At 39.9% G+C, this 41,559-nt stretch carries 48 protein-coding genes and 2 pseudogenes; 37 read left to right on the forward strand and 13 right to left on the reverse strand.

The annotated features are described in order from the left end of the window. Nucleotides 1-124: 124 nt before the first annotated feature. The 4 genes and pseudogenes from KTB61_RS11695 to KTB61_RS11710 form a co-directional block, all read left to right on the forward strand. Nucleotides 125-850 (forward strand): annotated as a pseudogene (locus KTB61_RS11695) (DUF4368 domain-containing protein); the annotation flags it as partial. Nucleotides 851-969: 119 nt separating this feature from the next. Beyond that, the gene (locus KTB61_RS11700) at nucleotides 970-1,419 is read left to right on the forward strand and encodes an XRE family transcriptional regulator (RefSeq protein ID WP_230973741.1); all 450 of its coding nucleotides are present in this window, start codon (nucleotides 970-972) and stop codon (nucleotides 1,417-1,419) included. A gap of 155 nt (nucleotides 1,420-1,574) precedes the next feature. Next, complete coding sequence (locus KTB61_RS11705) at nucleotides 1,575-1,823, forward strand: type II toxin-antitoxin system prevent-host-death family antitoxin (protein ID WP_055262131.1); 249 nt, start codon at nucleotides 1,575-1,577, stop codon at nucleotides 1,821-1,823. A gap of 1 nt (nucleotide 1,824) precedes the next feature. Further along, nucleotides 1,825-2,124, forward strand: a complete 300-nt coding sequence (locus KTB61_RS11710) for a type II toxin-antitoxin system RelE/ParE family toxin (RefSeq protein WP_055262129.1) — start codon at nucleotides 1,825-1,827, stop codon at nucleotides 2,122-2,124. Between the two features lie 335 nt (nucleotides 2,125-2,459). Here the strand turns inward: KTB61_RS11710 and KTB61_RS11715 are convergent, their stop codons facing one another. Then, nucleotides 2,460-2,981 (reverse strand): helix-turn-helix domain-containing protein, encoded by a 522-nt coding sequence (locus KTB61_RS11715; protein WP_016441108.1) that lies wholly within the window; start codon nucleotides 2,979-2,981, stop codon nucleotides 2,460-2,462. Between the two features lie 326 nt (nucleotides 2,982-3,307). On the opposite strand from KTB61_RS11715, the gene KTB61_RS11720 reads away from it, so the two are divergent. From KTB61_RS11720 to KTB61_RS11745, 6 genes are all read left to right on the forward strand, one after another. Further along, entirely contained in the window at nucleotides 3,308-3,496 is a 189-nt protein-coding gene (locus KTB61_RS11720) for a hypothetical protein (protein ID WP_016441107.1), read from the forward strand. A gap of 12 nt (nucleotides 3,497-3,508) precedes the next feature. Then, nucleotides 3,509-4,597 (forward strand): site-specific integrase, encoded by a 1,089-nt coding sequence (locus KTB61_RS11725; RefSeq protein ID WP_016441106.1) that lies wholly within the window; start codon nucleotides 3,509-3,511, stop codon nucleotides 4,595-4,597. Beyond that, on the forward strand, nucleotides 4,597-4,944 hold the full coding sequence (locus KTB61_RS11730; RefSeq protein ID WP_016441105.1) for a plasmid mobilization protein: 348 nt from the start codon (nucleotides 4,597-4,599) through the stop codon (nucleotides 4,942-4,944). The genes KTB61_RS11725 and KTB61_RS11730 overlap by 1 nt, the downstream gene beginning before the upstream one ends. A gap of 213 nt (nucleotides 4,945-5,157) precedes the next feature. Further along, nucleotides 5,158-5,742, forward strand: a complete 585-nt coding sequence (locus KTB61_RS11735; RefSeq protein WP_016441104.1) for a CHC2 zinc finger domain-containing protein — start codon at nucleotides 5,158-5,160, stop codon at nucleotides 5,740-5,742. A gap of 27 nt (nucleotides 5,743-5,769) precedes the next feature. Continuing rightward, nucleotides 5,770-7,113, forward strand: a complete 1,344-nt coding sequence (locus tag KTB61_RS11740; protein WP_051119411.1) for a VapE domain-containing protein — start codon at nucleotides 5,770-5,772, stop codon at nucleotides 7,111-7,113. A gap of 398 nt (nucleotides 7,114-7,511) precedes the next feature. Continuing rightward, a complete protein-coding gene (locus KTB61_RS11745; RefSeq protein ID WP_016441102.1) occupies nucleotides 7,512-9,077 on the forward strand; it encodes a coiled-coil domain-containing 22 family protein in 1,566 nt (521 codons plus the stop codon). A gap of 72 nt (nucleotides 9,078-9,149) precedes the next feature. Here KTB61_RS11745 and KTB61_RS11750 read toward each other — a convergent pair whose 3' ends face one another. Continuing rightward, nucleotides 9,150-9,404 (reverse strand): helix-turn-helix domain-containing protein, encoded by a 255-nt coding sequence (locus KTB61_RS11750; RefSeq protein ID WP_035125031.1) that lies wholly within the window; start codon nucleotides 9,402-9,404, stop codon nucleotides 9,150-9,152. Nucleotides 9,405-9,590: 186 nt separating this feature from the next. Here KTB61_RS11750 and KTB61_RS11755 point away from each other — a divergent pair, with 186 nt between their 5' ends. The 7 genes from KTB61_RS11755 to KTB61_RS11785 all read left to right on the forward strand — a co-directional run bounded on the left by KTB61_RS11755 (nucleotide 9,591) and on the right by KTB61_RS11785 (nucleotide 18,002). Further along, nucleotides 9,591-9,725, forward strand: a complete 135-nt coding sequence (locus tag KTB61_RS11755) for a hypothetical protein (protein ID WP_016441101.1) — start codon at nucleotides 9,591-9,593, stop codon at nucleotides 9,723-9,725. 12 nt (nucleotides 9,726-9,737) lie between these two features. Next, nucleotides 9,738-10,043: a hypothetical protein gene (locus KTB61_RS11760; RefSeq protein WP_016441100.1), complete on the forward strand. Its 306-nt coding sequence runs from the start codon at nucleotides 9,738-9,740 to the stop codon at nucleotides 10,041-10,043. Between the two features lie 463 nt (nucleotides 10,044-10,506). Further along, nucleotides 10,507-10,923 carry a YjdF family protein gene (locus KTB61_RS11765; protein ID WP_016441099.1) on the forward strand — a complete coding sequence of 139 codons (417 nt, stop codon included), beginning with the start codon at nucleotides 10,507-10,509 and terminating at the stop codon, nucleotides 10,921-10,923. 510 nt (nucleotides 10,924-11,433) lie between these two features. After that, complete coding sequence (locus KTB61_RS11770; protein ID WP_216697577.1) at nucleotides 11,434-13,962, forward strand: reverse transcriptase domain-containing protein; 2,529 nt, start codon at nucleotides 11,434-11,436, stop codon at nucleotides 13,960-13,962. Nucleotides 13,963-14,082: 120 nt separating this feature from the next. Continuing rightward, a complete protein-coding gene (locus tag KTB61_RS11775; protein ID WP_216697578.1) occupies nucleotides 14,083-16,707 on the forward strand; it encodes a hypothetical protein in 2,625 nt (874 codons plus the stop codon). Nucleotides 16,708-16,797: 90 nt separating this feature from the next. Next, nucleotides 16,798-16,941: a hypothetical protein gene (locus tag KTB61_RS11780; protein WP_216697579.1), complete on the forward strand. Its 144-nt coding sequence runs from the start codon at nucleotides 16,798-16,800 to the stop codon at nucleotides 16,939-16,941. A gap of 536 nt (nucleotides 16,942-17,477) precedes the next feature. Next, the gene (locus KTB61_RS11785; RefSeq protein WP_216697580.1) at nucleotides 17,478-18,002 is read left to right on the forward strand and encodes a hypothetical protein; all 525 of its coding nucleotides are present in this window, start codon (nucleotides 17,478-17,480) and stop codon (nucleotides 18,000-18,002) included. 62 nt (nucleotides 18,003-18,064) lie between these two features. Here KTB61_RS11785 and KTB61_RS11790 read toward each other — a convergent pair. The 4 genes and pseudogenes from KTB61_RS11790 to KTB61_RS11805 all read right to left on the reverse strand — a co-directional run. Continuing rightward, nucleotides 18,065-18,205, reverse strand: a pseudogene (locus KTB61_RS11790) (RNA polymerase subunit sigma-70); the annotation flags it as partial. Between the two features lie 492 nt (nucleotides 18,206-18,697). After that, entirely contained in the window at nucleotides 18,698-18,871 is a 174-nt protein-coding gene (locus tag KTB61_RS11795) for a cysteine-rich KTR domain-containing protein (RefSeq protein WP_216697581.1), read from the reverse strand. 51 nt (nucleotides 18,872-18,922) lie between these two features. Continuing rightward, nucleotides 18,923-20,842 carry a tetracycline resistance ribosomal protection protein Tet(O) gene (tet(O), locus tag KTB61_RS11800; protein ID WP_008399617.1) on the reverse strand — a complete coding sequence of 640 codons (1,920 nt, stop codon included), beginning with the start codon at nucleotides 20,840-20,842 and terminating at the stop codon, nucleotides 18,923-18,925. Between the two features lie 366 nt (nucleotides 20,843-21,208). Further along, a complete protein-coding gene (locus tag KTB61_RS11805) occupies nucleotides 21,209-21,583 on the reverse strand; it encodes a TnpV protein (RefSeq protein WP_001129922.1) in 375 nt (124 codons plus the stop codon). 29 nt (nucleotides 21,584-21,612) lie between these two features. Between KTB61_RS11805 and KTB61_RS11810 the strand changes: the two genes are divergently transcribed. Together KTB61_RS11810 and KTB61_RS11815 are read left to right on the forward strand one after the other, a co-directional pair. Beyond that, nucleotides 21,613-21,939 carry an SseB family protein gene (locus KTB61_RS11810; RefSeq protein ID WP_200822138.1) on the forward strand — a complete coding sequence of 109 codons (327 nt, stop codon included), beginning with the start codon at nucleotides 21,613-21,615 and terminating at the stop codon, nucleotides 21,937-21,939. After that, on the forward strand, nucleotides 21,923-22,591 hold the full coding sequence (locus tag KTB61_RS11815) for an SIMPL domain-containing protein (protein ID WP_026648895.1): 669 nt from the start codon (nucleotides 21,923-21,925) through the stop codon (nucleotides 22,589-22,591). Before KTB61_RS11810 ends, KTB61_RS11815 begins: the two co-directional genes overlap by 17 nt. 66 nt (nucleotides 22,592-22,657) lie before the next feature. Here KTB61_RS11815 and KTB61_RS11820 read toward each other — a convergent pair whose 3' ends face one another. Next, nucleotides 22,658-24,016: a relaxase/mobilization nuclease domain-containing protein gene (locus KTB61_RS11820; RefSeq protein WP_026650134.1), complete on the reverse strand. Its 1,359-nt coding sequence runs from the start codon at nucleotides 24,014-24,016 to the stop codon at nucleotides 22,658-22,660. Beyond that, on the reverse strand, nucleotides 23,983-24,306 hold the full coding sequence (locus KTB61_RS11825; RefSeq protein WP_026650133.1) for a MobC family plasmid mobilization relaxosome protein: 324 nt from the start codon (nucleotides 24,304-24,306) through the stop codon (nucleotides 23,983-23,985). The genes KTB61_RS11820 and KTB61_RS11825 overlap by 34 nt, the downstream gene beginning before the upstream one ends. Before the next feature lie 354 nt (nucleotides 24,307-24,660). Between KTB61_RS11825 and KTB61_RS11830 the strand changes: the two genes are divergently transcribed. After that, a complete protein-coding gene (locus KTB61_RS11830; RefSeq protein WP_227239496.1) occupies nucleotides 24,661-25,344 on the forward strand; it encodes an 8-oxo-dGTP diphosphatase in 684 nt (227 codons plus the stop codon). A 72-nt stretch (nucleotides 25,345-25,416) separates the two neighbouring features. Here KTB61_RS11830 and KTB61_RS11835 read toward each other — a convergent pair whose 3' ends face one another. From KTB61_RS11835 to KTB61_RS11845, 3 genes are all read right to left on the reverse strand, one after another. Continuing rightward, nucleotides 25,417-25,710 (reverse strand): hypothetical protein, encoded by a 294-nt coding sequence (locus tag KTB61_RS11835; protein ID WP_026650130.1) that lies wholly within the window; start codon nucleotides 25,708-25,710, stop codon nucleotides 25,417-25,419. 33 nt (nucleotides 25,711-25,743) lie between these two features. Next, complete coding sequence (locus KTB61_RS11840) at nucleotides 25,744-26,298, reverse strand: ImmA/IrrE family metallo-endopeptidase (protein WP_026650129.1); 555 nt, start codon at nucleotides 26,296-26,298, stop codon at nucleotides 25,744-25,746. A 77-nt stretch (nucleotides 26,299-26,375) separates the two neighbouring features. Beyond that, nucleotides 26,376-26,828, reverse strand: coding sequence for a helix-turn-helix domain-containing protein (locus tag KTB61_RS11845; protein ID WP_026650128.1), 453 nt, complete (start codon nucleotides 26,826-26,828; stop codon nucleotides 26,376-26,378). A gap of 194 nt (nucleotides 26,829-27,022) precedes the next feature. Here KTB61_RS11845 and dinB point away from each other — a divergent pair, with 194 nt between their 5' ends. From dinB to KTB61_RS11880, 7 genes are all read left to right on the forward strand, one after another. After that, a complete protein-coding gene (gene dinB, locus KTB61_RS11850; protein ID WP_044924451.1) occupies nucleotides 27,023-28,267 on the forward strand; it encodes a DNA polymerase IV in 1,245 nt (414 codons plus the stop codon). A gap of 20 nt (nucleotides 28,268-28,287) precedes the next feature. Further along, entirely contained in the window at nucleotides 28,288-28,527 is a 240-nt protein-coding gene (locus KTB61_RS11855; protein WP_026650126.1) for a hypothetical protein, read from the forward strand. Nucleotides 28,528-28,802: 275 nt separating this feature from the next. After that, on the forward strand, nucleotides 28,803-29,348 hold the full coding sequence (locus KTB61_RS11860) for a hypothetical protein (RefSeq protein WP_026650125.1): 546 nt from the start codon (nucleotides 28,803-28,805) through the stop codon (nucleotides 29,346-29,348). A 331-nt stretch (nucleotides 29,349-29,679) separates the two neighbouring features. After that, a complete protein-coding gene (locus KTB61_RS11865; RefSeq protein ID WP_026650124.1) occupies nucleotides 29,680-30,240 on the forward strand; it encodes a sigma factor-like helix-turn-helix DNA-binding protein in 561 nt (186 codons plus the stop codon). A gap of 105 nt (nucleotides 30,241-30,345) precedes the next feature. Beyond that, nucleotides 30,346-30,651, forward strand: a complete 306-nt coding sequence (trxA, locus tag KTB61_RS11870) for a thioredoxin (protein ID WP_028086464.1) — start codon at nucleotides 30,346-30,348, stop codon at nucleotides 30,649-30,651. A 12-nt stretch (nucleotides 30,652-30,663) separates the two neighbouring features. Further along, complete coding sequence (locus tag KTB61_RS11875) at nucleotides 30,664-30,984, forward strand: rhodanese-like domain-containing protein (protein WP_028086465.1); 321 nt, start codon at nucleotides 30,664-30,666, stop codon at nucleotides 30,982-30,984. Between the two features lies 1 nt (nucleotide 30,985). Beyond that, nucleotides 30,986-32,677: an FAD-dependent oxidoreductase gene (locus tag KTB61_RS11880; RefSeq protein ID WP_073106970.1), complete on the forward strand. Its 1,692-nt coding sequence runs from the start codon at nucleotides 30,986-30,988 to the stop codon at nucleotides 32,675-32,677. Between the two features lie 118 nt (nucleotides 32,678-32,795). Here the strand turns inward: KTB61_RS11880 and KTB61_RS11885 are convergent, their stop codons facing one another. Further along, nucleotides 32,796-33,479, reverse strand: a complete 684-nt coding sequence (locus tag KTB61_RS11885; protein WP_044924472.1) for a Crp/Fnr family transcriptional regulator — start codon at nucleotides 33,477-33,479, stop codon at nucleotides 32,796-32,798. A 110-nt stretch (nucleotides 33,480-33,589) separates the two neighbouring features. On the opposite strand from KTB61_RS11885, the gene KTB61_RS11890 reads away from it, so the two are divergent. From KTB61_RS11890 to KTB61_RS11925, 8 genes are all read left to right on the forward strand, one after another. Further along, nucleotides 33,590-34,510 (forward strand): response regulator, encoded by a 921-nt coding sequence (locus KTB61_RS11890; protein ID WP_028086467.1) that lies wholly within the window; start codon nucleotides 33,590-33,592, stop codon nucleotides 34,508-34,510. Nucleotides 34,511-34,601: 91 nt separating this feature from the next. Beyond that, complete coding sequence (locus tag KTB61_RS11895; RefSeq protein WP_222891074.1) at nucleotides 34,602-34,928, forward strand: hypothetical protein; 327 nt, start codon at nucleotides 34,602-34,604, stop codon at nucleotides 34,926-34,928. 119 nt (nucleotides 34,929-35,047) lie between these two features. Continuing rightward, nucleotides 35,048-35,248, forward strand: a complete 201-nt coding sequence (locus KTB61_RS11900) for a 4Fe-4S binding protein (RefSeq protein WP_222891075.1) — start codon at nucleotides 35,048-35,050, stop codon at nucleotides 35,246-35,248. Next, on the forward strand, nucleotides 35,245-35,829 hold the full coding sequence (locus tag KTB61_RS11905) for a 4Fe-4S binding protein (protein ID WP_055195153.1): 585 nt from the start codon (nucleotides 35,245-35,247) through the stop codon (nucleotides 35,827-35,829). Before KTB61_RS11900 ends, KTB61_RS11905 begins: the two co-directional genes overlap by 4 nt. Nucleotides 35,830-35,927: 98 nt before the next feature. Continuing rightward, the gene (locus KTB61_RS11910) at nucleotides 35,928-36,701 is read left to right on the forward strand and encodes a NifB/NifX family molybdenum-iron cluster-binding protein (RefSeq protein ID WP_055195155.1); all 774 of its coding nucleotides are present in this window, start codon (nucleotides 35,928-35,930) and stop codon (nucleotides 36,699-36,701) included. A gap of 189 nt (nucleotides 36,702-36,890) precedes the next feature. Next, nucleotides 36,891-37,277: a helix-turn-helix domain-containing protein gene (locus KTB61_RS11915; RefSeq protein WP_044924454.1), complete on the forward strand. Its 387-nt coding sequence runs from the start codon at nucleotides 36,891-36,893 to the stop codon at nucleotides 37,275-37,277. A 139-nt stretch (nucleotides 37,278-37,416) separates the two neighbouring features. Continuing rightward, entirely contained in the window at nucleotides 37,417-38,874 is a 1,458-nt protein-coding gene (locus KTB61_RS11920) for an AlbA family DNA-binding domain-containing protein (protein ID WP_161234127.1), read from the forward strand. A 49-nt stretch (nucleotides 38,875-38,923) separates the two neighbouring features. Beyond that, nucleotides 38,924-39,103, forward strand: a complete 180-nt coding sequence (locus KTB61_RS11925; protein WP_008705291.1) for a hypothetical protein — start codon at nucleotides 38,924-38,926, stop codon at nucleotides 39,101-39,103. Nucleotides 39,104-39,470: 367 nt separating this feature from the next. On the opposite strand, the gene KTB61_RS11930 is transcribed toward KTB61_RS11925, so the two are convergent. Beyond that, entirely contained in the window at nucleotides 39,471-40,010 is a 540-nt protein-coding gene (locus KTB61_RS11930; RefSeq protein WP_216697582.1) for a helix-turn-helix domain-containing protein, read from the reverse strand. 232 nt (nucleotides 40,011-40,242) lie between these two features. Here KTB61_RS11930 and KTB61_RS11935 point away from each other — a divergent pair, with 232 nt between their 5' ends. Both KTB61_RS11935 and KTB61_RS11940 read left to right on the forward strand, forming a co-directional pair. Further along, the gene (locus tag KTB61_RS11935) at nucleotides 40,243-40,425 is read left to right on the forward strand and encodes a helix-turn-helix domain-containing protein (protein WP_216697583.1); all 183 of its coding nucleotides are present in this window, start codon (nucleotides 40,243-40,245) and stop codon (nucleotides 40,423-40,425) included. Nucleotides 40,426-40,443: 18 nt separating this feature from the next. After that, nucleotides 40,444-41,424 (forward strand): tyrosine-type recombinase/integrase, encoded by a 981-nt coding sequence (locus tag KTB61_RS11940; RefSeq protein ID WP_216697584.1) that lies wholly within the window; start codon nucleotides 40,444-40,446, stop codon nucleotides 41,422-41,424. Nucleotides 41,425-41,559 lie beyond the last annotated feature (135 nt).

Below are 41,559 nucleotides of genomic sequence, written 5' to 3' on the forward strand. Positions count from 1 at the left end.
CTATTTTTATGTTTGTTATGATCTGATTCTTTAATATCATTATGAGTTCCTCCTTGTAACTCATATATCATAACATTTGTACATTCTTATTTAATATTTATTGTACATACTTAAGTATAACTTTATATTTTTACAGGTACAGGAGCAGATAGCCGGTCGCCGGCGGGTATGCAAAAACGGACAGACCCAGATATTTGCCGGACTTATCAAGTGTGCCGACTGCGGATGGACGCTTTCTTATGCGGACAACCGGCAGAACAAAACACCTTACGGCTACTACCACTGCGGGAAAAACGGACAGGGACTGGGACAATGCTCCATGCACTACATCCGCTATGATGTGCTTTACGGATATGTGCTTTCCAGACTGCAATACTGGTCGGAGCAGGTGCACCGGGACGATGAAAAACTGCTACAGCAGTTGTTAAATGCCGGAAACAAGGAACGCAGTGCCGTAAAGAAACAAAGAGCCGTGGAACTGAAAAGAGCCACAAAGAGAAAAGCCGAGGTAGACGGACTGTTTACAAAGCTGTACGAGGACTGGTCTTTGGGAAAGATAACCGAATACAACTTTACCATGCTTTCGGAACGGTTTCAGACGGAGCAACGGGAACTGGAAACAAAAATCCGGGAATTGCAGGAAGCCTTAAGCTCCATGGAACAGACGGAAAGCGATGCAGAAAAGTGGGTAGAACTGATTAAGCAGTACGCCAGTCCCACGGAACTGACCACCGAGCTTTTAAACACCCTGATTGAGAAAATCGTGGTGCACGAAGCTGTAAAAAGCCCGGATGGCTGCCGGAAACAGAAGGTAGACATCTACTACCGCTTTATCGGAAAGATTGATTAAATGAAACTCCCTGCGTGTCGGGATGCGGTACGCAGGGGAAGCAATAACCTTAACTATGGGAGTCCGGAAGAGGATATCCGAGCATAGATTCATTAAAGGAAATATCTCGATATTTTTCTGTGTCGATTGATGATCTGTTATCTGGAGAACAGTTGATTTTGATTGCAGAAAAAGAAAACAAATCAAATCTCAATAGTGTATGTGACTTATTATGGGGATTTGTTGACTTGCTTTCTTTGATGCTTATTTTTCTTCCGCTGTATCCCAAGCCGGTCAATGGTTATATCTATTCGGTAAATCTTTTTGAGTATGTAGATAATAATAAATGGATTATTACCATTTATTGGATAATGTTCATCACTTTAACGATTATCGGGATTGTGAAAATATTGATGGTCTATTTCAAATTTGAAAAAGGCAAAAAGGTGATTACTGCATTGTCTATAGGATGCAGTGTTATCGATGTTTTGTTTTTGGCAATGATGAAAGAACCATATGCAATAATAGTTGCTTTTCTGCTATTACTGATCAAAAGTGGTCTCCTTTATAAACAAGCCAAGGCAGGCTGATCAGGTATTGTCCCCTACAACTTCAAGTTTGTCGAATTAAAAAATAGGAATAGTTATAATAGAAAGCTGTAAAAATTCACGTTGAATTTTACAGCTTTTTGTGTATAATATAAGTAGCAGAAACAATATAAAATCAAGGAAGGAGCTGAAAGAATATGGCAAGTATTTTACCAGTATCTGATTTGAGAAATTATAACGAAGTCCTGAAGAACTGCCATAAAGGCGAGCCTGTATATCTTACCAAGAATGGTAGAGGACGTTTTGTGGTTATGGATTTTGAAGATTATGAACGTGATCGTGCGGAAAAGAAGCTTTTAATGAAGCTGCAGGAAGCCGAAGAAGCAGTGAAAGACGGCGAGGGATGGCTGGAGTTAGATGAACTGAAGGCACTTGTGGGGGAATAAGATGTTAAAATTACGGATTAACCCGATTGTTGCAAAGGACCTGAAGAATATCCGGGATTACATCGCTGAAGATAGTGAAGAATATGCCGCAAAGACTATAAAGGAAATTTATGGTAAATTTGAGAATCTCCAGATGTTTCCGGGAATGGGTTCAGACCTTTCAAAGCGAGTCAGCTTTCGGACAGACTATAAATATGCGATATGGGAAGATTATGTGATTATCTACAAGGTAAGCAACGAGTATGTAGAAATTTATCGTGTCATCAATCGGTATCAGGATATTACAAGAATTTTTGATTGATAACAGAAATATGATAACAAATTGATAACACCGTTCAGTACAGTCCGTGGACTAAGGATAGTGGAACACATATAAAACCAGATAGAACCATAACGCCTATACAAAATTGTATAGTGACAAAAACTCATTTGCGAGTTTGAGTAGGATTTTGCGAAAATAAACCCAGTATTTATAGGGGATCCAAGCAAATTCCGTTATTTTCTGGCAACGGAATGGCAACGTTCTTGCAAAATTCGTTGAATAAAATATTATTTCTATAACATAAAAACCTTACTGATGAACTGTTTCCAAAATTGGAAAGAGTAGTCAGTAAGGTTTTTTCTTTTTGCATTTCTTTATTGATTCTCTTTTTTCAAAGCCTTTATGAGATCGTTAGACAGTTCCTGAGACGGAACCTTTGCCCGAATCTCTGAGGTGTCCAGTTCCGGATATTTGTAGCGCCAGTTATCGTATTCTTCCTGGCTAATTTCTCCGGATTCCAGTTTTGCAGCCATTTGCTGCCATGCATGAAAAGGTGTGAACAGATGCTGATATTCTTTATGTTCTCGGTCAAGCCGGAGACAAAGTTCTCCGTCAATTTCTCCGATCTTTATGCCATACATATCTTCCAGAGCAAAGAGTGTGTGCATGAGACCAAGATAGGAGTCAATGTTTGGAACATTGATTGCCCTTGGACTGACATCGAAGATATGAGCTATTTCTTTGACCAGTTCAATCTTTGGAGTTCTGGCTTCCGTCTCGTATTGTGCTACACGAACATCGGAAGTTTTTCCGAGAAAGCCCAGAAGTTTACCGAGTTCCTTCTGCTTCATGCCTTTTCTGTTTCTAAAAAATTTAATACGTTTTCCAAATGCCATAGTGATTTCTCCTTTTTGAAATCTTTTATTCTTTTTTGAATATAAGGTCCTTTTGCTTTTGGAATAGGAACCTTTGGTTAACGATATTTGTTTAAATCAGTATAACATATGGAAAATCAAGACGCAAGATAAAGTTAAACAAAAAAATTTAACTACTGTTATTCAAACCACTTGACTTAACGGAAAATAGTTAATATAATACGATTAACCCTAACTAAAAAGCGTTAAGTATAAAATTATTTCCAAAATGGTTGTATAAGGGGCTTTGAACGTTTGGTTATTATGAGAGGTTTTTTCTTGGGTATGTTTGAAAGGAGGTGAGGGGAATGGCTGAATTAAAGAATGGATTTCTGACTGCGGAAGAGGTAATGGATATTTTGCAGATCAAGCAGTCAAAGGCATACCAGATTATCCGCCAGCTGAATAAAGAGCTCAGCGAAATGGGGCTGATTACAGTTCCGGGGCGTGTGGATGCCAATTATTTCAGAAAGAAATTATTTTATGAAGAAAAGTAGGAGGTACGACAGATGGCTGTATATCAGGACAAAGAAAAAGGCACATGGAGAGTGGTGTTCCGGTACACTGATTTTACCGGGGAGAGAAAGCAGACGCAGAAGCGTGGTTTTAAGACCAAGCGGGAAGCGACTGCATGGGAACATGAGATGATGCTCCAAAGAGGAAATAAGCTGGATATGACATTTGAGAGCTTTTATGAGATTTATTCCGAGTACAAACGTCAGAGGGTAAAAGAAAGCACATTTGAAACGAAAAGTCATATAGTGCAGACAAAAATCCTTCCCTATTTTGGAAAACGGAAAATCAACGAGATTACGGTGGCAGATGTGATCGCCTGGCAGAATGAGATGATGGCGTATCGAGATGAAAAGGGAAAGCCCTATTCCGTGGATTATCTGAAAACGATTCAGGCACAGCTCACAGCAATCTTCAATCATGCAGTGAACTATTACAATCTTCCCCACAATCCGGCAAGAAAGGCAGGAAGTATGGGGAAAGAGGTTCCGAAGGAAATGAAGTTCTGGACAAAAGAACAGTATCTGAAATTTGCCGAGGCAATGATGGACAAGCCCAGATCCTATTATGCTTTTGAGATGCTGTACTGGACTGGAATCAGGGAAGGAGAGATGCTTGCCCTCACTCCGGCAGATTTTGATTTTGAGAAACAGACGGTGCGGATTAATAAAACGTATCACCGAATGAAAAGACAGGACATTATTACTTCACCTAAAACAGCGAAAAGCAACCGGATCGTTGTGATGCCAGAATTTCTCTGTGAAGAAATGCAGGATTATTTTCAGATGTATTATTCGTTAGCACAGGATCAGCGGATCTTCCCATTTTCCAAATCCTATCTGAAACATGAAATGGAACGGGGATGCAAAGAGACAGGTGTTCCGATTATCCGAATCCACGATCTACGTCATAGCCATGTTTCCTTGCTGATCCACATGGGCTTCACAGCACTTGCCATTGGAAATCGGGTGGGACATGAAGCAGAAAAAATCACGTATCGGTATGCACATTTGTTTCCAACGGTACAGACAGAGATGGCGAATAAGCTGGATGTGGAACGGATGGAAAAGGAGGATGAAATCTGATGGAGAGAACGTTAGACGCAAAAGGACGATGGAGAAATCGGACGGTAGGATTTCGGGTATCCGAGGAAGAAGCAAAGATGATTGACCGCATGGTGGCATTATCCGGGCTTACCAAACAGGAGTATATCCTGAGAAAACTCATGGATTGGGAAGTGACCGTGCAGGGAAATCCAAGAGTTTATAAGGCTCTGAAAAATCAGATGCAGCAGATTTACGGGGAACTGAAACGTCTGGAAGTGTGCAGTGAAGAAAATGAAGAACTGCTTCAGACCATCCAGATGGTTGCTGTGACACTGAACGGGATGAAGGAGGAACCGCAGCATGTGGAATCCTCGGAACATCCATAAAAAAGAAAATGCCCCTGCTGGTAACAAGGACATTTCTCACACGCTTAAAAACTTATGCAGGCTCTGGTAAAGCCTCATAGACAAAATCTCGATTCTTACGGGAGAAGTCTGTCTATACGCATATAGCTTTATGTGTAGTATAGCAAAGTTCTCCTGTAACGGAAAGAGGAAAAATTACTGAATTTGATAACAAAGGATACAGGAGGACGGAACATGAACTTTTTTCGGGAAATGAAAGAACGTGTCACCGCAAGGCAGGTGGCAGAAAGATATGGGTTAAAAGTGAGCCGGAACGGGATGGCGTGCTGTCCCTTCCATAACGATAAACACCCCAGTATGAAGATTGATCAGAATTATTATTGCTTTGCTTGCGGGGCGAAAGGCGATGCCATAAATTATGTGGCGGTACTGTTTGGATTATCCCAGTTCGAAGCAGCGAAGAAGATCAATGAAGATTTTTCTCTGGATATTCCAATCGGGCAGTCAGAGACAAGAAGAAAACGAAAATCGGAAGTTAAGAATAATGAAAAGATTCCGACAAAAGAAGAACGGATTCAATTCGTTCAGAAGAAGATTGACGGATGGGCAAAGGATGCTGCAGATGTACTGCTACGGTATCTGCGATGGTTGGAATTCTGGAAGGAGTTTTACAAGCCGGAATCTGTGGAAACCGAATGGCATCCATTATTTGCTGAAGCTTTGCAGAATGAAAGTAAGATCAGTTATCTGTTGGATATTCTGATGTTTGGAACCAGTGAAGAGATTCTGGATTTTTCCAGAATGGAAGGGAGGAGGTGAAGCGGTATGAACAGAGAATTGCAGAATATGAGCGAGGAGTCCTTGCAGAACTTAGAGGAAATTGTGGAAACGGAACTTCTGACAGTGGAGGATATCAGGGAACGGCTGGATACCACGGAGAAGGGGAAAATCCGGCAGTCCATTCAGAACTGCAAATATGTATTGGAGCATGACCCGTGTCTGAAAGGAGCTATCTGTAGAAATGAAATGACATGCCAGATTGACATTATGAAGAAAATGCCATGGAAAAGGCGAGGTGTCCATATGACCGATACAGATATGAATAACCTGGCTTTATATCTGGAAAAAAACTATGGCTTGACCAGTGATCGAGTCATTGCAAAAGCAATCGATATTGTAGCGAATGAAAACAGCTTTCATCCGATTCTTGAATATCTGGAGAATCTGAAATGGGATGGTATTCCGAGAATTCAGCATATGCTGACACATTTCTTTGGAGCAGAAGACATTCAATATACCGGAGAAGTGATGAAGATGCACATGATGGGTGCTATCCGCAGGTTGTATGAGCCGGGAGCCAAATATGACATCATGCTCTGCCTGGTCGGAGGTCAGGGAACCGGAAAATCTACGTTCTTCCGATATCTGGCAATCAAGGATGAGTGGTTTACGGACGATATGAAACGGATCGATGACAAGAAAGTTTATGAATATCTGCAGGGACACTGGATTGTGGAAATGTCAGAAATGAATGCAGTGGCAAATGCCAAGAGCATTGAAGAGACCAAATCGTTTCTGAGTCGGCAGAAGGACATTTATCGTATTCCATATGAAAGGCGGGCAGAGGACCGATACCGTCAGTGTGTGTTCTGCGGTACTTCCAATGACCTGAATTTTCTCCCTTTTGACCGCACCGGAAACAGGAGGTTTGCCCCGGTCAGGGTATTTCCGAAAAAAGCTGAAACCACCATTTATGAAAATGAAGAAGAATCCAGAGCATACTTGATTCAGGCATGGGCAGAGGCAATGGAAATCTACCGAGGCGGAAATTATTTGTTGACCTTTTCAACGGAGATGGAAGATCACGTCAAACTGCTTCAGAGAGAATTCATGCCGGAAGATACCCAGACGGGCATGATCCAGGCATTCCTTGATGCATACGAAGAAGATTATGTATGTTCCACCATTATTTATCAGCAGGTGTTTCATCAGGAAGGAATTGTTCCAAAATGGCAGTCAAAGGAGATTGGTGATTTGATGGACAATGAGATTATCGGTTGGACGAAACATGGCAATCATAGATTCGGTGGTGCCATCGGAACACAGAGATCGTGGAAACGGATTCAGCCGAAAAAAGATGAAGAAGGATTCATGCAAGTGGATGAAAACATGGAACTCCCATTTGATTAAGTATTACTTTTAAAATGTTTTGAGCCCTGTTCACAGGTTTCTGTTCACAAATATCCGGGTGAAATGTGAACAAGAAAGTGTGAACAGGAGTGAAAAAACTTTGAAAACAAAGCAAAAACAATATACAGCCCGAATACGGGCACAAATAAAAACGGCGGATACGCCAGTTGGAAAAAATCAGTCAGCAGGGGATTTAAAAGAATCAGGATATGTCAAAAAGAGCCCTCGGCGATTGAGAGCGAAATACACCCATCGCACAAGCTAAAGCTTATGCTCTGTGTCTTTCGTCCTCCCGGAGGGCCTCGCAGGAGCGTTTTGTGGACTGCCAGAGAATTCGGTGGCAGCAAATATCGGTGATGATTTCTGCTGGCAGTGTATCCGGGCAGAAAGGAGGTACTGTGAACAGACGAAATCATAGCTTTGTTATGGAAAGTAAATTGCATGATGTAAAAGGAAGGGTGGATTATATCAGCAGTCCCAAGCGACAGGAAAATCTGTATGCGGTCTTTTCCAATGTGGAGAACGGTTACTGGGATCTGCTTGCGGAACAGAATCAGCGGGATTTTGCAAAAAGCGGAACAGAAGGAACCTGCATTGAAGCCAGAGAGCTGATTATTATGTTACCGCCGAGCCTGATAGATTATGATCATGATCTTTTGTTGAAATATATGACTTCGATTTTTCTGGAGAAATATGATGTGGGATGCTATGCGGCATTACACCACAATAAGAGCAAAACCAATCTACATATTCATCTGATTTTTTCTGAACGGGAGATCCGGCGAGAGGTGGAACGCAAAATAGCCAGCAGAAATATGTTCTATAATGAAGATGGAAAGCATGTACGGACGAAAAAGGAAATCCTTGACGAGAATGGCGATGTCCGATCTGAATGTAAAATCATCAAAAAAGGGGAAGTGTATGAAACTAATTTCTTCCAACCAAAGAAAGAGGATTTTAAATCCAATGCATTTCTGAAAAATATGAAACATGTGATGACCGATGCAATCAATGAAATCGTAAAGGATGAAAATCAGAAGCTTCAGGTATTTCAGAAAGGTGGTCCTTATCTTTCTACCAAAAAGATTGGGAAAAACAATCCCAGGGAAGCAGAAATCAAGACGGATAATTATCTCCGGCAGGAATGGAACCGGAATGTTGACCGGGCGCTGATCGCAGGAGTAACAGAGGAAGATGTGCTGATGGCGAAAAAAACACAGATTGATGAACCTGTGGCGGAGTCACTCAGGGAACATGGACAGAATCCGAACTTATTTACTGGGATTCTTCAGAAAGCAATCGGATACTTAAGGGGAGTTATCGAATATATACGTGAGACAAGATACTGTGCGAGAGATCAGGAAGGAAATCCTTTGCTTGACCATGATATGAAGATTGACATTACTCCGGAACCATTACCGGCAAAACCTAAGGGGGGACGTCCTTCCTCAGAAAAGCAGGAAGCCGAGGTTATGCGATTGCAGCAAATTCTCAATAAGATGAAAAAGCAGGAACAGAGGATATATGCGATTGAAAAAGCCATTGTGAAACTGGAAAAAGATCTGGTGGAAGTGAAAAAGAAATGGTTCCACAGAAAAGAACAAAAGGAACTGGAAGGGAAAATTGAGAACAAGAAAGTACAGTTGGAAAAGGCAAAGGCGACACTTGATTTACTCCCGGTGCAGCATGGACATAAAAATGCATTGGAAGTCACAAAGGCAATGAAGGTTGCGAAAGAGGAATTAAAGAAAGTTCAGCAGGCACAGAAAGCGTGGGATACTGCGGAGCCAAAGCAGGAGAAACTGTATCTGACGATTCCGGCGAACGTGCGGAGTGTGAAGGAACGGGAAGTACAGAAAAGCACCGGGCAGAGACGAAGTATTCATGAACGGTTGGAGGAGAAGAAACAGGTAGTTAATCAGCAGACGAAAAAGAAGAAGCAGAGAAATGGGATGGAACTATAACCTGTATATATTTAGAGAATATGATGGATAAGCAAAACCCTGGATGGCAGAATGAAAACTGTTGATCCAGGGTTATTTGTTGTAGGATAGTCCATTAAATATTGTGTTGAAATCAGTATGGAATATTTCAGTTAAGGCAATGAGTTCGCTAATCTTGATGTTGTAGGCGCCGGATTCTATCTGAGAGTAAATGCTGCGGGTGGTTGGAAGATTTCGGAGCTGTAATTGAGCAACAACCTGTTCTTGTGTGAGATTAGCTGCAGTTCTTAAATTCCGTAGATTATTTCCAAGAGAAATATCATTAATTTGTCTAAGTTTCTGCTCCATATAAATTTCATACTTTTCATGTGATAACATAGACTTTTTATTGATTTTACTTAAAAATTTTTCAATAATTGCATGTATAGATTGCAAATAAAAGGAGAAAAGATTATGACAACAAAATAGTATAGGAATATATTAAAGACAATTGCTGAAAGAGATAAAATAAGCGTAGAAGAAGTTGAGAGAGAAATGCAACGAGCCATAGATGTAGGATTTGATAATCCTGATAAAGATATACAAAAAGAATGGATGAACAAGGCAGTGAAAGAGAAAGTCCATGATAAAAAAGCGCAAAAGGATATCCTAGAATTATTGGAAGAATAGGATATAGATAAGGTGTTTGAGTATCTCGATCTGTATAGAAACAGTCTGTCAGAGGATACGGAAATAGAATATGTCGAAGAACTGATCAAGTATTATGAAAACAATAGAGAAGGATTACTACCCTATCAGTCACAGGGATTGGAACTGCCGAAGAATCCGGATGGACTGGAGTACAGAAATATGGGAATCATGGAAAACCACGTCTGGAGTGTGATTGAAAAACGGATGAAGCATAATCAATCATACCAGCTGGAGCAAGCGTGGAGAAAATCATCTGGCGAAGATACTGGTAAAAAAATGCAGCGGAAAGCTGTATGAAGTAACAGAAAAGCTAAAACGGCCAGTATTTGAGGAAGAAAAGGTAGAAGAACTATATGGAGAGATATTGCTGTCAGCGAAGGCACCGAAGAAAGACAGAAAAGGATATGGATATCCAGTATTTGGTCATGTAGTAGGACTGGAAAGAAAAATCTGCGAGTCTGAATGAAGCGGGAGCGTGTTTGCAGTGGTATATATTTTCCTGACAGGCGTACGGTAAATCATGTATGAAAAAGGTTGTCAACGATTACTTGACAGTAACACAGAGGTCATACTCTTTAATTTTTATGGATAAGTAGTTGATATTATGGTAAAATCAAAAGGCAAAGATAAAAACGCAACGTAAGAGAAATTCTTTTACAGAGCCGGTAGGTAGCCCGGCCGCACCGTCTGGTGTAAGTAACCCTCCCTCCTTAGGGTCGTCCGTTCTTTGTTCATTACAATCATTTAAGAAGGAATTGTCATGGACAAAGTGTCGGGCAGATTGACAGTATTTTTTGAGGAGCCATTCTGGGTTGGCGTTTTTGAACGCATATCGGAGGGAAAGTTATCTGTATGCAAGGTAACATTTGGGACAGAACCGAAAGATTATGAGGTATATGATTTTATTCTGAAGAATTACTATTGTCTGCGGTTTAGTCCTGCTGTGGCAACTGATGTAAAAGAAGCTGGTCGCAATCCGAAACGGGTACAGAGAGAAGTGCGGAAACAGATGCAGAATACCGGGGTTGGTACAAAATCGCAACAGGCTTTGAAATTACAGCAGGAGCAGTTGAAAACTGAACGAAAGATTGTAAACCGAGAACAACGGGAAGCAGAGAAACAGAGGCTGTTTGAACTGAAACAGAAGAAAAGGAAAGAGAAGCATAGGGGCAGGTAATGACTGCCCTAACTTTCCTTAATCAATTGTGAATAGCTTTCGCTCTGTCTGGCATGGTTTATTTGATTAAGTGTTTTAGGTGTAAAGTTGCTAGGGGTGATACTTTATATCTTTATTTATAAAAAGTGAGATTGGTTGCACAATGGAAATAAGTTTCTGGGAACAATATGTTGTTAGTGTTATAGGAAGTGTTGATATGCAGGACCTACATTTTACTGGCAGAACGATACAGATCTATCATCCGAGCAAGTCACATGATTGAAAAGATACACAGTAAATCACGAGTGCTGTGTGATTTTTTTAAATCTATAAGATAAGTGCTCTAGAAAACTACAAGTTTTTAATAGAGCTTTTTGAATATAGTGTGAACTTGGCCGCTAGAAACTGTGGCCGATAAATGCGCCGGTACTCATGGTTTACCGTCTATGAAGTACTGAAGTAGCTGCAGGAGATATCATATTGACTGATATTTACTATAACCGGCAACACTTATTATGTGAGGTGAAAATCATGAAAGCGGATCAGCTTATCTGGAATATTGCGCAGCTGGAATATAGCCTGTTTGTAGTAAACAGCTATGCTGCCGGTATTCAGCAGAATGATGGACGATATATAACAAAATATTTTCCGATGTCCCCGTTTGTGATTGAACAAATGCTTTTGAGACAGGGGTCCATGGGATGTTATCAGCAGGGGTACAAGACAAACCGGATTAAATGGATCTGCTTCGATTTTGACTGCAAGGAGAAAGCGGAGCCGGATGTTTATGCTCTGTATGAGGAGTGTGTTGCTCCGTTTATACATGTGTTAGATGAAGTCGGGATTCATTATCTGACGGAGTTTTCCGGAAGAAGGGGAATACATGTTTGGGTAACATTTAATAAGTTGTTGACAAAGGGGCTGGGCTTTCGTATTGTATGTGAGCTGGAGCAGCGTTGTTCGGCGCTGGCCAGGATTAGGGAGAGCGAAGAGTGGGGGCTTGACAGATTCCCTGCTACAGACAGCAGCCGGAATAATATAGTGGGAAAACAGGTGAAGTTTCCCCTCTCGCGCCACAGGTCCGGAGCGAGATCCTATTTCTTTACAAGAAATTTTCAGAAAAAAGAGGATACAGAATCAGAACAGTTCCTACAGGAACAACTGGAGATTCTAGAGGGGTATGAACCAAATGATGCAGAAGAGATTGCGCGCAGACTTGGTGTGTCTATATCACGCACCGATGCTGCGGAATTTAAATATAGAAAATACCGTCTAATTGGTAAAATTGAGATAACGGTAGATCAGGCAGTAGAGATTTTGTCGGAGACAGCAGTGTTTAAGCAGATCTTTTGGAGGATGCAGCAGGGGTTGGCGCTGCCTCAGGACTGGACGGTGCTTCTTGGAACCCTCTATCTGTGCGATTCGAATGCACAACTTGTAAAGGATGTATTTCGGAGATTTCCAAATTATGATGAACAGAAGACATGCAGTAATATTGAAAAGTTGGGAGTTAGATATTTCCCGGCTACTTTCAGTTATCTTTATCGCATCTATGGAATGACAATGGAAAGCAGTCTTGACGGGCAGGAGACAAGCCTGCATTATCTGCTACGCAGATGTGGATTAGAGCAGAACCTTCTGGTCCAGTTTGAAGAACTAAATGAGAAGAAGGCAGTTTCCGATATTCGGATTACAGTGAATAAGGAAAAGGCTTATCTGAAAGAGAATGACGAAGTACCGGATGTTTCTGTCTGGAATAAGCTCTGTGATTTGAAGCAGTATGATTTGCAGTTCTATGATACTCTGATTGGGAGCATAGTGAAGGGAGAAAAAACGGAATATGTTCCGACCGGATTTAAAGTATATGAGAGGATAGAATCTTCAAAAAAGATAAGAACATTGATTTCTCTTTCAGCAAAGGACCGCGTGATCACAACCAATCTTGCGTTACGCCTGTGCAGCAGGATGAAAACCACTTGGAAATCATTCAGTTATCATGTATCTTATACATCACAGGACCGGATTTTTTATTACTGGTATTCTTCATGGGCGAGATTTATAGATCATATTAGGGTATTTACAGAGATTCCTTTTATGGATAACTATGAAGTGTTTTACATAGACTTGAAAGGATTCTATGATCATATCGATTTTCTGGCAGTATTCAGGGCCTTTGAAGATTTATTGGATGAAGAGACGAAGAATATTTTCATTTTTTTGATAGAGTTCAACGATAAACTGATGAAACAGCTGCAGAATGGCCGGAGGATTGGTGTCCCCCAGGGGCCAGCCTATGCAAGAATCATTGCCGAGATGTTCCTTGATCGATTGCTGGAGGCTGCCTGTCGTCGGTTCAACTGTAGCAAATTTTATATGTACCGGTATGTGGATGATATTGTTTTTTTCTGCAATCCGGATTTTGACGGGAAGGCGTTGTTTGATGAATTGATAGGATTTCTCCCTTCTGCAGGTCTTCCGGTGAATCTGGAGAAAAGCAGATATTTCGGAGAAATCAGTTCACTGACGGATGAAGAAAAAAGCGTGCTTCTTCATAAGGATAGTTTTAATTATGAATTAAAGGAAAATGAATATACAGGGATTCTTCTCGAAGAAGAAAAGCGGAGAAAACTGAAGGATTATCTGATGGAAAATCCATTTAATGTAGGATCTTTGGGCTATATATTCGGGAAGAATACGATTACGGAAGCTCAGAACTGGTGTCTGGATTACTGCCGTGAAGATATTTTGAAAAGCTGTGAGGGCAGGGGGAGCAATTTTAGAAAATTTTATGAGTTTCTGTTTCGGAACGAGCGGTATATGAAGAAGATCCTGGATAATCAGGAACTGCTTCTGATATCGCTTGACTCGCTGAACTTCAGTAATTTTATTCATACATTGTATTATGCTGTGCAGGATCATGTGATAGCACCGGAAATCTTCGAAAGAATAAAGTGTGAATATCTGGAGGAGCTGCCGGATACAGAAATGAAGGAAGACGACAGAGTGATTGTGAAAGCGCTGACACTGATCAGTGCGGAGGTACCGAATGAAAAATCTTGAAATTTATCTGCAGGTGCTGCAGGCGGGAGCGCATGAGAAAAAAATATATTAGGGACGATAGAAGAGTTAAAATCCTGTACACCGCAGGAGCTGTCAGATAACAGACTGCTTGCGGCGGCAGTGTATTGTCAGCTGCTGCAGTACTGTCAGTCCATGTACGAAGGACATGTTCCAGAGGATATCATTAAAGAATTATTAAGTGCGTTTGAGAGTATTGAACAGATCGGTATGGAGGCAACGGAAGAGGAAAGAAAAGACAGCAGCCTGACCACCGTATGGTTTCTCCATGAACTGAAAGCACGCAGGGAGACCGGTGACGTCTGGAAGATAGAGGATGAGATGCTCCGTGAGTCCGTGCAGGTTCTTCTGCAGGAATTGGACAACGTCTATTTCGTTTTTGACATAAAACAGGGTGGACAGCACGTTTTTCCAATTCATAATATGATAGCAAAAGTTGTTGAGAAACCGGAGTTTGTTGATATTAATAATCCTCTAGGTATATATCATATACATATTCTACAGCTTGCAGTTAGGCTCTTTACAAACAGCGATGACAAACAGCAGATTCTTCAGACATTAGTGGAACAGTGTAATTTAAAGTTTATAGACTACCTCAGTGCGCCCGAATATATAATAGATACGTTGGATTTACTGAACTATCAGAAAAATGGGGTTATGATTTTTTATGACGGGATGAAGAATAAAGTTCTCGTTAGACATAAAAGTAGAAGTTATTTTGAAGGACAGCCGCTATGGGAAATCGAAGGGATGACAGTTGAAGAAGAGCATGACCATCAGAAGAACAAAATCGGTTTCTTTGTGGAATATGCTCTGGATAGAGGTGATTCCTTGACAGATTATTCGGAGATTCTGAAAAGCGAAGCCGGGCGCGAAGCGTTTTTAAAACTGGTTTTTGGCGGGGAGATATATAATATTCTTTTTGAGCATTCAATTATTGAGAAGGCAGACGGCTCTTTACTGCCGGTTAATCCGTACTGTTACAATGACACAACCATAGTAAAAGGATGGTTGAGAGATAAGAACGGCAGAATTTATGACAAAGAGCATTTCCTTGATGCATTGCGCCGGTACAGGAGTGCGGCTCTTAAAGTAAGCAGGAACTGTGTTATGAATCGGGTGTCGTTTGGACTCGCCATCCTGCTTCTACAGAAGGAAAATACCGGTGTGGACGAGCTTCGGCTGAATGAATTCACTGACGATGACTGGTACCAGAGCCAGATACTGAAAAACTGGACAGAGCGTTGTTATGATCCGATAGAAGCCCTGACTTTTATCGCGGGACAATGGCAGAGGGAAAACGATTACTGTGCTTTTCCTTATAAACGACAGCGAAATTCGAAGGAAAAGAATATTGAAGACCATGAAATAGGGCCGCTGGATTTTTATCCTGTAAAGAGTGAAAATGGATGGATGTATCAGGTAATGGGATGCGAAAATCCAGAAGAGTGGTATGTTCTGCGGGGAAGAGTCCAGGAGGACAGCGAAGGGGACTTCATTCTGGTTGTAGATCTGATCAGTGATGTTGTAGGAAAAAGGTTTAGCCAGAATACGGAGCTACTGCAGCTTTCCGTAAAGACAGAAGTTCTCGAGGACCCAGAAGGATTGCTTGCAAATATATGGGGAAGCGGTGAGGAATATTATTTTTTATATAACAGAAAGGAACAGGGAGGAGTCGTTTGGGATCAGACTCTTTTAAAGGCTCTGTCGGCTTTAGAGAAGATTCAGGATAAGAATCATCTTACATTGGAAACAGCTTCTGAAATAAACCGGACACAGTACAGAGAGATTACCGCTATGATGCAGCTCCAGAAAGGTGCCTTAGAGGAGGCAGGTAAAAGATTTTTCTGTGATTTTGATTCACAGGTATATTATCGACTGGTACATAATCTGCTCTGGTCAGAAATCGATAAGGAGAAGATCAGCAGTTATCTGAAAGTCTTTATGCACCACCAGAATCTGGGATTTGCAGAGATCAGCCGCGATGAAAAGTTTGCGCGCAAGGACGAAAATACGCTATATGTTCCGAAGGACGGGCGGGAAAGTGACAGCGTGCTTACAAGTATATACGAAACCTATCTGAAAACAAAAAGTGCCCGTGAGACAAATGATATGTACAAGTACATACTTGAGCTGAAAGATGATGGGTACTATTACAGGGATAACCGGATTGAGAATATTGTGTTTCTATGTGACAATTTTGAATGTGGTACGGCAACTATAAGGATGCTGAAAGCCTATCTAAATATTGATGTTATGGGCGAACGAGTGGATGAAAAAAGAAAGGTAGAACAGGTAAGAGCAAGCCGACAGAAATATTATCTCAGAGAAGCTGATTCATGTGACGGGGAAGACGATTTATCCGTTGCACAGGAACATCTTAATGAGGTGCCGCTGGAAGCTGTTATTGAAAAAAATGCGTGCACAATTGAGGTACATGGATATTACGGAACGGAAAGAGGGAAAGGGGTGATAGAAGATTTCCTTAAGAAACATCTCATTAAACCGGCGGTGGTCACCTATGAATGGGAGATAACAAAACACGCGTCGCAGATCATTGATGAGGTCAAAATTATCTGGCCCCGCTCAAATCCCAGCGATAATGTATATACGGTAGTGCGTGAATTCAATATGCCTAAGATGAATGTATTTCCGAAAGAGATGCTGAAAGATCCCGGGAAGGCGATCTGCATGTTCGTAAAAAAAGACGAGATTAGGAAATGCTAAAAAATGAGGATGAATAAGAATTTTTTGATCCTGTTATTATTTATTCTTTTGGATTCTCACGTGTTCAAATATATTCAGCAAAGTACTTGAATGAAAGTATATAGTGAAATGTATACTTTCAAAAACAATGTGATGGATATTTATCTTCAGACGGAACACATGGAACAGCTTCGGATGAAAGTTATAATAATCTTTGTACTTTATCTGCAGGAGGAGTTTATACCTGGAGAATAAATTGATATATTTTATTCTCCATCTACTGTTAAACTGGATGACAGGCGAGAGAGCGTATTTCTGATATAGGATATGTTTCCGATAATGGAACATATAAATTTGAAATTTACAATTGTCAAAACCAACTGATGTTGGCGAGTGAATATACTGCCAAATAGATTGGGCAAAAATAAACGAAGGTTGTAGGTATGTTAAAAAGGCGATTTTAAAGGAGCAGAGGGAGTGCAGATATACTTCCTTGTTGATGTAATAATTACATGGTGCTAGCACCCTGTATATAGGACAGATAAAGAGAAAATGTCAGCTTTGTCTGGCTCTATTTTGGCTCTAAAAATTTAAACTGGCACAAATACGAGAGCATATTCTAAACAACGAGGATAATAAAATTATTAAAATTCAAAGAAAATAATCAATTCAAGTTATCCGCCGAGGAATATACGCTTGATGAACGCTTAACGCCCGATTTTATCCGCTCGCATTTAGGCACAAGGGCAAGGTATGGGAACTACAAAGCAAAGATTTCCTACTCTCCCCATATGCCAGAGGAATATAAAAAAGCATGGAAACCGCACCAGAAAACCACGGGAATCTTAGCGTTGTATTACTACTGGTGTTATCAGTTGGGGATATTTCCCAAAAGCACGGACTACAAGCCGACAAGTCCTTTGATGAAAGAGGAGCTTCGGAAACTGGATGAGATTACCGCACAGGTACGCTATATGTCGGAGCATGACATCTCCACACTCTCCGATTTACACGCCGACAGGGAGAAGAACCAGACGGAAATGGACAGGCTTACCAACTATAGGCGGCACTTACAGAATAAGATACGGCGTGCTTCACCCGCCGAAAAAGAAATATTGAGAATCGAGAAAAATGGCGTAACGGAGCAGATAACGGATTTGAGAAAGCGGCTGAAATATGCGGACGGGATTGAAAAACGCTCTGCTCATATCGACGAATGTTTGAACCAAATCCACGATACGCTTGAAAAACAGCGTTCAAACCAGAATGGGAGGGCAGGCAAAACAGACCGCAGGAGGGAGGAATCATTGCGATGAGCAGAAAGTCCGAAGAAGAAATACAGGAAATCATGGAGGAATACAGGGACGCCCCTATGGTTGTTGGAATTAAAGTCTGCCCTGGCGTCTATACGGATTTGTTCAATGGTAGTTTCATCAACTCCATGTTCCCGCAACACTTTTTCCTCGGCTTCTTTCCAGATACGCCACTTCCTGTCCTCACGTCCGTTGTTATATGCCATTCTTTTTTCCTCCAATCAATCTGAATCTTTGAAAACATAAAAATCCAGATTGAAAGGCGGCGAACGACACTTAACACCAATAATAGTCCTGCGGCACTTTCCAACCAAAAACGACAAAAGAAAAACCGCAAAGGCTTTGTGACCTTTACGGTTATGGGAAATACTAATTCTGTTGTATGGAGATTGTACTTCTACCTTCATGGTGGGAAGTACCGTTGCACTGGCAGGGATTTTTTTAACTGGCTTCCCGCCATTCCCTGATGTGCTATGTATAAATAAACTTTGCTTTATATAAGCAGATGGGCAACCGCCCGAAAAAAGGAACATAAAAACCCTCCAAATTTAAAAACAAATTCAGAGGGTAATTTAGGGTATAACAAAATAACCCACCCGAATATCGTTTTTTTTATTTGGTGAGTTTGTTCTTTCAAATACGAAACAAAAAGAGCCGATGATTCGTGAATTGTTCCACAATTTCATCGGCTCTGCGTCTTAAGCGTCTGGCTCTTTGATGACAGTTATCTTCAAGTTGTCAACTTTAATCAATCTTTCTTGTCTGCATTTTGGACAATAAAGGGGATAATTCTTCAAAACAGTGTCCTTCCTAATTTTATTACGGGTTTTGCTCCCACAAACAGAACATAATATCCATTCGCATTTCATCATAATTAGCTTCTAATCCTTTCAAATCTCATTTTATACGACTTATGCAAGCTGTTAGGCTAACTTGTGGAACATATGCCGAACCTTATCTATACGGCTATTCGGGCGGCGGGGTTGGCAAATAAGTTTACCAGTAGCTGGCTGGTATCCTTTTAACTCTGTCAAGCAGACTCCCTGCCCATTTGTGAAATAAGTTAAATCGTTCCTGTATTCTTGAATACATCTAGCAGGGATTTCTCCTTTCAGAATGACCTCGTCATTCTTTATCTGAGTACTTACAATATCTGCACAATACCTTGGAGCATCATGATACGCCCGTGAGAGATATTCCTGCGGTGCATAAATTTCAAAGTGGAGATATGGCTCTAATAGTTCTGTCCCTGCTTTTTTTAAAGCCTGCTCCAATACGATAGGGGAAAGCAGCCGAAAGTCTGCGGGGGTACTTACAGGACTATAATACAATCCATATTCAAAACAGATTTTACAGTCTGTCACTTTCCATCCATACAGCCCCTGCTCGCAGCCATAAAGAACCCCCTCCATAACCGCATTTTGGAACGATTGGTTTAAATATCCAAGTGAAACTCTGCTTTCATACTGCACTCCACTTCCAATAGGAAGCGGCTCTATGGACAACCCGACAGAAGCCCAGAAAGGATTTGGCGGGACTTCTATGTGGATGGTATATTCTGCTTTTCTAAGCGGTCTTTCCATATATATAACAGTAGGCTCTTTTATTTCTGCCTCCACATGATATTTTTCCTCAAGGATGGCACAAATGACTTCCATCTGCACTTTCCCCAAAAAAGAAAGTATAATCTCATGCGTTGTAGTATCCACATAATATTTTAAAAGAGGGTCGCCATCTGAAATTTCTGTAAGTGCCCCAAGCAATATTTCCCGCTGTTCAGATTTCTTTGCTGCAATCGTTGTTTGGAGCATAGGGAGAGGATTTTCAATAAATGTTCTCTGCGGCAACAGCATTTCGTTCCCCAAAATACTGTTTAGCTGCAAAACATCATTTGGTAAAATTACAATATCACCAGAGCAGGCTGTATCGGATGAACATAATTCACCGTTTGTCGGAACACACATCTCTGTGATTTTTATTTTCTCTTTTTCAGATATTTTAATAACATCCCTCAAATGCAATGTTCCGCTATATATACGCACATAAACAAAACGCCGCCTTTTCTCTGAATATTCAATCTTAAAAACCTGCCCGCATAGTTCAGATTGACCTTCAGGCGTTGATGAATAAAACTTACTGGCAATCACTTCTATAAGCTGCCGAATCCCCAGATTGTTTTTAGCGCTTCCGTGATAAACGGGAAATAACGTTCCGTTTTGGAATCTCCTGTTTTCTTCCTGTTCCAGTTCTGACATTTTAAACGGTTTCCCTGACATATATTTCTCTAATAGTTCATCGTTTCCCATAATTACCGCATCCCACTGTTCCATATCGTCATTGTCCGTTACATTTATATGAGGATGCTGCCCAACCTTTTGCTTCACTATAATTTCCGAAGAAAGCTTTGCTTTCATTTCTTGATATACCATTGGCAAATCAATCCCCTCTTGGTCAATTTTATTGATGAAAAAAATTGTCGGAATCTTCATTGTCTGTAGTGCATGAAACAGTATACGGGTCTGTGCCTGTATGCCATCCTTTGCAGAAACTAATAATACTGCTCCGTCTAATACGGATAAAGAACGGTATACTTCCGCCAAAAAATCCATATGGCCTGGCGTATCTATAATGTTGACTTTTACATCCTCCCACTGAAAAGATGTCACTGCTGTCTGGATAGTGATTCCCCTTTGACGCTCCAAATTCATTGTATCTGTCCTTGTTGTGCCTTTATCTACGCTCCCTGGTTCTGCAATTGCACCACTGGTATACAATAAACTCTCCGTTAATGTTGTCTTTCCTGCGTCAACGTGAGCCAGAATGCCTAAGTTAATTATTTTCATGTGATTTTCCTCCTATCAACACCCAAAAAAGGGCATAAAAATACCCAGTGATAAATACTCCTATCACTGGGTAAATAACTCCAATAGCCCCAAAACACTTATATGTTTTCGGGCATATAAAATTACATGATAAAAGTATTCTTAAACTGGGTACAAAAAACTAAGCCCCATATTAAAAGTGAAACGGGACTGCTACTTTTTGTTCCCACTATCAAATTGACAGTTTATTTAAGAATACCTTGCCGCATATTTATTAACTCCTTGTATAAAACTGAATTTAATTATATTCCTTAACCCTTTATTTGTCAAGCTGACAAACTAAAGCAGAAAAAGCGGCAGGATTTCACCCTGCCACTAATCATCTGTTTATGCAAAAATAATTTCCTTTTCCACTATCTCCCTCGCACAAGCCCTTATGTTATTGAGGCATCCTGTCCATTCTAAGGCGTTTTCTGCCTTTAGCTGTTCCGTTATGCCCTGTGCCTGTTTCATACCCTCTATGAGCCTTTCAAAGCGTTCCTGTGCCTGTCTGTTGATGTCGGCAAGGTAGGCGTTTAGCCTGCCGCTTGTAAGAAGATTGGTGTATGTAACTTTACGGTACTGTTTTAGATAATCTAAATGCCGTTGCCCCCAGATGCCTATTGCCTGTTCTTCTTCGGCGGGTACAGTTAAGCACGGTATCAAATAATCCCCTTGCCTTTCGTATTTGCCGCCCAGTTCCTCAAATAATGATTTTGCCATTGTCTGTTACCTCCACATTCTTTTTTATTTTGAATGTCCGCAAAATCCGTCCTACATCGCTTGACCATGATGTAAGACTTAAAATAGAGACTGTAAAAGATGCTGATGAAAAAGAATGGATTGGAGTATTTACATCTTCTGAAGAGATGCATAAGGGTTCTGCTGGAAATGTGCAGATGAATCAGTCTATTGAATCAATACTTCGTCTGGCACTTAATTGGGAACAGGTGAATGGAATTGTGATTAATCCGTTTGGTAAGTATATTCAGATGACAAAGAAGATGATAGAGCTTTTAATCAATGGGTATGAATATAATGAGAATGAAAGGAAGAGCAAAGATGATGAGAACAATTAAAGTTACAGGAAAAGGGAAAATAGCAGTAAAGCCGGATAAAATCCGGTTATATGTCAACAAGGAAGAACTTTGCAAAGAATATGAAGATACTCTCCGAAGGTCAACAGAAGATACAGAGCTTCTCAAGGATTTGTTTGAGAAACTTGGTTTTCAGAGAAAAGACCTTAAAACAGTATATTTTAATGTCGATACAGAATATGAAAGCTATCAGGACAGAGATAAGAGCTGGAAGCGAAGATTTAAAGGTTATAAGTATAATCACCATATGAAAATAGAGTTTGCAGCTGATAATAAAAGATTAGGGCAAGTCCTTTACGCTTTGGCTCATAGCTCATTAAGGCCAGAGTTTTCTATTGAGTATACAGTGGCAGATGTAGAAAAATGTAAAAATGAGCTGTTACATAAAGCAATCGAGGATTCCATTCAAAAGGCACAGGTGCTTACAACAGCAGCAAATGTGAAATTGGGTGAAATACAGGCAATTGATTATTCTTGGGGAGAGATAGATTTTGTAACAAAGCCATTGAATGAAATGAGATTAATGGAGTGTACGGAATGTGAAATGAGTGCACCGGGAGCATATGATATAGATATTGAGGCAGACGATATTAATGTTACTGATACGGCAACTGTAATATGGGAAATTGCATAAAGAGGAAGATATAAATAGATTAGACGAAAAGCAAGAGGCACCGTTAAAGTAGGTACCTCCTTCTTTTTAGAGAGTTAGCTCTTTTTCTGATATGGGAATTTGCATCTCCGGAGCATTAAGTAGTGCTGTGAAATTCTGTCTAATGATATTCAGTGTCTTCTGCTTTTTCTGCAATTCTTGTTTTTCCCGGACAGTAGCAGCTTGTTCAGATTCAAGATTTTCTATCCTATTCTGGATTTTATTAGAGCTTGGGATTTTGGTAACACCGAGATCCTGAAGCTCTTTTTTTAGTGAATCGTGCAGTTGGTATTCTGCTTGATGTTTGGTTCGGTATGCTTTTGGATTTTTAGCAGATTTGCAATCTTCAATCACTTTTCGGCAGAGACGGTAAGAATCACAGTGTTTTTGAATGATTTTCTGTGTGCTCAGCTCACTGTTGATTTGCGTTATTCTTTGATCAGCCGCTTTAACAGAAGCATCAACATCAGAAACATGCTGTTGGAAATCTTCATAATTCAGCAGGTTATTTTCGGAAAGATAGTTGAAGGTGCGTGCCGCTTCTTTCAGGTTATTTAGTTTTGCCCATCGTTCAAATCCTTCTCGATTGCCGGTCGTAACATAAGTGGAGATATTGATATACAGGCGAGCTTCTCTGGACAGATGCCTTGGAGCTTTTATTTTGTTACGGTTTTTTGCCAAACGGATGCGGACATTTTCTTCTGAATAATAGCTTCCAAGAGATTTCATATAAGTGAAGTTTTTCTGTTCCGGTGCACGGAAGGACAGGTGTTTTCCCTGTCGGACTTCATATCCGGCTAACTGCATTTTTTGTAAAAATTCCTCATAGTTGATGGAAGTCCAGATTGCTTTATCAACTGCAACACGTAGCTTGGCTTTCCAGCTGGTGCCACGATGATATTCCATGTTCTCCTTATAACTTTTGCCTTTTTCTCCGGTTGGCATACTGGTGGCAAGTCCATTTTCATGGCAGATACGATTACTGATCCGGCAGATTTTATGGTAGCTCCGCTTATTGGAAACATACTTGTGATGATCAACAAAACTTGCTGCATTAAAGATGATGTGGTTATGGATATGATTTTTATCAACATGGGTGCTTATCACATATTCATATTTTCCTTTCAGTACTTCGTTTGCAAATTGTTGCCCTAAGCGATGGGCAGTTTCGGCATCAACTTCTCCAGGTTTAAATGACTGGATCAGATGAAATGCCAGGTTATCACCTTTGTCCATTCCATTCTTTTTTGCCATTTCTCTTGTCATAGAAAATTCAAGATCTGCAGTTTCCGGGGAACAGCCAAAACTGGAAACTAACAGTTTTTCTTCTGTTTTATCTGGATTCGTGATGTAGTCCAGAGCTTTCTTGTCTGTTACTTTAATTGGGAAGATCTTAAGATACGCCATAATTCTTTCACCATCTCTTTTAATTCTTGCTTTTCTTCCGGATACAGATCACCGGTGCTGTTTACTTTTTTGGCAATCTGATTAATATTCACACCGATCTTATGCATTTCCTCATACTGTTTCTTCAGTGGAGTGGTATCGGTGTTGACGATGTAACCGTCGATTGCCATTTTACGAAGATAAGCTCCCATATTTTTTGTCTTTGATTCAATCATCTTTCTACGAATAAGCTTTTTTTCTTCTGGGGAAACACAAAACAAAATCTGTATATTTCTTTTTCTCTTTGCCATAGGCAGATTCTCCTTTCTTTGGTTCTTCGAAGTAGTGACTTCTGTGTTTTTAATTTAGGGCAGGGTTCCCTAAATTGCTGGTTTTCCGGAAGTGTATATACACTTCCTGTCCTTGCTATTTACCGGTGGCACAGCCTCCGGAAGAGAGTCTTAAAAAAGAACCCTCTATAAATAAGGTACTGAGAGAAGAAAAAGAGGACATCGAAGCTCAGAAGTATGACGCAAGCATGATTCTGTGGTATAGTAAAATCTGAATGAAAAAGAAGAAAAGAGGTCAAACCGATGTCACGGAAAAACCATAAGATGATAGATGGGAGATTACTGCAAACGAATAAGAAGTATTCCCAGTTAAAAATGAAGCAGAAAGAAAAGATTGCGGAATGGATGTTTCAGGCAACCAGAGATTATTATATGAAAAAATGTACTTTTCCGAGTGACAAACATCTGGAAGAAGTGGTGGATTCTGTTTATGAAAAAATTGAAGATGCAGAAATCTGGATTCCGTATGGAGAGGTCTTCAAGCATTATAAATCCAAACGATCGGATATCAACAAACGTGTCAGAAAATCTCTGAATGAAAAAGAAGAGAGTCAGATTGAGAAGGTCTGTTTTATGAATATGTGTATGATTCAGGATCATAAAGGGAATGTACTGGCTCTGGATAAAGTAAATGATAGCTATACCGGTACAACTTTTCCAGGCGGTCACGTAGAAGCAAATGAGATTTTTCAGAAATCTATGATTCGGGAAGTCTGGGAAGAAACAGGACTTACGGTTGAAGCACCGAAGCTTGGAGGATTATATCATTGGCATAAGAGCGGAGTGCACTATGTTATTACCTTGTATAAAGCGGATAAGTTTACCGGAGAATTAAAGAGTTCTGAGGAAGGAAGAGTTTATTGGATTCCGCTGGAAGAGTTAAAAACAAAAGAACTTGCTACAGGTATGGAACACGTTTTGCGGATTCTGGAATCAGAGAAGGTGGACGAGTGCTATATGCATCTGGAAGCAGATGGATATGTGGGAGACTTGTATTAAAGAATTACATGAGAAATGGCTGCCTGCTCATTGGAGAAAAGACAGCCATTCTTTATAAGATACATCATTCATCTATTCTGTTTTTTGCGGTTCGTTTTTGGAAGTGAAATTAATATATTTGGCACGTTGTAAAATTGAAATAACTGCATCAATGCTTTCAGGATTGGAGAAGCTCATGATAAAAGGTTCTTCTTTAAATTCCATGGGTTCGAACCCAGGATTCTGATCTGGATTCTTGAGTATATGGATGGGACGTGCACTCTGATTATAAAATGCCAGTTGTGCGGAATCTGTAGTGTTACCGATGACACCAATGCCTACATCCCCTTTTCCAAAGTCTATTCTATGTTTATTTAAGTTGATCATTTTCAAAAATCTCCTTTTTCAAAAATAGCATATTTAGTAATTTTCTATTATTCCCGAAGTAGGGATATCTTTTAAAAAGTCACTGTTGGAAGTAATCGGAGAATCTACAATCTGAACGCCGCTTCGTTTCATCATTCGGAATTTGAAATCAAGAAGTTCCGGTGGAACTTTCAGTTCTGCGGCAGCCTGGAAAAAGGACATATCAGCGTTAAGCATCTCCAGGACATCTTCATCTTCCAGAAGATAATCAGCGGCAAAGCAATTCGCTTCATATTCACATTGTGACACTCCATCGAATAATTCAAAATCATGAAAACACTTGATCTGAAGGGGTTTCTGATGAAGGAGTGCGTGACCGATCTCGTGGATCAGGATAATCTGCTGTATGATTTCCGGTAGGTCGCAGTTAATGACGATGCAGGTCTTTCGACATTCCCGCATACAGAAGCCTTTGCAACAGTTTGGATCAGTTCCAAGCGGAAGCTTTTTAACAATAATATGCATAGCGGCTGCAAGGCGGTACGGATCACTTTCCTGATATTTTGCTTTTACTTTATTAACAGTGTCTCTTATACATTTTGAACTCATAAAAACACCTCGATATTTCATAAGATAGTTTGCTGCAAGTATAGAGTAGCAAAAGTGCTGTACGAAAATACGGACACCTATGAATCACTTTCCATTTCAGTGTTTTTCTTTTTCCGTCCAAATGTCTTTTTGGCTTCCATCTTACAGGAAAGATATGCTTTGGTTACAGCCTGATAGAAAGCATCTTTTGCTTCTTCGTCGAGTTCGCCACCAGCAAAAAGAGCACGGTTGGCTTCGAGAATCTCATTGATGTCCCTGGCTCCTTTTTCACCAAGCTGTCCATTGACTTCATCAATATAATCCATTTTTTCAATTCCGTAAGAAGGATCTGTGATCTCATCATGTTTCAAATAATCGTAAGAGACATTCAATGCATGAGCGAGCTTTCTCATAGTAGAGATTCGTGCGATGGTGCCGGAACTTTCATAAGCTGCGATCGCACGCTGGGATACGCCGACCAGTTCTGCAAGTTCTTTTTGTGTCAGATGATTTTGTTCTCGTTGATATTTAATCTTGTCTGAAAAATTCATAGTGGGATCCTTTCCAAGTTTTTGAAATCGTAACTTCATCAACTTTATAAAAACTATTGACAGAGTTCATTATCACGTATAAAATACAAACAAATGTTCGTGAAGTTAGTAGAAATTATAATCTATAAACTTCACAAAGTCAATATGAAGCAAAGAACTTTTATTATGATTTTTAAGACTGGTAGGTGAATGTTATGAGCAGGACAATTCTTCATTCAGATATGAATTGCTTTTACGCAAGTGTTGAGATGCTGCATCATCCAGAACTTGCCGGGAAGCCGATGGCAGTCGGTGGTGATCCGGAAGCAAGACATGGAATTGTGCTGACTGCAAACTATATTGCGAAGCGAGCCGGAGTAAAAACAGGCATGGCATTGTGGCAGGCAAGACAGGTTTGCCCAGAAATAATCTTTGTACCGCCTCGCATGGATCTTTATTTGAGGTTTTCCAGAATGGCACAGGAGATTTACAGTGAATACACAGATCAGAGAGAACCATTTGGGATTGATGAAAGCTGGCTGGATGTGACCGCCAGTACTTCTATCAAGGGAGACGGAATGAAGATTGCAAAAGAGATCAGCAGTCGGATTAAATATGAACTGGGGGTTACCGTAAGTATTGGTGTTTCCTGGAATAAGATATTTGCAAAGCTCGGTTCTGATTATAAAAAGCCGGATGCCATTACAGAGTTTTCCAAAGACAATTACAAGGATATTGCATGGAAACTTCCAGTAGGTGATTTACTCATGGTCGGAAGAAGCACTGAACGGACGATGAAGAAACTTGGCATTTGTACAATCGGAGATCTGGCAGGAGCAGAACCTTCTATATTAGAAACATATCTTGGAAAGATGGGATTGGTACTTCATACCTTTGCAAATGGATGGGATGAAACTCCAGTTTTGGTAGAAGGATATAAAGTACCGATCAAGTCTATCGGGAACAGTACAACAACGCCAAGAGATCTTGTTAGTGAATTGGACGTGAAGATTATTTTGATGGCTCTTTCAGAAAGTGTAGGAGCCAGGCTTCGTGAAAATGGTTTTCAATGCAGGACAGTAGAAATCTCGATTCGGGATAATGGATTGTATCATTTCACGAGACAGTGCAAGTTGGACAGGGCAAGTAATCTTACAGAAGAAATTGCCAGAACTGCATTTGAGTTATTCCAGAAAAACTATAATTGGGAACATCCAATTCGTAGTCTTGGTGTTCGAGGATGTGATCTGGTATCAGAAGAGATGCCGTATCAGCTTGATTTATTTATGGATGAAACGAAGAGAGAAAAAATCAAAAAGATGGACCAGGTGGTAGATGAGATCCGTGGAAGGTTTGGCTATCAGAGTATTCAGAGAGCATTTATGTATCAGGATAAGATACTGGCACAGCTGAATGCTAAGGAACATACGGTTCATCCACAGGCATATTTTCATGGATAGGAGAGAGCAGGTGTTTTGTAATGACAGCTAAAGTGTATGTAGATGTCCTGGCAGTATTCAGCCGGGAAGGAGAATTGATCCCTACAGCGTTTGTCTGGGAAGATGGACGTAAGTATGCGATTGATAAGGTTTCAAAACCGGAGCGTTGTGCCAGCCGAAAAGCTGGCGGAACCGGATATCGTTATACCTGTCAGGTGGGTGGAAAAATCTGTCATCTGACTTATGAAGAAAATTATAAATGGTTTATGGAACGTAAATAACGGCGTCCTAAAAGGGAGCCCTGAATCAGGGCCCCCTTTGGAGAGATAGATATTCGATGAGAACATCAGCAGTCGGGGATACATCCTTTCCCGTGAGAACCGATTGCTTTCAATAGATCATACAGTTGCCGATCAGCCAGAAATAGAAGCTATCCCACAGCGGATATTTCTGCGGAATCTGCATGAAGAGATGTTAGGACAGTGACAGACTGTGAATGGAACAAACAATACAATGATTGGTCTGGCTGCGGAAGCGGTCGGGAAGGAGGACAATTATGCAGAGAATACAGGATATGTTTATCAATATGGAAGAAGTGGCAGAGGATGCTTATAAGAATACGGAATTATTGCTGAGTCAGTATACTAAAGTAATGTTCCGTATTGAGAAGAACCTTGTGGATATAGATTATGAAATGTATGCAGAGGAAGGGAAGCATCTGAAGGAAATGTTATATGATCTGGTAGATTTCGATGCGACTGCAGAGAAACGCAGAATCCAGGAAAAGCTTCTGAATAATGATATGAATCTCTGTTTGCTGGAAATCATGAGAGATTCCCTGATAGCTTTGAGGGATTATCCAAAAAATGGACAGCTGTATTATCGGCTTTTGAAATATAGATATTTTGAAGCAGGAAATACCAATGAAGATGTGATGCTGATGCTGGATGATATGCCAAGCACTACTTATTATCGAAACCGTAAGAAAGCAATCCGTTTGTATGCAACAATGCTCTGGGCATTTACACGTCCGGAAAAGATACAGAATAAGATGGAGGAAATAAACTGGAAGAAAAGTGGAAGTAAAGTGGCAGTGAACTGACAGTAAACTGGCATGTGAATGGTATTACAATGAAAATACGTGCATGTTAGAATTGATATGCTGAGAGAAATAGACCTTCGCAGACGTAATGTTTGCGGAGGTTTTTCTTTTCTCAAATTTTAAGGCGTCAGGCTGTGCCCGGAAGGGCATGGCCTTTTTTTATACCCAAAAACAGGTTGCAGATTTGAAAAAGCTTCCTTTTTAACAGGTAGATGCCGGAAAGGAAGAGCATATCAAGATGCAGGGAAGAGGCAGGCATTATGCCAGATATCCATGATTTTCGATTTGTCACAAATCAAATCAACAAAAACGACAAATCGGAGAAACAATCATGGAAGAAAGAAAATACACATTTTACGACAGATATCAGAAGGTGAAATACGCTAATATTACAGCAGAAGAGCTGGAAGTTCTTAATATTTTTTATAATAAGGAACATTATATGTTTGATCAGCAGCATCAGAGAAATAATACAGTATTATTTTGTGGATTAGAATCAGAAAACGGTTGTGCGACAGACTTTATCGCAGATAGTGGACGTGACATTGCATCGGATATTACAACTGAGATCTTCTTTAAAGAACTCTTCAGCGATCTGACAGAGAAAGAAAAGAAAATCGTGAGCGATTATTTTATCATGGGAAAACAGGTTAAAGAAACAGCAGAGGAACTGGGCATCAGCACACGTCAGGTGAGTAGAGACAAGAACAGTGCTTTGGCAAAAATGTTGAAGAGGATGAAAGCAGCTGGATATGAATCATATGCTGAGGCGGCAGGTGCATTTCTGCAGGAAAGCGATTATATTCCAACACAGATGGAGACACAGAACTCGATTATGAAGAAAAGGACCGGAGAAGTGAGACTGCCATCAGATCATAAGATGAAAAAATAAATTAGTTAAAAATTAATCATGATAATAATGTGATGATATCACAGAAAACAAATGAATTTCAGATTATAATAAAGCCACAAAAGAAAAAACAAGGAGGACTGTAAAATGTCTGCTATTAATATCAATAAAAATAATTTTCAGAATGAAATAATGGATTCCGAGAAAACCGTTCTTTTAGACTTTTGGGCTCCTTGGTGTGCTCCTTGTCGTATGGTGGCTCCTATCATAGAGGAGATAGCAAGTGAACGCCCTGATATCAAAGTTGGAAAGATCAATGTGGATGAGCAGCCAGAACTGGCAAGTAAATTTGGTATTATGAGTATTCCAACTTTGGTGGTTATGAAGAATGGGAAGATTGTAACAAAAGTTTCAGGGGCAAGACCTAAGAAGGCAATCTTAGAGATGCTTTAAGGAGGTGCGTTAATGGGATTTTTTGATTTTTTAAAACAGGCGAATATTAATCAAGGGATAGAGGAATATAAAAAGACTGCTGGTGCAGTTCTGCTGGATGTTCGTACGCCGCAGGAATATCAGGAAGGGCATATACCAGAAAGTAAAAATGTGCCATTGCAACAACTTAACAATGTTGTTTCGGTAGTGAAGAATACAGAAATACCGCTGTTTGTATACTGTTATTCCGGAGCCCGAAGTCGTCAAGCAACTGGGATGTTGCAACGAATGGGATATTCTAAAGTAAATAATATTGGTGGCATTGCTGCTTATTCAGGAAAGGTGGAAAAATAAGATGAAGGTAATAATCGTAGGCGGTGTAGCCGGAGGAGCTACAGCTGCAGCAAGAATACGAAGATTGGATGAACATGCAGAAATTACTGTGTTTGAAAGATCCGGATACATATCCTATGCGAATTGTGGGCTTCCATATTATATCGGAGACGTGATCACAGACCCGGAAGAACTTACACTACAGACACCAGAGAGTTTTTTTAAACGATTCCGTATTAACATGAAAATTCATCATGAAGTTATCTCCATACATCCGGAACGAAAAACGGTTTCAGTGAAAAATTTAGAGAATGGTGAGATATTTGAAGAAAACTATGATAAGCTGATCCTCTCTCCAGGTGCAAAGCCAACACAGCCGAGACTTCCCGGAGTAGGTATGGATAAACTTTTTACACTTCGTACTGTAGAAGACACTTTTCGGATAAAGGAATATATAAATAAGAATCATCCAAAATCGGCTGTATTGGCAGGTGGCGGTTTTATTGGTCTGGAATTGGCAGAAAATTTGAGGGAGCTTGGCATGGATGTTACAATTGTCCAGCGGCCTAAGCAGCTGATGAACCCATTTGACCCGGATATGGCATCCATGATCCATAATGAAATGAGAAAGCATGGGATAAAACTGGTACTGGGCTATACAGTAGAAGGATTTAAAGAAAAGGACAATGGAGTAGAGGTTCTATTAAAAGATAATCCATCCCTTCAGGCTGATATGGTGGTGCTGGCAATCGGAGTTACACCAGACACAGCATTAGCAAAAGAAGCTGGTCTGGAACTTGGCATCAAGGGAAGTATCGTAGTGAATGACAGAATGGAAACTTCTGTACCGGATATTTATGCAGCAGGTGATGCAGTTCAGGTAAAACATTATGTTACGGGTGATGATGCGCTGATCTCTTTGGCCGGACCAGCCAACAAGCAGGGCAGGATCATCGCTGATAATATTTGTGGTGGTGACAGCCGTTACCTGGGCAGTCAGGGAAGCTCCGTTATCAAAGTATTTGATATGACAGCAGCCACTACAGGTATCAATGAAACCAATGCCAAAAAGTCAGGATTAGATGTAGATACAGTAATTCTTTCTCCTATGAGTCATGCCGGTTACTATCCTGGTGGAAAAGTGATGACCATGAAGGTGGTTTTTGAAAAAGAGACTTATCGTTTGCTTGGTGCTCAGATTATTGGATATGAAGGAGTTGATAAACGTATTGATGTGCTGGCAACAGCAATTCATGCAGGGCTGAAGGCAACCCAGCTGAAAGATCTGGATCTTGCATATGCACCGCCGTATTCCTCTGCCAAGGATCCTGTAAATATGGCAGGATTCATGATAGACAATATAGCAAAAGGTACCTTAAAACAATGGCATCTGGAAGATATGGATAAGATTTCTAAAGATAAAAGTGTTGTATTGCTGGATGTGAGAACTGTAGGTGAGTTTAACAGGGGGCATATGGATGGATTCAGAAATATTCCTGTAGATGAACTAAGGGAACGTATCAATGAAATTGAGAAGGGAAAGCCTGTTTACTTGATATGCCAAAGTGGTCTGCGCAGCTACATTGCCAGCCGTATTCTGGAAGGAAACGGTTATGAAACATACAACTTCTCCGGTGGATTCCGCTTCTATGATGCAGTGGTTAATGACCGTGCGTTGATTGAAAGGGCATATGCATGTGGTATGGATTATTAAAAAATAATCACAATAATTTTATAATTTACTTGTAGCGTAAAAAGATCCCCCATTTATTAGAATGACTTTCACAATTCTGATAAATGGAGGATTCTTTAGATGTCATAGAAAAACAGTTTTATGATCTTTGTAGTGTTTCCAGTCTTTTCGAATCAAGGATGGTGATTTTGCCGCGTGAGAGTTTGACGAGACCATCGCCCTGAAAGTATCGAAGCATTCGAGTGATCACTTCCCTGTGGGAACCAAGATGGTTTGCGATAGTTTCGTGAGTGATTTTCAGTTCATTTGTTCCTTCGATAGAGGTCTCTTCTAAAAGAAATGAAGCAACACGCTTATCCAAACTCTTCCACATGATCTGTTCAATCAGCCACATGACATCAGAAAAACGGCTAGCCATTAATTCATTGGTATAGTTTGCGACGGGAGCCGATTCCTTCATGATGTCCTTATAGATTTCAGCAGGGATGATCCAAAGATCAGTATCTTTTTCTGCTTCAATGGTTACTTCAAATTGAATGGACTGCATGATACATGAGGCGGATAAAAGACACATATCCATATCGAACAGGCGGTAAAGTGTAATTTCTCGTCCTTCATCTGAAAGTATGTAAGTTCGAAGCTGCCCGGATTTAACCAGTAATAATCCAGTACAATCCAGGTTTCCGTTGTGAATGATCGTTCCTTTTTTTACATCCCGTGTAATCAAATTGTCTGAAATTACTTTTTTCTGTGCTGTATTTAAGTCATTCCATAGTGGAAAATAATTTTCGAAGCTCATAACAGTTATCTCCTTTACGAACATAGTATACTTACTTTTTTTAGATGCGTCAATTATATAATTGACATATGCCATAAATAAAAATATACTGACTATAGTACATGACTGTTGTGAATATGAGGGAGGGATAAATAATGCAGGGAGATGTCAGTTTTACATTTTTGGACCGAATTGAAGAAGTAGAACTGAATATTGTAGATAGACGATGGCAGTCTGCACTGGCATTGGCATTGACTTTGCCAGATATTTGCGGAGGTATTGCTTTCCCGGAAATTGTTAAACATTATCGAGATGGCCGGGTTATGCTGGATCGGCAAAAGAATCCGACCCGTGATGTGGGAACCCAGTATATTCGCTGGTTTGATGAATATGCAGGGGACTACTTTAAACTATCTCAATCCGATGAAAAGCCATATATTTGCGGAGAACGCTGTTGGCAGCTTCGATGTGAATATCTTCATCAAAATAAAGGATTTTTGAATGATGAAAATAATATACGCTTTCATCTTGGACTAAACTGTGGAATGTCAGTTTGTCAGTTGGAAAGTATGAACATACAGGAGAACGGAAACGATATTCGTATAGACATAGAACAGTTTTGTCTGAGGATGTGCAAGGCAGCAAAGAGTTATTATGATAAAGTTCATTTGGAAAAAGACTTTAGTCTCTATAATACACCAGTTTTGGATTTTATTCAGGTAACACAAAAAAAGAAAGCTGCTTCTATTATTGCACTGGTCTGTGGCAGTGAACGTTATGCAAAAGGATTAAAAGAAACATTGCAATTTATTTCAGATCAGATCATGCTGTTTTACACACCGGAAAGTGCTAAAACAAGATTAGGCAGACATAAGCCGGATCTTTGGATTGTTACCGAAGATATGACGAGCCAACCGAATCAGCCATGGCGTGCGGACAGGACAACACCTGTAATTTTAATCACAGGCAATCCTGATGCTGTTGAAATTAAAAAGAATTCAGGAAAACTAACTGTTCTTTCTATGCCATTATCAATAGTTGATTTGCGGAAAACCGTCGAAATATATGTGTCGTGAGGAGAAGTTTATGCTGTACATAATACTATTATTTGTATTTGTAGTTGTAGTTGTATATTTGATGATGCTTATGCGGAGACAGAAAGAAAAGATGAGCGAAATTAAAATACAAATAGATCAACTGCAAGCACAACATGATCGATTGCAGAAAGAAAGGGATCAGTTACAAGAACGGATGAATCATCTGGAAGAGCAACGAGAACACTTGCAAATGCAAACAGACCAGGCATTTCGGAGTGCTGATGAAATCGAGAAAATTTACGATGAGATATGGAATCATGCTAATACCATTCACCTTTACTCTTCGTTAGCTGAAGAAGAAAGCAAATCTATAACAATGAAAGAAAAACAAAAAGAAATTATTCGAACAACTGAGGAAATTCTAAACATCATATATAAATATAAAGGTAATGTATAATAAAAATATGTCATTGTAATGATTAGCGTTCAAGGTAAATTCTTATGTAATAATATCACAGAAGGATTTACCTTTTTCAGGTACAATAGAGATACAAAATTTGAAAGGGGAACAAAGCATTGGCAAAAAGAATGGCAAGTGTCGATAAAAAAAGATGTGTTGCCTGCGGAGTATGTGAAAATACTTGTCCGCTGGCAGCTGTCAAAGTTTACCATGGATGTTATGCTGTGGTAGAAGAAACAGTGTGTGTAGGATGTGGAAAATGTGCAAAGTCCTGTCCGGCAGGTTGTATTGAAATGAAAGAGAGGACAGCGATGTGAAGAAAAAGAAACATTGGTATGATTATTTATGGATATGGGCGATCCTTTATTTTGCTCTCGGTTTTTTTAATATTTTGTTTGCTTGGTTTGGGATGATTGATTTCCTGTTGCCGTTAGGAATAGCGATATTCGGTGAAAATAAATTTTTCTGTAATCATTTGTGTGGACGTGGCCAGCTTTTTAGTAAGCTCGGTGGGGATTTAAAATGCTCAAGAAATAAACCAACCCCGCGATGGATGAGTTCAAAATGGTTCCGATACGGCTTTTTGATATTTTTCCTTACAATGTTTGGGAATATGGTATTTCAGACATATTTAGTTGGTGCCGGATCATCATCCTTGCGTGAAGCCATCAAATTATTCTGGACCTTCCGTGTTCCGTGGGGATGGACATACACTGCCGGAACAGTAGCTGATTGGGTGGCACAGTTTAGTTTTGGATTTTATAGTTTGATGCTTACATCTTTGTTGTTAGGGTTGATCGTAATGGTGTTATATAAGCCACGAACCTGGTGTACATTTTGTCCAATGGGAACAATGACGCAGGGTATCTGTAAATTAAAAAATAATGAAAAGAAGTAATACTATAAGGTGATTCATAAAAGGCATATGTCAAAAACATTATTGACATATGCCTTTTATAGGGCTATTATATAAGAAAAGCGAGAAAGGAGCAGTTTATGCCGAGACCAGTAAAATGCAGAAAAGTCTGTCATTTCCCCAATGTTTTAGAATTTCTTCCGGCAGATGATACTGAGAAAAAAACACCCATTGTTCTAACGGTAGATGAGTACGAGACAATCCGTCTTTTGGACAAGAAAGGTTACAGTCAGGAGCAGTGTGCAGCATCTATGCAAGTCGCAAGAACAACGGTCCAGCGAATTTACGAGATCGCCAGGAAAAAGATTGCAGATGCACTTATCGACGGGCATCCACTCAAAATTGAGGGCGGAGATTTCAGAATCTGTGACGGTCAGAGCGGCAACTGCAGCTTTGGAGGATGTTACAAACAGGAAATTTACAAAAAATATGCAGCAGAAAAAGGAGAAGGTATCATGAGAATAGCAGTAACATATGAAAATGGACAGATTTTCCAGCACTTTGGACACACAGAGACATTTAAGATTTACGATGTAGAGGAAGGAAAAGTAGTACATTCAGAAGTAGTAGATACGAATGGAAGTGGACATGGCGCATTGGCAGGAGTTCTTAATGCATTGAATGCAGACGTTTTGATTTGTGGCGGAATTGGAGGCGGCGCACAGACAGCGTTAGCGGCAGCAGGCATCAAGCTTTTCGGAGGAGTTTCCGGAGATGCGGATGAAGCAGTAGAAGCTTTTATCAATGAAACACTTGAGTATAATCCGGATGTGAAATGTTCTCATCACGAGCACAACAACGGGGAAGGACATACATGTGGCGAGCATGGATGTGGAAGCCACAGTTGTCATTAAGAAGTGAGATTGCCATCGGATCATAAGATGAAAAAATAAAAGGTATTGATCTATAAAGAGGGAAGGGAACCCGCATCATCAAATTTGCTTGTGATGTCGGGTTCTCTTTTTATTTGCATAATGATATACTTTTATTGTGGTTAGAAAAATAAAGCATGTACAAAACTCATAGGAGAAAGATGTATACTTATGACAACATTTGGTGATAAAATTAGGAAGTTGCGAAAAGAGAAAAAAATGACTCAACAAAAGCTGGGTGATATGGTGGGCGTTTCTCATAGAACAATTCGATCTTGGGAAGTTGAAGGACGATATCCGAAGCAGAGTAGTTTATATCAAAAACTGGCAGATGCATTTCAGTGTCAGGTTTCTTATCTTATGAATGATAATGAAACCGTGTGCTTGGGTAATGATGAGCCAAGTGAATATGCTGGTGCTAAACAGGCAAGGCAGATTCTTGAACAGGTAGCTGCTTTATTTGCCAGTGGAACTATGACCAATGAGGACAAAACTATTTTCATGGATGAGATGACGAGACTTTATCTGGCATCAAAAAAGAACAGAAGAAAATGGTAAGAAGAAATGAACTGTTTTGTTTTCTTGCTTGATAGAAAAGAAGAATAGAACGTATAATAGTGTTAATGATCCAGAGAAGATTGCTCTGGAAATAGAATTATTCGTACCAGTGGTGCGAGTATAGAGTAGGAGTGAAAGAATGGTAGAAGATACTATGTTTTCCGGGGAATCGAAAAATATTGAGTACAAGGTATCCTTACCTGATAAAAGTGAAAAGTACATGAAGACAATCGTAGCTTTTGCCAATACACAAGGTGGCAAGCTGATTGTTGGAGTAGATGATAAAACACACCAGATTGTTGGTGTGGAAAATGATGTGTTGTTTCAGCTGATGGATGGAATTGCCAATGCAGTTTCTGATTCCTGTGTGCCACAGATCATTCCTGATATTGAGCCACAGACAGTAGACGGGAAAACGGTCATTGTTGTATCAGTAGAAGCTGGAAAGAACAGACCGTATTATCTAAAATCAAAGGGAAAAGATAATGGCACTTATATCCGTGTAGCAGGTACATCAAGACAGGCATTTCCGGAGAAGATAAAAGAACTGGAAATGGAAGGGGCCAGAATCTCATGGGATGAGCTTACTTGTGTGGGTTATCCTGTTTCAGAGGAAGCAACAGAGAAACTTTGTCAGGATATTGAAAAGTTCCGGAAGAAAGCAGGAATGTCAGAACATTCTGTAAAGAAAGAGCAGCTGATAAACTGGAAAATTTTGAAGCAGAGCGAGGGACAGCTTCTGGCAACGAATGCCTATGCGTTGCTGACATCGGATTATTTTTCATTCTCCAAAACACAATGTGCGGTATTCAAGGGAACAGATCGTGCAATGTTTCTGGATAAGAGAGAATTTACAGGACCAATCTATACACAAATCGAAGAAGCAGTAGATTTTGTATTGAGAAATATTCGGCTTGGAGCAACAATTGACGGATTGGTGCGAAAAGAGAAATATGAGTTACCACCGGAAGCAATCAGGGAAATGATTATTAATGCCCATTGTCACCGTAACCTATTAGATGAATCCTGTATTCAGGTCGCAGTTTATGATGACAGATTGGAGGTGACATCTCCGGGTGGATTATATAACGGATTAACTTATGAGGAAGTCATGAATGGTCATTCGAAGATCAGGAATAAAGGCATTGCCAATATATTCAGTCAGATGGGACTTGTAGAGGCATGGGGAAGCGGAATAAAAAGAATCCTTAATGCTGCAGAAGAGTATGGACTTCCAAAGCCGAGATTTCAGGAATTTGATAATATGTTTCGGGTAGAGTTGTTCCGAGTCAATCCAATAACTGACCAAGCTAACCAAGCTACTAACCAAGCTAACCAAGCTACTAACCAAGCTAACCAAGATTTAGAGAGATTAGACCAAGTGGAAGATGAAAATGTACTGAGTGAGAAAGAAATAGAAATTCTGAATCTTGTACGTATGCAACCTTCAATCACGCAGAAAGAAATGGCTAATGCGTTAGATTGGAATCTTGCTAGTGTGAAGTATTATATAACCAAATTGAAGGAAAAGAATTATCTGAAGAGGCAGGGAAGTAGCCAAAAAGGGAAATGGGTGATATTAACAAAACGAGATTGACACTTGTATCAATTCGTGTTAAACTATGAAATGTAAGGAGGAGAGAAAGATGCCTAGAAAACCATCATTAGACGGCAAAGATTCTAGTCTGAGAATTAGGATGTCACCAGAGCAAAAAGAAAAGCTAGTATCTTATGCAGAGAGACATTATCAGACTATGAGTAATGTAATATTCCAGGCGTTGGACATTCTTTACGCAAGAGAAGAACAACAAAATAATAAAGAGTAAAATGGAGTTATTTTGGAGTTTATTTCTTCATAAGCGGTGCGAAAAACACAAAAACAGAACGCACGTTCGAAATATAAACCTCTAATAACAGCCTTTGCGTGTCATGAAACGCAGTCCGCAAAGGAGTTTGAATAACCATTTGTGAAAATCAAGCCTTTATTTACACATATTCCAAACAAAAAGTGTTAAGTTTTGGCAACGATTTGGCAACAGAATCTAACGCAAATGTGTTAAGTGAAATATGATATTAATTGCATTTAAAGAAGACCTTACTGAAGTTCTTTTCCAAACTGGAAAGGAATTTTGGTAAGGTCTTTTTCTTTATCTGTCCCTTACTTGTATGGTCTGTTGCCAATAGAAAATGGAATTAAAGCAGACCTCGTTTCTTCATTTCTTTGTTAAGTGTCTTTTGAAGTTCGACGTCTAACTCGTCAGAAATAGGATTTCTTACGAAGCCGGCAGTTGGCTGGATATTTGGGAAATTATATCTCCAATTGTCATAGTCATCTTGGGAAAGTTCGCCTTGTTTATACTTGGAGTATTGGCTGAGCCAAGCTAGAAACATAGGGGCGATATGGTCATAAGCCTGATGGTCTTCATCGAGAGTGATACACGGACGTCCATCCTTATCTGTGGTGATTTGGAATCCATATTCATCCTCAAGAGCGAAGAAGGTATGCATCAATCCAAGATAGGAATCAATATTAGGTACTGTGATTGCTTTGGTTGTGACACCAAAGATATCAGCTAATTGTTTAATCAGGTCATCTTTTGGAGTACGGGCTTCGGTTTCGTATTGTGCGATACGTACATCTGAAGTTTTTCCCATGAATCCAACCATTTCACCGAGTTCTTTCTGCTTTAATCCTTTTCTAGTTCGGAATAATCGTATTCTTTTTCCTAACATAGTTGCCTCCTTTTGTCCGTTGATGTTGCCATTGGCAAATAGTTAAATCAATTTGTTTAAGTGTAGTATAACACCTGTAAATAATGTAATCAAGAAAAACTTTAACAAAAAAAGTTAATTTTCTGCAGAAAAGGTATTGACTTAACTAAAAAGAGTTAATATAATAACTACACACGAACTTAACGGATAAAAGTTAAGTATTAAAATCCCGAAGAAAGGAGGACAAGGAAATATGGACGAAAAGACATTTTTAACAGTGGATGAAGTTGCTGAGCTATTATCAGTTTCAAAGTCAAAGGCTTATGAGATTGTAAGACAGTTGAATAAGGAATTGAAAGCGAAAGGATTTATTACAGTTGCAGCAAGAGTCAGCAGAGCATATTTTGATGAAAGAATGTGCTATAGCAAAGAGTAGTGGAAAGGAGTTGATTATATGTCGGTTTATAAAGACAATGCCACCGGGAAGTGGCGTGTGATATACCGATATACGGATATCACAGGAAAACGAAAGCAGACACAAAAACGTGGCTTTGAAACAAAACGTGAAGCAGTAGCCTGGGAACATGAGATGATGCTAAAGTCTCAGGCGAAGCTGGATATGTCCTTTGGTAGCTTCTATGAGATATACGAAGCGGATAAGGCATCACGATTAAAGAGAAGCACCTGGGAGACAAAAAGTCATATCATAAGAACTAAGATTTTACCTTATTTTGCGGATAGAAAGATAGATGAAATTGAAGTTAGAGATGTGATTGCGTGGCAGAATGAGCTTCTGGCAGCCTTTAAGGATGAGGGAAAAGAAGAGAAATACTCTCAGGATTATTTGAGAACGATTCAAGCACAACTTACAGCGATTTTTGCACATGCTGTAAAGTACTATAATCTTCCCAAGAATCCTTCTTCCCTTGCAGGGAATATTGGGAAGGAAGTACCAAAGGAGATGCAGTTCTGGACGAAAGAAGAGTATCTAAAATTTGCAGAGGTAATGATGGACAAGCCGCGTTCCTATTATGCTTTTGAGCTTTTATATTGGACAGGAATCCGTTCCGGAGAGCTGCTTGCACTTACACCGAGTGATTTCAATTTTGAAAATCAGACATTGCGAATTAATAAGACATTTCATCGTTCTAGGGGTGAGGATATTATCACGTCACCCAAAACAGCAAAAAGTAATCGAATCATAATGCTACCACCATTTCTGTGTGATGAAATCAAAGATTATCTTGAGATGTTTTATGAGATTGGTGAAAATGAGCGAATGTTCAGCTTTACTAAATCGTATCTTGGGCACGAGATGGAAAGAGGATGCAAAGAAAGCGGAGTGAAGAAGATTAGAATTCATGATCTGCGACATAGTCATGTCTCATTGTCTAAGGGTTATTTCTGGGACAGTCTATCCGACTGTCTCAGATAACCCTTTTTCTTGGTGACTTTAGTCTGTTGAGTGCTGGAGTGTTCTTCAGAAGGAGAATGCTCCGGCACGAAATAATAAACCACCAGCTCTGCTGGTGGAGCACGATTTTGGCTTTAGCCGTATATAAAAAACCTC

The organism is Anaerostipes faecalis (genome assembly GCF_018982945.1).
Taxonomy (GTDB): domain Bacteria; phylum Bacillota; class Clostridia; order Lachnospirales; family Lachnospiraceae; genus Anaerostipes; species Anaerostipes faecalis.

Bases quoted from the DNA above. Each gene is read 5' to 3' on its own strand.
- KTB61_RS11705 (WP_055262131.1), top strand. From the start codon at position 1,575: ATGGCAAGTATTTTACCAGTATCTGATTTGAGAAATTATAACGAAGTC.
- KTB61_RS11710 (WP_055262129.1), top strand. From the start codon at position 1,825: ATGTTAAAATTACGGATTAACCCGATTGTTGCAAAGGACCTGAAGAAT.
- KTB61_RS11715 (WP_016441108.1), bottom strand. From the start codon at position 2,981: ATGGCATTTGGAAAACGTATTAAATTTTTTAGAAACAGAAAAGGCATG.
- KTB61_RS11720 (WP_016441107.1), top strand. From the start codon at position 3,308: ATGGCTGAATTAAAGAATGGATTTCTGACTGCGGAAGAGGTAATGGAT.
- KTB61_RS11725 (WP_016441106.1), top strand. From the start codon at position 3,509: ATGGCTGTATATCAGGACAAAGAAAAAGGCACATGGAGAGTGGTGTTC.
- KTB61_RS11730 (WP_016441105.1), top strand. From the start codon at position 4,597: ATGGAGAGAACGTTAGACGCAAAAGGACGATGGAGAAATCGGACGGTA.
- KTB61_RS11735 (WP_016441104.1), top strand. From the start codon at position 5,158: ATGAACTTTTTTCGGGAAATGAAAGAACGTGTCACCGCAAGGCAGGTG.
- KTB61_RS11740 (WP_051119411.1), top strand. From the start codon at position 5,770: ATGAGCGAGGAGTCCTTGCAGAACTTAGAGGAAATTGTGGAAACGGAA.
- KTB61_RS11750 (WP_035125031.1), bottom strand. From the start codon at position 9,404: ATGGAGCAGAAACTTAGACAAATTAATGATATTTCTCTTGGAAATAAT.
- KTB61_RS11755 (WP_016441101.1), top strand. From the start codon at position 9,591: ATGCAACGAGCCATAGATGTAGGATTTGATAATCCTGATAAAGATATA.
- KTB61_RS11765 (WP_016441099.1), top strand. From the start codon at position 10,507: ATGGACAAAGTGTCGGGCAGATTGACAGTATTTTTTGAGGAGCCATTC.
- KTB61_RS11770 (WP_216697577.1), top strand. From the start codon at position 11,434: ATGAAAGCGGATCAGCTTATCTGGAATATTGCGCAGCTGGAATATAGC.
- KTB61_RS11780 (WP_216697579.1), top strand. From the start codon at position 16,798: ATGAAAGTATATAGTGAAATGTATACTTTCAAAAACAATGTGATGGAT.
- KTB61_RS11785 (WP_216697580.1), top strand. From the start codon at position 17,478: ATGCCAGAGGAATATAAAAAAGCATGGAAACCGCACCAGAAAACCACG.
- KTB61_RS11795 (WP_216697581.1), bottom strand. From the start codon at position 18,871: ATGATGAAATGCGAATGGATATTATGTTCTGTTTGTGGGAGCAAAACC.
- KTB61_RS11805 (WP_001129922.1), bottom strand. From the start codon at position 21,583: ATGGCAAAATCATTATTTGAGGAACTGGGCGGCAAATACGAAAGGCAA.
- KTB61_RS11815 (WP_026648895.1), top strand. From the start codon at position 21,923: ATGATGAGAACAATTAAAGTTACAGGAAAAGGGAAAATAGCAGTAAAG.
- KTB61_RS11820 (WP_026650134.1), bottom strand. From the start codon at position 24,016: ATGGCGTATCTTAAGATCTTCCCAATTAAAGTAACAGACAAGAAAGCT.
- KTB61_RS11825 (WP_026650133.1), bottom strand. From the start codon at position 24,306: ATGGCAAAGAGAAAAAGAAATATACAGATTTTGTTTTGTGTTTCCCCA.
- KTB61_RS11830 (WP_227239496.1), top strand. From the start codon at position 24,661: ATGAAGCAGAAAGAAAAGATTGCGGAATGGATGTTTCAGGCAACCAGA.
- KTB61_RS11835 (WP_026650130.1), bottom strand. From the start codon at position 25,710: ATGATCAACTTAAATAAACATAGAATAGACTTTGGAAAAGGGGATGTA.
- KTB61_RS11840 (WP_026650129.1), bottom strand. From the start codon at position 26,298: ATGAGTTCAAAATGTATAAGAGACACTGTTAATAAAGTAAAAGCAAAA.
- KTB61_RS11845 (WP_026650128.1), bottom strand. From the start codon at position 26,828: ATGAATTTTTCAGACAAGATTAAATATCAACGAGAACAAAATCATCTG.
- dinB (WP_044924451.1), top strand. From the start codon at position 27,023: ATGAGCAGGACAATTCTTCATTCAGATATGAATTGCTTTTACGCAAGT.
- KTB61_RS11855 (WP_026650126.1), top strand. From the start codon at position 28,288: ATGACAGCTAAAGTGTATGTAGATGTCCTGGCAGTATTCAGCCGGGAA.
- KTB61_RS11860 (WP_026650125.1), top strand. From the start codon at position 28,803: ATGCAGAGAATACAGGATATGTTTATCAATATGGAAGAAGTGGCAGAG.
- KTB61_RS11865 (WP_026650124.1), top strand. From the start codon at position 29,680: ATGGAAGAAAGAAAATACACATTTTACGACAGATATCAGAAGGTGAAA.
- trxA (WP_028086464.1), top strand. From the start codon at position 30,346: ATGTCTGCTATTAATATCAATAAAAATAATTTTCAGAATGAAATAATG.
- KTB61_RS11875 (WP_028086465.1), top strand. From the start codon at position 30,664: ATGGGATTTTTTGATTTTTTAAAACAGGCGAATATTAATCAAGGGATA.
- KTB61_RS11880 (WP_073106970.1), top strand. From the start codon at position 30,986: ATGAAGGTAATAATCGTAGGCGGTGTAGCCGGAGGAGCTACAGCTGCA.
- KTB61_RS11885 (WP_044924472.1), bottom strand. From the start codon at position 33,479: ATGTTCGTAAAGGAGATAACTGTTATGAGCTTCGAAAATTATTTTCCA.
- KTB61_RS11890 (WP_028086467.1), top strand. From the start codon at position 33,590: ATGCAGGGAGATGTCAGTTTTACATTTTTGGACCGAATTGAAGAAGTA.
- KTB61_RS11895 (WP_222891074.1), top strand. From the start codon at position 34,602: ATGAGCGAAATTAAAATACAAATAGATCAACTGCAAGCACAACATGAT.
- KTB61_RS11910 (WP_055195155.1), top strand. From the start codon at position 35,928: ATGCCGAGACCAGTAAAATGCAGAAAAGTCTGTCATTTCCCCAATGTT.
- KTB61_RS11915 (WP_044924454.1), top strand. From the start codon at position 36,891: ATGACAACATTTGGTGATAAAATTAGGAAGTTGCGAAAAGAGAAAAAA.
- KTB61_RS11920 (WP_161234127.1), top strand. From the start codon at position 37,417: ATGGTAGAAGATACTATGTTTTCCGGGGAATCGAAAAATATTGAGTAC.
- KTB61_RS11925 (WP_008705291.1), top strand. From the start codon at position 38,924: ATGCCTAGAAAACCATCATTAGACGGCAAAGATTCTAGTCTGAGAATT.
- KTB61_RS11930 (WP_216697582.1), bottom strand. From the start codon at position 40,010: ATGTTAGGAAAAAGAATACGATTATTCCGAACTAGAAAAGGATTAAAG.
- KTB61_RS11935 (WP_216697583.1), top strand. From the start codon at position 40,243: ATGGACGAAAAGACATTTTTAACAGTGGATGAAGTTGCTGAGCTATTA.
- KTB61_RS11940 (WP_216697584.1), top strand. From the start codon at position 40,444: ATGTCGGTTTATAAAGACAATGCCACCGGGAAGTGGCGTGTGATATAC.